Source organism: Ideonella sp. (assembly GCF_041287625.1).
In the GTDB taxonomy this organism is placed as follows: Bacteria; Pseudomonadota; Gammaproteobacteria; order Burkholderiales; family Burkholderiaceae_C; genus Ideonella.
Genome location: NZ_JBGGNH010000004.1, coordinates 1 through 53,450, shown reverse-complemented (window position 1 = coordinate 53,450; position 53,450 = coordinate 1). Strand labels below are relative to the sequence as shown.

At 69.4% G+C, this 53,450-nt stretch carries 49 protein-coding genes and 1 pseudogene; 24 read left to right on the top strand and 26 right to left on the bottom strand.

Translation table 11 applies throughout. The annotated features are described in order from the left end of the window. From ccoG to ACAH41_RS00635, 3 genes are all read left to right on the top strand, one after another. On the top strand, positions 1–1,341 hold a 1,341-nt coding region (gene ccoG, locus ACAH41_RS00645), incomplete at its 5' end, for a cytochrome c oxidase accessory protein CcoG (protein ID WP_370538120.1). A gap of 31 nt (positions 1,342–1,372) precedes the next feature. Then, positions 1,373–1,603 (top strand): hypothetical protein, encoded by a 231-nt coding sequence (locus ACAH41_RS00640; protein WP_325652263.1) that lies wholly within the window; start codon positions 1,373–1,375, stop codon positions 1,601–1,603. Beyond that, on the top strand, positions 1,578–1,889 hold the full coding sequence (locus ACAH41_RS00635; RefSeq protein WP_325652261.1) for a hypothetical protein: 312 nt from the start codon (positions 1,578–1,580) through the stop codon (positions 1,887–1,889). Before ACAH41_RS00640 ends, ACAH41_RS00635 begins: the two co-directional genes overlap by 26 nt. A gap of 14 nt (positions 1,890–1,903) precedes the next feature. Here the strand turns inward: ACAH41_RS00635 and fnr are convergent, their stop codons facing one another. After that, positions 1,904–2,644, bottom strand: coding sequence for a fumarate/nitrate reduction transcriptional regulator Fnr (gene fnr, locus ACAH41_RS00630; protein ID WP_325652260.1), 741 nt, complete (start codon positions 2,642–2,644; stop codon positions 1,904–1,906). Positions 2,645–2,764: 120 nt separating this feature from the next. On the opposite strand from fnr, the gene hemN reads away from it, so the two are divergent. From hemN to ACAH41_RS00615, 3 genes are all read left to right on the top strand, one after another. Then, a complete protein-coding gene (gene hemN, locus ACAH41_RS00625; protein ID WP_325652258.1) occupies positions 2,765–4,198 on the top strand; it encodes an oxygen-independent coproporphyrinogen III oxidase in 1,434 nt (477 codons plus the stop codon). Between the two features lie 18 nt (positions 4,199–4,216). Further along, positions 4,217–4,903: a sulfite exporter TauE/SafE family protein gene (locus ACAH41_RS00620; protein WP_325652257.1), complete on the top strand. Its 687-nt coding sequence runs from the start codon at positions 4,217–4,219 to the stop codon at positions 4,901–4,903. A 162-nt stretch (positions 4,904–5,065) separates the two neighbouring features. Further along, a complete protein-coding gene (locus tag ACAH41_RS00615) occupies positions 5,066–6,331 on the top strand; it encodes an MFS transporter (protein ID WP_325652255.1) in 1,266 nt (421 codons plus the stop codon). Here ACAH41_RS00615 and ACAH41_RS00610 read toward each other — a convergent pair. After that, complete coding sequence (locus tag ACAH41_RS00610; protein WP_325652254.1) at positions 6,301–6,783, bottom strand: ornithine carbamoyltransferase; 483 nt, start codon at positions 6,781–6,783, stop codon at positions 6,301–6,303. The two genes, ACAH41_RS00615 and ACAH41_RS00610, sit on opposite strands and share 31 nt — an antisense overlap. A gap of 269 nt (positions 6,784–7,052) precedes the next feature. Here ACAH41_RS00610 and ACAH41_RS00605 point away from each other — a divergent pair, with 269 nt between their 5' ends. Continuing rightward, entirely contained in the window at positions 7,053–7,850 is a 798-nt protein-coding gene (locus ACAH41_RS00605; protein WP_325652252.1) for a helix-turn-helix domain-containing protein, read from the top strand. A gap of 1 nt (position 7,851) precedes the next feature. Here ACAH41_RS00605 and ACAH41_RS00600 read toward each other — a convergent pair whose 3' ends face one another. The 5 genes from ACAH41_RS00600 to ACAH41_RS00580 all read right to left on the bottom strand — a co-directional run bounded on the left by ACAH41_RS00600 (position 7,852) and on the right by ACAH41_RS00580 (position 16,042). Next, positions 7,852–9,942: a PAS domain S-box protein gene (locus ACAH41_RS00600; protein WP_325652251.1), complete on the bottom strand. Its 2,091-nt coding sequence runs from the start codon at positions 9,940–9,942 to the stop codon at positions 7,852–7,854. Positions 9,943–9,947: 5 nt separating this feature from the next. Then, positions 9,948–10,709: a response regulator transcription factor gene (locus ACAH41_RS00595; RefSeq protein WP_325652249.1), complete on the bottom strand. Its 762-nt coding sequence runs from the start codon at positions 10,707–10,709 to the stop codon at positions 9,948–9,950. Positions 10,710–10,751: 42 nt separating this feature from the next. After that, positions 10,752–12,188, bottom strand: coding sequence for a hypothetical protein (locus ACAH41_RS00590; protein WP_325652248.1), 1,437 nt, complete (start codon positions 12,186–12,188; stop codon positions 10,752–10,754). 49 nt (positions 12,189–12,237) lie between these two features. Beyond that, positions 12,238–12,975 (bottom strand): alpha/beta hydrolase, encoded by a 738-nt coding sequence (locus tag ACAH41_RS00585; protein ID WP_325652247.1) that lies wholly within the window; start codon positions 12,973–12,975, stop codon positions 12,238–12,240. Positions 12,976–13,186: 211 nt separating this feature from the next. Beyond that, positions 13,187–16,042 carry a winged helix-turn-helix domain-containing protein gene (locus ACAH41_RS00580; protein WP_325652246.1) on the bottom strand — a complete coding sequence of 952 codons (2,856 nt, stop codon included), beginning with the start codon at positions 16,040–16,042 and terminating at the stop codon, positions 13,187–13,189. A 182-nt stretch (positions 16,043–16,224) separates the two neighbouring features. Here ACAH41_RS00580 and ACAH41_RS00575 point away from each other — a divergent pair, with 182 nt between their 5' ends. From ACAH41_RS00575 to ACAH41_RS00560, 4 genes are all read left to right on the top strand, one after another. Next, a complete protein-coding gene (locus ACAH41_RS00575; protein WP_325652244.1) occupies positions 16,225–17,508 on the top strand; it encodes an MFS transporter in 1,284 nt (427 codons plus the stop codon). Between the two features lie 68 nt (positions 17,509–17,576). Next, complete coding sequence (locus ACAH41_RS00570) at positions 17,577–19,115, top strand: carotenoid oxygenase family protein (RefSeq protein WP_325652243.1); 1,539 nt, start codon at positions 17,577–17,579, stop codon at positions 19,113–19,115. Between the two features lie 4 nt (positions 19,116–19,119). Next, complete coding sequence (locus ACAH41_RS00565) at positions 19,120–20,268, top strand: SMP-30/gluconolactonase/LRE family protein (protein ID WP_325652242.1); 1,149 nt, start codon at positions 19,120–19,122, stop codon at positions 20,266–20,268. A gap of 47 nt (positions 20,269–20,315) precedes the next feature. After that, entirely contained in the window at positions 20,316–21,104 is a 789-nt protein-coding gene (locus ACAH41_RS00560; protein ID WP_325652241.1) for a response regulator transcription factor, read from the top strand. Here ACAH41_RS00560 and ACAH41_RS00555 read toward each other — a convergent pair. Beyond that, positions 21,041–22,288: an MFS transporter gene (locus tag ACAH41_RS00555; protein ID WP_325652240.1), complete on the bottom strand. Its 1,248-nt coding sequence runs from the start codon at positions 22,286–22,288 to the stop codon at positions 21,041–21,043. The two genes, ACAH41_RS00560 and ACAH41_RS00555, sit on opposite strands and share 64 nt — an antisense overlap. A gap of 296 nt (positions 22,289–22,584) precedes the next feature. After that, entirely contained in the window at positions 22,585–23,040 is a 456-nt protein-coding gene (locus tag ACAH41_RS00550; protein ID WP_325652239.1) for a hypothetical protein, read from the bottom strand. A 208-nt stretch (positions 23,041–23,248) separates the two neighbouring features. On the opposite strand from ACAH41_RS00550, the gene ACAH41_RS00545 reads away from it, so the two are divergent. Beyond that, a complete protein-coding gene (locus ACAH41_RS00545; protein WP_370538119.1) occupies positions 23,249–23,767 on the top strand; it encodes a DUF6622 family protein in 519 nt (172 codons plus the stop codon). A gap of 154 nt (positions 23,768–23,921) precedes the next feature. Then, entirely contained in the window at positions 23,922–24,329 is a 408-nt protein-coding gene (locus ACAH41_RS00540; protein WP_325652237.1) for a hypothetical protein, read from the top strand. 32 nt (positions 24,330–24,361) lie between these two features. Here ACAH41_RS00540 and ACAH41_RS00535 read toward each other — a convergent pair whose 3' ends face one another. Next, positions 24,362–26,425, bottom strand: a complete 2,064-nt coding sequence (locus tag ACAH41_RS00535) for an NAD(+) synthase (RefSeq protein WP_370538118.1) — start codon at positions 26,423–26,425, stop codon at positions 24,362–24,364. Between the two features lie 140 nt (positions 26,426–26,565). On the opposite strand from ACAH41_RS00535, the gene ACAH41_RS00530 reads away from it, so the two are divergent. Next, complete coding sequence (locus ACAH41_RS00530; RefSeq protein WP_325650073.1) at positions 26,566–27,000, top strand: DUF427 domain-containing protein; 435 nt, start codon at positions 26,566–26,568, stop codon at positions 26,998–27,000. A gap of 10 nt (positions 27,001–27,010) precedes the next feature. Here the strand turns inward: ACAH41_RS00530 and ACAH41_RS00525 are convergent, their stop codons facing one another. From ACAH41_RS00525 to ACAH41_RS00495, 7 genes are all read right to left on the bottom strand, one after another. Further along, positions 27,011–28,420 carry a class II fumarate hydratase gene (locus ACAH41_RS00525; protein ID WP_325650071.1) on the bottom strand — a complete coding sequence of 470 codons (1,410 nt, stop codon included), beginning with the start codon at positions 28,418–28,420 and terminating at the stop codon, positions 27,011–27,013. Positions 28,421–28,684: 264 nt separating this feature from the next. Continuing rightward, positions 28,685–29,572 carry an ATP-binding cassette domain-containing protein gene (locus tag ACAH41_RS00520; RefSeq protein WP_325650069.1) on the bottom strand — a complete coding sequence of 296 codons (888 nt, stop codon included), beginning with the start codon at positions 29,570–29,572 and terminating at the stop codon, positions 28,685–28,687. Positions 29,573–29,583: 11 nt separating this feature from the next. Continuing rightward, entirely contained in the window at positions 29,584–30,687 is a 1,104-nt protein-coding gene (locus ACAH41_RS00515) for an iron ABC transporter permease (protein ID WP_325650067.1), read from the bottom strand. Further along, a complete protein-coding gene (locus tag ACAH41_RS00510; protein WP_325650065.1) occupies positions 30,684–31,601 on the bottom strand; it encodes an ABC transporter substrate-binding protein in 918 nt (305 codons plus the stop codon). The genes ACAH41_RS00515 and ACAH41_RS00510 overlap by 4 nt, the downstream gene beginning before the upstream one ends. Beyond that, positions 31,589–32,725 (bottom strand): ChuX/HutX family heme-like substrate-binding protein, encoded by a 1,137-nt coding sequence (locus ACAH41_RS00505; RefSeq protein WP_325650063.1) that lies wholly within the window; start codon positions 32,723–32,725, stop codon positions 31,589–31,591. Before ACAH41_RS00505 ends, ACAH41_RS00510 begins: the two co-directional genes overlap by 13 nt. 20 nt (positions 32,726–32,745) lie before the next feature. Further along, the gene (locus ACAH41_RS00500) at positions 32,746–34,923 is read right to left on the bottom strand and encodes a TonB-dependent hemoglobin/transferrin/lactoferrin family receptor (RefSeq protein WP_325650062.1); all 2,178 of its coding nucleotides are present in this window, start codon (positions 34,921–34,923) and stop codon (positions 32,746–32,748) included. 278 nt (positions 34,924–35,201) lie between these two features. Further along, positions 35,202–36,239: a helix-turn-helix domain-containing protein gene (locus ACAH41_RS00495; protein ID WP_325650060.1), complete on the bottom strand. Its 1,038-nt coding sequence runs from the start codon at positions 36,237–36,239 to the stop codon at positions 35,202–35,204. Positions 36,240–36,446: 207 nt separating this feature from the next. Here ACAH41_RS00495 and eat point away from each other — a divergent pair, with 207 nt between their 5' ends. The 3 genes from eat to eutC all read left to right on the top strand — a co-directional run bounded on the left by eat (position 36,447) and on the right by eutC (position 40,080). Next, positions 36,447–37,826, top strand: a complete 1,380-nt coding sequence (eat, locus tag ACAH41_RS00490; RefSeq protein ID WP_325650058.1) for an ethanolamine permease — start codon at positions 36,447–36,449, stop codon at positions 37,824–37,826. 28 nt (positions 37,827–37,854) lie between these two features. Next, positions 37,855–39,231, top strand: a complete 1,377-nt coding sequence (locus tag ACAH41_RS00485) for an ethanolamine ammonia-lyase subunit EutB (RefSeq protein ID WP_325650056.1) — start codon at positions 37,855–37,857, stop codon at positions 39,229–39,231. Positions 39,232–39,297: 66 nt separating this feature from the next. After that, a complete protein-coding gene (eutC, locus tag ACAH41_RS00480) occupies positions 39,298–40,080 on the top strand; it encodes an ethanolamine ammonia-lyase subunit EutC (protein WP_370538117.1) in 783 nt (260 codons plus the stop codon). A 4-nt stretch (positions 40,081–40,084) separates the two neighbouring features. Here eutC and yiaA read toward each other — a convergent pair whose 3' ends face one another. The 4 genes from yiaA to ACAH41_RS00460 all read right to left on the bottom strand — a co-directional run bounded on the left by yiaA (position 40,085) and on the right by ACAH41_RS00460 (position 43,930). Beyond that, entirely contained in the window at positions 40,085–40,519 is a 435-nt protein-coding gene (gene yiaA, locus ACAH41_RS00475) for an inner membrane protein YiaA (RefSeq protein ID WP_325650054.1), read from the bottom strand. Between the two features lie 86 nt (positions 40,520–40,605). After that, the gene (locus ACAH41_RS00470) at positions 40,606–40,947 is read right to left on the bottom strand and encodes a hypothetical protein (protein WP_325650053.1); all 342 of its coding nucleotides are present in this window, start codon (positions 40,945–40,947) and stop codon (positions 40,606–40,608) included. A 30-nt stretch (positions 40,948–40,977) separates the two neighbouring features. Further along, the gene (locus tag ACAH41_RS00465; RefSeq protein WP_325650052.1) at positions 40,978–43,239 is read right to left on the bottom strand and encodes an FUSC family protein; all 2,262 of its coding nucleotides are present in this window, start codon (positions 43,237–43,239) and stop codon (positions 40,978–40,980) included. A gap of 49 nt (positions 43,240–43,288) precedes the next feature. Further along, on the bottom strand, positions 43,289–43,930 hold the full coding sequence (locus tag ACAH41_RS00460) for an NAD(P)-dependent oxidoreductase (RefSeq protein ID WP_325650051.1): 642 nt from the start codon (positions 43,928–43,930) through the stop codon (positions 43,289–43,291). 101 nt (positions 43,931–44,031) lie between these two features. On the opposite strand from ACAH41_RS00460, the gene ACAH41_RS00455 reads away from it, so the two are divergent. Beyond that, positions 44,032–44,940 carry a LysR substrate-binding domain-containing protein gene (locus tag ACAH41_RS00455; RefSeq protein WP_325650050.1) on the top strand — a complete coding sequence of 303 codons (909 nt, stop codon included), beginning with the start codon at positions 44,032–44,034 and terminating at the stop codon, positions 44,938–44,940. A 19-nt stretch (positions 44,941–44,959) separates the two neighbouring features. Here the strand turns inward: ACAH41_RS00455 and ACAH41_RS00450 are convergent, their stop codons facing one another. Further along, entirely contained in the window at positions 44,960–46,642 is a 1,683-nt protein-coding gene (locus ACAH41_RS00450) for an electron transfer flavoprotein-ubiquinone oxidoreductase (RefSeq protein WP_325650049.1), read from the bottom strand. Between the two features lie 230 nt (positions 46,643–46,872). Here ACAH41_RS00450 and ACAH41_RS00445 point away from each other — a divergent pair, with 230 nt between their 5' ends. The 3 genes from ACAH41_RS00445 to ACAH41_RS00435 are packed head-to-tail and all read left to right on the top strand — an operon-like array spanning position 46,873 to position 48,805. Beyond that, complete coding sequence (locus ACAH41_RS00445) at positions 46,873–47,655, top strand: SDR family oxidoreductase (RefSeq protein ID WP_325650048.1); 783 nt, start codon at positions 46,873–46,875, stop codon at positions 47,653–47,655. A 7-nt stretch (positions 47,656–47,662) separates the two neighbouring features. Next, positions 47,663–48,361 (top strand): YceH family protein, encoded by a 699-nt coding sequence (locus tag ACAH41_RS00440; protein WP_325650046.1) that lies wholly within the window; start codon positions 47,663–47,665, stop codon positions 48,359–48,361. A gap of 24 nt (positions 48,362–48,385) precedes the next feature. After that, positions 48,386–48,805, top strand: coding sequence for an acyl-CoA thioesterase (locus ACAH41_RS00435; protein ID WP_325650044.1), 420 nt, complete (start codon positions 48,386–48,388; stop codon positions 48,803–48,805). Positions 48,806–48,824: 19 nt separating this feature from the next. On the opposite strand, the gene ACAH41_RS00430 is transcribed toward ACAH41_RS00435, so the two are convergent. The 3 genes from ACAH41_RS00430 to ACAH41_RS00420 are packed head-to-tail and all read right to left on the bottom strand — an operon-like array spanning position 48,825 to position 50,884. After that, positions 48,825–49,841 carry a DUF3667 domain-containing protein gene (locus tag ACAH41_RS00430; RefSeq protein ID WP_325650043.1) on the bottom strand — a complete coding sequence of 339 codons (1,017 nt, stop codon included), beginning with the start codon at positions 49,839–49,841 and terminating at the stop codon, positions 48,825–48,827. A gap of 26 nt (positions 49,842–49,867) precedes the next feature. Beyond that, positions 49,868–50,413 carry a PAS and helix-turn-helix domain-containing protein gene (locus tag ACAH41_RS00425; RefSeq protein ID WP_325650042.1) on the bottom strand — a complete coding sequence of 182 codons (546 nt, stop codon included), beginning with the start codon at positions 50,411–50,413 and terminating at the stop codon, positions 49,868–49,870. 15 nt (positions 50,414–50,428) lie between these two features. Next, a complete protein-coding gene (locus tag ACAH41_RS00420) occupies positions 50,429–50,884 on the bottom strand; it encodes a PaaI family thioesterase (RefSeq protein ID WP_325650041.1) in 456 nt (151 codons plus the stop codon). 86 nt (positions 50,885–50,970) lie between these two features. Between ACAH41_RS00420 and ACAH41_RS00415 the strand changes: the two genes are divergently transcribed. Next, positions 50,971–51,672: a CoA transferase subunit A gene (locus tag ACAH41_RS00415; RefSeq protein WP_325650039.1), complete on the top strand. Its 702-nt coding sequence runs from the start codon at positions 50,971–50,973 to the stop codon at positions 51,670–51,672. A 19-nt stretch (positions 51,673–51,691) separates the two neighbouring features. Then, positions 51,692–52,330 carry a CoA transferase subunit B gene (locus tag ACAH41_RS00410; RefSeq protein WP_325650038.1) on the top strand — a complete coding sequence of 213 codons (639 nt, stop codon included), beginning with the start codon at positions 51,692–51,694 and terminating at the stop codon, positions 52,328–52,330. A gap of 78 nt (positions 52,331–52,408) precedes the next feature. Here ACAH41_RS00410 and ACAH41_RS00405 read toward each other — a convergent pair whose 3' ends face one another. Further along, entirely contained in the window at positions 52,409–52,999 is a 591-nt protein-coding gene (locus tag ACAH41_RS00405; RefSeq protein WP_370538116.1) for an NADPH-dependent FMN reductase, read from the bottom strand. 157 nt (positions 53,000–53,156) lie between these two features. Here ACAH41_RS00405 and ACAH41_RS00400 point away from each other — a divergent pair. Further along, positions 53,157–53,450 (top strand): annotated as a pseudogene (locus ACAH41_RS00400) (hypothetical protein); the annotation flags it as partial.

Here is a 53,450-nt window from a genome sequence, read left to right as displayed (position 1 = left end):
CGCTGGTTCCTGGTGTGGGGCACGCAGCTCGTGTTCTACGGCACGGCGTGGCTGCAGTGGAACGACCGCCAGGCGGTGCTGTTCGAGCTGGCCTCGCGCCGCTTCTACATCTTCGGCTTCGTCCTCTACCCGCAGGACTTCATCTACCTCACGGCGCTGCTGCTGATCAGCGCCTACGCGCTGTTCCTGTTCACCGCGGTGGCCGGCCGGCTGTGGTGCGGCTATGCCTGCCCGCAGACCGTCTACACCGAGATCTTCCTGTGGATAGAGCGCCGCTTCGAAGGCGAGCGCGGCGCCCGCATGAAGCTGGACGCCGGCCCGTGGACGCTGAACAAGCTCTGGCGCAAGGGCGGCAAGCACGTGGTGTGGGTGCTGCTCGGCCTGTGGACCGGCTTCACCTTCGTGGGCTATTTCACGCCCATCCACAGCCTGTGGGCCGAGGCCTTCACGCTGGACTTCGGCCCCTGGGAATGGTTCTGGGTCAACTTCTACGGCCTGGCCACCTACGGCAATGCTGGTTTCCTGCGCGAGCAGGTCTGCCAGTACATGTGCCCGTACGCGCGCTTCCAGAGCGCGATGTTCGACAAGGACACGCTGATCGTCAGCTACGACAGCGCCCGCGGCGACCCACGCGGCACGCGTGCCCGCGGCACCGACCTGGCCAGCGCGGGCCTGGGCCAGTGCATTGACTGCAGCCTGTGCGTGCAGGTCTGTCCGGCCGGCATCGACATCCGCGAAGGCCTGCAGTCCGAGTGCATTGCCTGCACCGCCTGCATCGACGCCTGCGACGGCGTGATGGACAAGATGCACTACCCGCGCGGCCTGATCCGCTACGCCACGCAGAACGCGCTGGCCCTGCAAGGCCCGCATCCGGACCTGAGCCGGCGGCCCCCCCCTGCGCTGGACCTGCGGCGCCTGCTGCGGCCGCGGGTGCTGATCTACGGCGCGGTGCTGATCCTGATCGCCGGTGCATTCGTCACCAGCCTCGGCATGCGCCGCGCCTTGAAGGTCGACGTGGTGCGTGACCGCATGACGCTGGCCCGCATCGTCGACGACGGCCTGGTCGAGAACCTCTACCGGCTGCAGCTGATGAACGCCACCGAGCAGGCCCGGCGCTACCACCTGGCGGTGCAGGGCATTGCCGGCGCAGCGCTCGCGGGCCAGGGGGAAGTGGCCCTGCAGCCGGCCGAAGCCCGATGGGTGACGGTGGCCGTGCGGGTGCCGCCCGAGCAGGCGGCTGCATTGAAGCCGGGCGCCCATGCGATCCGGTTCGAGATCTCGCCGCTGGACGCTGCCGGCGCAGCCGTGGTCGAGAAGTCCACGTTCGTCATTCCCCGCTGATCCCTCTGAACCGCTGACAGGAGAGCAAGCCATGAAGGCCATGTCCACCGACCTGAAACCGACACTGCCCTGGTGGCGCGTGCCCACTGCGTGGATGGTGTTCGGCGGCCCGGCCATCGTCGTGGTCGCGAGCTTCGTCACCTTCGGCCTGGCGCTGCACGGGCGGGACCGGCCGCTGCTGGAGGGCGGCAGTGCCGACCAGGGTGCAACGGCAGACGCCATGCAGGCGCGCAATCATGCTGCCAGCCCCGCACGCCGTTGAGGAAGACGAGCCGGAGGAGCGCACCGCCGCATTTCGGCCGGGGCTTCGCAGCCGGCTGCTGCTGGTGCTGTGGCCGGCCTTCGTGACGGCTGGCGTGCTCGCCGGCCTGGTCTTCGCGTGGATAGATCCCGGCAGCGTGCTCGGCCTGGCCGTTGGCGAAGAGACAGGGTGGTCGCGCAGCGCGGTGTGCTCGCTGGCCTTCCTGGTCTTCTGGGCCACGACCTCTGCCTCGGCCGCGATCACGCTGTGGCTGGTCAGGGGAACGCGGCCCAGGGACCGCGACTGAGCCGGGCCCGCGCCTCAGCCGTGCGCGTTGTTCACCAGGCGTTGCAGGGCCTCGGGGTCCAGCACCTCGATCTGGCGCTGGCGCACCGCCAGCACCCCGTCTTCCTGGAACTTCGAGAAGCAGCGGCTGACGGTCTCCAGCTTCAGGCCCAGGTAGGTGCCGATCTCCTCGCGTGTCATGCGCAGCACCAGCGAAGAGGCCGAGAAGCCGCGTGCCTTGAGCCGCTGCGAGAGGTTCAGCAGGAACACCGCCAGCCGCTCTTCGGCCCGCATGCTGCCCAGCAGCAGCATCACGCCATGGTCGCGCACAATCTCGCGGCTCATGATCTTGTGGAACTGCCGCTGCAGCCCGGGGAACTCACGCGAGAGCTGCGTGAGCTGGCTGTAGGGAATCACGCAGACCTGGGAGTCTTCCAGCGCCACAGCGTCGCAGGCATGACGGTCGTTGCCGATGCCGTCCAGCCCCAGCAGTTCGCCTGCCATCTGGAACCCGGTGACCTGGTCGCGCCCGTCCTCCGGCGTGATGCGCGTCTTGAAGAACCCTGTGCGCACCGCATAGACCGCTTCGAACGGGTCTCCCAGGCGAAACAGCGTGTGGCCGCGGCGCACGCTGCGGCGGGTGGCGACCATGCCGTCCAGCCGCTGCAGTTCGTCTTCCGGAATGCCCACCGGCAGGCACAGCTCGCGCAGATTGCAGTGCGAGCAGGCCACGTTGGGCTTGGCCTGTGCGGCGCAGGCATCGGTGAGGGGAATCATGGCGGGGCAGTCTTGATTTGAGACAACAAGGATTCGGGACCTGATTGTTCAAGCCCGGCTGCTGCGGGCGCTTGCGCCAGATCAAGCCGACCGGCGCCGGGGCGCGGCAGCATGCACGGCATGAACGCCATTTCGTCGACACCCGCTGGCGCCGCGCAGGCGTCGCCATTGCTGCCAGAGGCCTTGCTGAGGCGCTTCGACGCCCCCGGGCCGCGCTACACCTCCTACCCCACGGCAGACCGCTTCGTCGAAGCCTTCGGCCCGGCCGAGTGCCGGCGTGCGCTGGCGCTGCGCGGCGGTGGCGCCGCGCTGGGCGGGCCGCTGTCGGTCTATGTGCACATTCCGTTCTGCGAGTCGGTCTGCTACTACTGCGCCTGCAACAAAGTCATCACCCGCCACCACGAGCGTGCCACCGAATACCTGCAGGCGCTGGACGTCGAGATCGCCCTGGTGCGCGCCGCATTGGGCGCCAGCCCGTCGGCTTCGCAGCTCGTTTCGCAGCTGCACCTGGGCGGCGGCTCGCCCACCTTCCTGTCCGACGACGAGTTGGCGCGGCTGCTGGGCTCGCTGCGCGCCGCCTTCGGCTTCACCGAAGGCGCGGAGCTGTCGATCGAGGTCGACCCGCGTACCGTCAGCGCCGAGCGCCTGGCCCACCTGCGCGCGCTGGGCTTCAACCGCATCAGCTTCGGCGTGCAGGACTTCGACCCGCAGGTGCAGCAAGCCGTGCACCGCGTGCAGCCGTTCGAAAGCGTGAAGGCCTTGATGGCCAGCGCGCGCGAACTGGGCTTCGCTTCCATCAATGCGGACCTGATCTACGGCCTGCCGCAGCAGACGCCGGCGAGCTTCGCGCGCACCATCGCGCAGATCGGCGAGCTGCGGCCGGACCGCCTGGCGCTGTACGCCTATGCCCACCTGCCGCAGCGCTTCAAGCCGCAGCGCCGCATCGACACGTTGCAGCTGCCCAGCGCAGCGCAGCGCGTGGAGATGCTGGGCGCTGCCATCGCCGGCCTGCTGGGCCGCGGCTACACCTACGTGGGCATGGACCATTTCGCGCTGCCGGACGACCCGCTGGCGGTCGCCAAGCGCGAGGGCCGGCTGCACCGCAACTTCCAGGGCTACAGCACCCAGCCCGATTGCGACCTGATCGGCCTGGGCGTGTCGGCCATCGGCCGTGTTGGCGCCAGCTACCACCAGAACGCCAAGACCCTGCCCGAGTATTACGACGCCCTGCGTCAGGGCGAGCTGCCGGTGCAGCGCGGCGTGGCGCTGGTGCGGGACGACCTGGTGCGGCGCGCCGTCATCATGGCGCTGATGTGCCAGGGCCGGGTCGACTTCGAATCCATCGAACTCGCCCATCTGGTCGACATGCGCAGCTACTTCGCGGCCGAGCTGCAGCAGCTGGCACCGCTGGCCGAAGCAGGCCTGGTCGAGATCGAACCGGACGCCTTGCAGGTCACCGCCACCGGCTGGTACGTGGTGCGCGCGGTGGCCATGGTGTTCGACCGCTACCTGCAGACCGACCGCCAGCGCGAGCGTTTCTCGCGGCTGATCTGAAGCGGCCTGGCACTGCGCATGACCGCCGCCATGTTGCCGTTGGTGCTCGCCGGCCTGGCCATGGGCCTGGCCGCCTCGCCGCACTGCGCCAGCATGTGCGCGGGGCCGTGCGCCGCGCTCACCGGCGGCTGTGGCCGCAACCTGGCCGGCTTCCAGCTCGGCCGGCTGTTGGGCTACATGGCCGGCGGCGCGCTGGCGGCGGCCAGCGTCGCGGCGTTGGGCGCCTGGAGCCAGGCCGTGCCGGCACTGCGGCCGCTGTGGGTGGCGCTGCACCTGGTGCTGCTGGCGCTGGGCCTGTGGTGGCTGTTGACCGGTCGCCTGCCGGCCGCCTTGCTGCGCGATGGCGCCAGCCCGGTGCGCTGGGTCGGCGGCCGCCGGCGGCCCTGGCGCGCCGGCCTGGCCGGGCTGGGCTGGGTGGCGCTGCCCTGCGGCGCGCTGCAGGCCGCCTTGTTGCTCGCCACGTTGGCGAACGACGCACTGGGTGGCGCCCTGGTGATGGCGGCTTTTGCGCTGGGCTCCATGCCGGCGCTGGCTTTCGCACCGTGGCTGTGGGCGCGCTGGCAGGCTTGGCGCGGCCAGCGCGTGTCGCCGGTGCTGGCGCAGGCCTGGGGCTACCGCATGGCAGGTGCCGGGCTGGTGCTGGGCTCGGGCTGGGCCCTGAGCCACGGCCTGCTGGCACGGCTGGCCGCCTGGTGCGTGGTCTGAGGCCTGGCGCGGGCCAGGCGGATCGGGTGGATCGGGCGGGGGGCAGCTGCGCCTCCCCCAGGCGGGCGGAACCCATGGCGCGTCTTCGGGAGAGGTGAGCGCGGGGTGTGCTGGCTAGGCTTGCAGGCATCGCCCCAACGGGCATCCCTTCACGAGGCCGGCATGACCGCATCACCCCGATCCACCCACGGCATGCCGGCACAAGGCCGCAAGCGCACGTCTCTGGCCATCTACGCGCTGACGATAGGCGCCTTCGGCATCGGCACGACCGAATTCGTCATCATGGGCCTGCTGCTGCAGCTCGCGGCCGACCTGAAGGTCAGCGTCGCCACCGCAGGCTTGCTCATTTCCGGTTATGCGCTGGGCGTTTTCGTCGGGGCGCCACTGCTCACTGCCTCGCTGAGCAAAGTGCCACGCAAGACGGCGCTGCTCGCGCTGATGGCCATCTTCACGCTGGGCAACCTGGCCTGCGCGCTGGCACCCAGCTACGCGGTGCTGATGCTGGCGCGGGTCATCACCTCGCTGGCGCACGGCACCTTCTTCGGGGTGGGCGCTGTCGTCGCCACCAGCCTGGTGCCGCCGGACCGCAAGGCGGCCGCGCTGTCGACCATGTTCACCGGCCTCACGGTCGCAACGCTGCTGGGCGTGCCGGTGGGCTCCTGGCTCGGGCTGCACTTCGGCTGGCGGGCCACGTTCTGGGCCGTGTGCGCCATCGGCCTCGTCGCGATGGCGGTCATCGCGCTGTTCGTCTCGGCGCGGGAGGCGGGCTGCGGCAGCGGCGTGTCGCTGAAGGAGGAGCTGAAGGTGCTGGGCCGGCTGAACGTCCTGCTCGGGCTTGCGGCCACCGTCTTCGGTTTCGCCGGCGTGTTCGCCGTGTTCACCTACATCCAGCCGCTGCTGACCCAGGTCACCGGCTTTGCCGAGGCCGCGGTGTCGGTGATCCTGCTGATGTTCGGCGTCGGCATGATCCTCGGCAACGTCATCGGCGGCCGGCTGACCGACCGTGCGCCGGTGCGCATGCTGCTGGGCTCGCTGGCGGCACTGGCCACCGTGCTGGTGCTGATGGGCTTCGCGATGGGCCACCACGTCACTGCAGTGCTGTTCGTCGGGCTGCTGGGCACCGCCGCGTTCACCACCGTGGCGCCGCTGCAGCTGCGCGTGCTCAGCAAAGCCGAGGGGGCAGGGCAGAGCATGGCGTCCAGCCTGAACATCGCGGCCTTCAACCTGGGCAACGCGCTGGGCGCCTGGCTGGGCGGCGTGGTGATCGACCACGGACCCGGCCTGGCGCGCCTGCCCTGGGTGGCGGCCGTGCTGACCTTGGGTGGCCTGGCCGTGGCGGCTTACAGCGTGTGGCGCGAGCGTGCCGCGGCGCTGAGCGATGGACCATTCACCGCGACTCAGCGCAGCGCGTCCAGCAGCAGCGCCTGAAGCAGGCAGCAGCGCCTGTCGGCCTCGGAGGACGGGCCGCCTTCGAGCTGGCCGGCCAGCGTGTGCACGGGGTGCTCGCTCGAGGCCAGGTCCTGGCAGACCGGCACGCCGGCATGGCTGCGGATCTGCTGCACCAGCCCGGCGGGCAGGCCTTCGCAGGCGAGCGCCTCGTAGATGCGGCCGAGCAGGCGCAGCGTGGGCTGCAGGTCTTCCGGCCTGCCGGTCTGCCACTGGCTGGGGCGCACCAGGGCCACCTGCGCGCCCAGCGCCAGCGCGGCGTGGCGCAGCAGGCCGGCGCCACTTGCCGGATCGGCCGCGCTGTCTTCGCACAGCAGCCCGAGGTTCAGGCCGCGCAGCGGCTGCGGGAGGGCGCCGGCCGCTGCCGCCTGTTGCAGGCTGCGCGCGCTGGCCAGCAGGGCGGCCAGTCGCGCAGGAGGCAAGGTCTCGGGCATGGCGGACAGGAGGAGGTGGGAGCGGGCGGGCATGGTTGCGGCGATGGAGGGCGCAAGCCTTCATTGCGCGGAGGACCCAGCCTAGCGGCCGCGGCACGGGGCGCATTTGCGCGGCGTCAAACCCGCCGCCGCCGGTCCGGCCTGATACGCGGCTGAGACAGTCCATTGACCCACTGTTACCGAGCGATGCAGGCCATTGGCGGCCGTGTTGCAGGCCCTGCCTAGCATTCATTCCAACCCGAACGAATGCCACCGCCCTGGAGATCCTGATGCTCAACACCGCCGCCGTTTCCGCCACCTCCCTGATGCCGCAGCTGCCGGCCCCCAAGTTCGGCGGCTTCGAGCGCAGCGAGCTGAGTGCCGCAGTGCAGATCACCCGGACGCTGGCCCTGATCGCCGACACGCTGGCGCCGCAGCGCCGCGTCGTGCATGCCGGCGAGGCCATCTACCAGGCCGGCGAGGCCTTCGGCAGCCTGTACCTGATGAACGCCGGCTTCGTGAAGCTGGTGCGCCTGTCGGCCGACGGCCGCGAGCAGGTCGTGGGCCTGAAGTTCCGCGGCGACTGGCTGGGCTTCGATGGCATTGCCCAGGGTTGCCATGGCTGCGATGCCGTCGCGATGGACACCGGCGAGGTCTGGACCATCCGCTACGACGCATTGCTGGCCGCGAGCCTGCGCCAGCCGGCGCTGCTGACGGTGCTGCACCAGGCCATGAGCCGCGAGATCTCGCACGACCGCGATTCATTGATGTCCGTCTGCACGCTGCCGGCCGATGCCCGGGTGGCCGACTTCCTGCGCTACTGGACCGAGTCACTGGCCCAGCGGGGTTTGCGCACTGACCAGTTCACGCTGCGCATGAGCCGCGCCGAGATCGGCAACTACCTGGGCATGACGCTGGAGACGGTCAGCCGCGCGCTGTCGCGCCTGGCGCGCGACGGCATCATCTGCTTCGCCGAGAAGGGCCGCCGCGAGGTGCAGGTCCCGGATGTGGGCGCGCTGTCGGCCTTTGTGCAGCGCTGCCTTTCGCCGGTGTCGGTCGAACTGCCTGCCGCACCGACACTGCAGTGATTCAAGCCTTGTCGACCACCCGCGCCAGCGCCTGCGCCAGTTCGCTGCGGCTGTAGGGCTTGCGCAGCAGTTCCCAGTCCGGCGGCGAGTCGCGGTCGGCTTCCAGCAGTTCGGCCGAGAAGCCGGACATCAGCAGCACGGCCAGCCGCGGCCAGCGCTCCCGGGCCCGCGTGGCCAGCTGGGTGCCGCGCATGCCGGCGCCCAGCGCGATGTCGCTGAGCAGCACGTCGAAGCTTGCTTCAGGCGCGTCCAGCAGTGGCCAGGCCGCTTCGCCGCTGGCCACTGGCGTGGCCTCGCAGCCCAGTGCGACGAGGAACTGCCGCACCACCTCGCGCACCTCGGGGTCGTCTTCCACCAGCAGCACCCGCAGGCCCGGCGGCAGCGCTTCGGCCGGCGCCACCTGCCCGGTGGCGGCGGGCCGCGACTCGGCCACCGAAGGAATGTAGAGCGTGATGCAGGTGCCGCGGCCCGGCGCGCTGTCCAGCGTGATGGCGCCCCTGGATTGCTTGATGAAACCGTACACCGTGCTCAGCCCCAGCCCGGTGCCACGGCCGGCCTCCTTGGTCGTGAAAAAAGGCTCGAAGGCGCGCTCCTTGACCTCTTCGGACATGCCGCTGCCGGTGTCGCGGATGGCAATCGCCACAAAGCCGCGCTCGGCCTGGGCCGGGTCTTCCAGTTCGCTGCACAAGGCTTCGGGCAGGCTGGCGTGCGGCGTGGCTGCAAAGCGCAGCGTGCCGCCTTCGGGCATCGCGTCGCGTGCGTTGATGGCAATGTTCAGCAGCGTGGATTCGAGCTGCCCCGGGTCGGCCAGCACCGGCGGCAATTCGGCCAGCGGTTCGACGGCAATCTGGATGCGCTGGTCCAGCGTGCGGCGCAGCATGCCGGCCAGCGAGAGCAGCAGCTGGCCCACGTCCACCGCGCTGGGCTGCAGCACCTGGCGGCGTGAGAAGGCCAGCAGCTTGCCGGTCAGCTCGGCGCCGCGGCGGCTGGCCCGGGTGGCCGCGTCCACCAGCTGCAGCGCGTGCGGGTCGGCAGCCAGCGTCGGCAATTCCTCCAGCACCTGCAGGTTGCCCTGGATAACCGTCAGCAGGTTGTTGAAGTCGTGCGCAATGCCACCGGTCAACTGGCCCACGCTTTCCAGCCGCTGCGCATGGTTCAGCGCCTCTTCGGACTCGGCCCGCTGCAGGCTGGTGGTCAGCAGGTTGGCCAGTGATTCGAGGAAGCGTTGCTCATCTTCGCCGAAGCGTTGCGCCTCGCGCGAGCGCACCACGAGTGCGCCAATGGTGCGCCCGCGGTCGGACAAGGGCACGCCCAGCCCGCTGGTCAGCCCCGCCGCCAGGTAGGCGGGCGGCACCACGAAGCGCTGCTCGCGCCGGTAGTCGGCCACCGCCACCGGTTTGCCCTGGGCCAGCACGAAGGCCAGCGGGCTGTCGGGCAGGTTGGCCAGCTGAGAGCCGATGGGTTCCTCTGCCAGCGCGCCAAAGCCGCTCACCAGCCTGAAGTTCAGCCGGTCCGCCGTGAGCAGGTAGACCGAGGCCAGCTCGACCTGCAGCGCCTGTCCGGCAATCGCCGGCACCTGGTCCAGCAGCACCTGCGGGTCGCGTGCGTCCACCGCGGCGCGGCCGAGCTGCGCCAGGTGCTCGCTGTAGCGGGCGCGCTGCAAGGCCTGCTTCACCCGCGGGTAGCTGCCGATGTCGCGGATGGCGGCCACCACCAGCGGCTGGCCCTGGCTTTGCAGCGGGCTCAGCGCGATCTCGACCATCACCTCGCTGCCATCGCGCCGCTTGGCCACCAGGTCCATCTGCGTGCCCATCGGCCGGGTGCGCGGCCGGTGGGCATAGCCCTCGCGGTAGGCCGCATGCTGCGGGCGGATCGCGTCGGGCACCAGCACGTCCACGTTCAGGCCCACCAGCTGCTCGGGCGTGTAGCCCAGCAGCGTTGCCGCCGAGGGGTTGGCCAGCACGATGGTGCCGCTGGCGTCGGTGACGATCAGTGCGTCCGGGTAGGCCGCGAACAACGAGCGGAAGACCTCGCGTTCGTCCAGCCCGGGCGGCAGGCCGGCAGCGGGTGGGAGAGGGGGGGAGGTGTCCATGCCGCTCAGTCCCTGGTCACCGCCGCCACCAGGATGTAGCCCGCGCCGCGCACCGACTTGATGATCTGCGGGTCGTCCGCGTCGGCCTCCAGCTTCTTGCGCAGCCGGCCCACCTGCACGTCGATCGTGCGGTCGAACGGTGCCGCGCTGCGGCCCCGCGTCTGCTCCAGCAGGAAGTCGCGCGAGAGCACCCGGCCGGCGTGCAGCAGGAAGGTGCTCAGCAGGTCGAACTCACCGGTGGTCAGCGCGGTTTCCCGGCCTTGCGCGTCCAGCAGCCGGCGTGCCGCGGTGTCCAGCGACCAACCGGCAAAGCGCTGCAGGCTGGTCGCTGCGGCAGCAGCCGCGGGAGCAGATGGCGTGGCGGGCGCGGTGGCTTCGTCAGGGGCAATGCGCCGCAGCACGGCCTTGATGCGGGCCAGCAGTTCGCGCAGGTCGAAAGGCTTGGTGACGTAGTCGTCTGCACCCACCTCCAGGCCCACGACCTTGTCCACCGCATCCCCGCGGCCGGTCACGATCACCAGCCCGCAGCGCCAGTGCTCCCGCAACTGGCGCGCGATGGAAAAGCCGTCTTCGCCGGGCAGGCCCAGGTCCAGCAGCACCAGCACCGGCGGGTCGCTCGCCATCAGCGCCATCAGCGCGCGGCCGCTGTGCAGCTGCGTGACCCGGTAGCCGCGGCCCTGCAGGTAGCTGGCCAGCAGCGCGGTGATGTCGGGCTCGTCATCGAGAACGGCCAGGTGCAAGGGGCTGACGGCGGCAGGAAGCGACATCCGGCCATCCTACGGGATGAATGCGGCAGATTCCCTCAACGCTCACGGCTTCACCGGGCAGCCACGCGCCTCGAACGCCGCCTTGCCCAGGTACGCCGCCACCGGGTAGTACTCGCCCAGCGTGGCCGCTTCGTCGCCCGGCTTCTGCGTGGCCCACAGGCTTTGCGTGAAGCCGGGCGAGGGCTTCATGTGGCGGTGGATCACATAGCCGCCGTGCGGGTTGTCCATGCCGTCGCCCACGCCCCAGGGCAGCCAGGCCACACCGCACTCGGCACGCGCGTTGGCCGGCCGGTTGGCGGGCGTGGAGACCACCAGCGTGTAGCGCTGGTTCGCGTCCTGCGGCACCTGCTCGTCCATCAGGCAGGCGTCCACCGCGCCGTCGTGGATCGAGCGGCCCTTGCAGAAGGACCAGTAGCGCAGGTCCACGTTGGCGTCCATCACCGGGTTGCCCTGCAGCGTGTGCGGCGTGCGCGGCGCCTTGCCCTGGATCACCAGCAGCTCGCCGTAGCGGTCGTCCACGTAGGCCGACATGTAGTAGTTGTCCAGCGTGCCGTAGAAACCGCTGCGGCGGGTCGCGTCCATGCGGCTGCGCGCTTCCTCGAACGGCGTGTTGATCAACACGCTGGCCATCGTCAGCAACGGGTTGTAGAAGCCGTTCCAGCGCGGCACCGGCTGGGCCGGGTGGTACGGCGCCTTGGCGCCCGGCACCGCGAACACCGCCTGGTTGCCCGCCTTGCTCGCCCGGAAATCCCGCACCGCCCGGTCCTTCACCACGTAGCCGCGGCACAGCGCGTTACCGTCCACCTGGCTGCCATCGGCCAGCGTCATCACCGGCCGCGGCAGCTTCGCGCCACCCAGCGGGCCCAGGCCCGCGTCCGGCGCATACACGCGCAGCCAGAGCTGGTAAGTCGGCTCGTCGGTCGGCACGAAAATCGTGTTGGCCGGCCGCGTGGCTTCGTCCACCCGCACGCCGGCCTGCAGCGACCGCGCCTGCACCGTGACCGTGAACTGCCGCGGCGTGGCCAGACGCTGCGCGCCGGGGCGGAACGGGTTGACGCTGCCGGCGTCCGGCGCGATCGCATCGTCCGCCAGGCCGTCCACTGGCTGACCCTGCGGGTTGTACGAGGCAAACGACATGTAGCGCGCCCGCGGGTATTCGCCCTTCAACACCAGCTTTGCCCCCGCCGGCAGCCGGAACTGCGAGATCCAGTAGGTGACCGCCAGGTCCGGGCTGAGGATGTTGAAGGTGCTGGGCGAGACGGTGCCGACCCAGAAGCAGTCCGTCAGGCCTTTGCCCGCCTGCACCCGGTCGATCTCGTCCGCGCTGAAGGGCACGACCTTGGGCGCGGCCTGGCGCAGCAGGTCCATCACGGCGGAGGCGGCCGGCGCGGCTGGCGCGGGGACCTGGGCCTGGCTGGCGGCGGCGCACCAGGCAAACAAGGCCAAAGGGCTGAGCCAACGCAGCGCTTGCCAGATCATGCGGATCTCCTTGCTTCAGGTGATCCGGCAAGTATCGATCAGGGGCCGATCAGGGCCGGTTCATCGCTGCCCGTTCGATCAGCGCCACGACCGCGGCCGGCTTCGATTCGAAGATGGCATGGCTGCCCCGCGCCTCGACCACCACCGCGCCGGCCCGCTTGGACATGCCGCGCTGCGCGTCGGGCGGGATCATGTGGTCCTCCTGCGCGACCAGGGACCAGCTGGGTTTGTCTCGCCAGGCGGCGGTGGTGACCTCACCGGCGAAGGCCGCGACGCCCCAGGGCACTTGTGCATTGGCCAGGAACTGCGCCCTGGGCGCCGGCAGGTCGGCACAAAAGGCGCTGGCGAAGCGCGCCTTGTCGATCCAGAGGAAGCCGTTGACTGGCGGCAGGATGGCCGGCGGCGGCGCGCCGGGCGACGGTTCGCCGATGAGCTTCTGCACCGACTCGCCCTTGTCCGGCATGAAGGCGGCGATGTAGACCAGCCGGGCGACCTTGGGGTCGTTGCCGGCCTCGGTTACGACGACACCGCCGTAGGAGTGGCCGACCAGCACCACCGGCCCGTCCTGGGCATCGAGCACCGCCTTGGTCGCCGCCACGTCGGCGGCCAGCGAGAGCGTGGGGTGCTGCACCACGCTGACCTTGTAGCCCTTGTCGCTCAGCAGCCGGTAGACCTGTTCCCAGCCGCCACCGTCGACAAACGCGCCGTGTACCAGCACGACGTTGCGGATGCGCTCGGCGGGCGCGGCCGCCTGGCTTTCGGGCATGACGCCCAGGGTCAGCGTCATGGCGCCCAGCAGAAACGGCAGGCTTCTGAAGGGAGAGCTTGGTGCAGTGGATCGCATCGGGGGTCCTCGGTGGTCAGAGTGGAGGGAGCCGAGCCAGTGTGCTGCGGCACAGCGCGGCACTTCATCCCTCGCAGCGGCCAAGCCGAACTGCCACCAAAGGCATTGATGCGCCGTGCGCCTGCTGGGTTGGCGAACCCAGGCGGCGGCCCGCTCAGGGCCGCGAGTCGATCAGCGCCCGTGCCCGCCGCAGGTCACCCGTGCCCAGGCCTTCGCTGAACTGCGCATGGGTCGAGGCCAGCAACGCCTCGGCCTGCGGGCTGCCGCCGCACTCGCGCCACAGCTCGACCAGGTCGCTCGCGGTCCTGAGCACCCAGGACAAGCCGCCCTGCTGTTGCGCCAGCTGGATGGATTGCGTGAAGCATTCGACCGCGCCGTCCCATCCCTGGCGGCCTTCGAGGCGAAGCATGTTGCCCTTGATGCGCAGCATCTCCGGCACGCCCACCACGTTGCCCTGGCTGCGGGCCAGGGCGAAGGCCTCTTCGAGCACCGCCAGCCCGGCCCCCAGGTCGCCCTGGCGCGCCAGCGCTTCTGCGTAGTTGGTCAGGTAGTTCGGGTAGCGCATGCGAAACCCTCGCCCGTGCAGGTCGGCCAGCGTCTCGCGGTAGCCGCTGAAGTCGAAGGCCTGGCCGGTGTCCAGGTTCAGGCGCCCGCGGACCATCCTGGCCATCATTTGCCAGACGGTCAGGCCGTGTTCCTCGGCATGGTTTTCGCCCAGTGCCAGGTAGCGGGCAACGGCTTCGTGGTCCCGCACATAGAGCGAGACGACCACCGAACCGTGGATCAGCGCGTAGCACAGCAGCACGGCATTGCAGGACGCTTCGGCCTCCTCGCGCTGCCGCCGCGACAGTTCCACCGCCTGGTCCGGCAGGCCCTGCAGCCACAGCAACGAGGCCAGGTTGCCGCGCGCGGACAGGCGCTGGCTGAGTTCCGAGCGGGCGGCACCGGAGCGCAGGTCCAGCGGCATCGGCCGGCTGATGATGGATTCGAAGCTGCGCCGGGAGGCCGAGAAGTCGGCCAGGTACCAGAACGCGGACCCGGCCTGGGCGTCGGCGTCCGCGCCGGCGCTGCCGTGCTGCAGGGTTTCCGCGATCGCGCGGATGCGTTCCGAGAGCGCCAGCACCGAGCGGGAGTCGCCGGACCAGAGCTCGTACTCGGACAGGCCGCGCAGGCACTCCAGCTGCAACTGCGAATCGTCAATCTCCTCGGCGATCGCCAGGCCCTGCGTCAGCGCGGCCTTCACCTCCACCAGTGGCCCGTGGGTGTGCAGCAGCGTGGCGCCCAGGTTCAGATGCAGGACCAGTTCGTCGCGCCGGCTGCGCGCCGCGTCGAAGCGGTGGCCGAGCAAACGCTCTACGGCCGACCGGCATTCCGCCACCAGCGACAGTTGCTTCCAGAACGGGATGGTGACCACGCCCAGGCGCACCGCCAGTCCGTCGTCGCCGGACGCTTCGAAGGCCCAGTCCAGCGCGGCGCGCAGGTCGTCGATCGCGGCGGCGTGGCGCTTGATCCAGTCAGCCGGGCTCAGGCGCACGCAGTCCTTGGCGGCGTGCTGGGCCAGCTGCAGGAAGTGCAGCGCATGCCGCCTGCGGGTGGCCGGCAGCTCGCCCGCGGCCAGCAGCTGTTGCGCCGCGTAGGCCCGCGTGGTGTCGAGCTGGCGGTAGCGCGCCTCCAGCTCGGCCACCTCGGCCACCAGCAAGGACTTGGCCACCAGGCTGGCCAGCGCGTCGCGCACCTCGGCTGGGCGCAGGCCATCGTCTGCCGCGACGACGCTGGCTGAGGCCAAGCCGAACACGCCCGCGAAGACCGACAGCCGCCGCATCACCTTGCGCTCGCTTTCCGCCAGCAGCTCGTAGCTCCAGTCGATGGTGGCCGTGAGCGTGCGGTGGCGTTCGGTGCCTGCGCGCCCCTGCAGCAGACTGATGCGGCCGTCCAGTTGGGCCAGCAGCTCGCGCACCCCGAAGGCGTCGATGCGGGTGGCCGCCAGCTCGATGGCCAACGCCAGGCCGTCCAGCCGGCGGCAAATGGCTGCCACCAACGGCGCGTCGGCATCGCTGAGCCGATAGCCGTCGAGCCGGTCGCTGGCACGGTCCACGAAAAGTTGTACGGCGGGGAAGGCCTGGGCCCGCTCGGCCTGGAGTCGAGGGCTGGCCGGTGGTACCTCCAGGCCCGGCAGGCGCAACACGCGCTCGCCGCCCAGCGCCAGCGGCTCGCGGCTGGTGGCGATGATCTTCAGGCCAGCCGAGGCCGATAGCAGGCGGTCGGCGCAGTCGGCCGCAGCGGCGATCAGGTGCTCGCAGCTGTCGAGCAACAGCAGCATGCGGCGGTGGCGCAGGAAGCCGCTCAACGCCGCCAGCATGTTCGGTGAATGGGCCGTCAGCCCGATGGCGGTGGCAATGGCATGGGGCACCAGTGCAGGGTCCTTCAGCGGCGCCAGCTCGACCAGGAACACACCATGCTCGAAGCGGTTCAGCACCCCCTCGGCGGCGGCCAGGGCCACCGTCGTCTTGCCAATGCCGCCGGCGCCCACGATGGAGATGAGACGTGAGTCCGCCAGCTTGTGCTGGATGGTCTCGATCGTTTCCGCCCGGCCCACGATGCGCGTGGTGGCAATCGGCAGGTTGTGTCGCCAGGTCTCGTCTTCCAGGCCCAGGCGGGGTTGGGCCAGCCCTTCGGACCGGACCCGGGCCACGAAGCGGTAGCCACGTCCGGCGTCTGTGGCGATGAACTGCACGTGGGGAGGGGTGTCACCCAGCAGGCGGCGCAATGACGCCATGTGCACCTTCAGGTTGCCTTCTTCGACGACCACCGTGGGCCAGGCCCGCTGCATCAACGCTCGCTTGTCGACCGTCTCGCCGGCGCTTTCAACCAGCGCGATCAGCAGGTCCAGGGCCCGCCCGCCCAGGCGCACCGGTGTGTCGCCGTCCAGCAATTGCCGCCGCTCGGGAAACAGCGCAAAGCGCCCGAATGCGTAGGAGCGGGAGGTCGGGTTGTCGAGATCGCCGGTCATGTCCTTCACCGATGCGAGGCCGCTGCGATGGTACAGAAAGCGGTGGTCCGAATGGCGCAGGGCCAGGTCTTCCCTTCCGGTGAGGCGCCAAGCCCCTGGTGCGGCTGGCGAGGCAACGGTAAATTGCACGAGCCGCCGTGCCAGCCCTCAAATTTTCTCGCCATCGGGAGCGCCAGGACGCCATGAGTTTCGATCCCTCCGCTCGCCGAAACGGGTGGGTGCTGCTGTTGCTGCTGCTGCTGGTCAATGTCTTCAATTTCGTTGACCGTCAGCTGCCCTACATCCTCGTCACCGCCATCCGCAGCGAACTCAAGCTGACCGACGCGCAGTTCGGCCTGATGGCCGGCCTGCCGTTTGCGCTGGTGTTCTCGTGCTGCGCGCTGCTGCTGGCGCGCCTCGCGGATCGCTACGGCGCGCGGCTGGTGCTGGTGGGCTCGCTGGCGGTCTGGAGCCTCGCCACCGCGCTGAGCGGGCTGGCGCAGGGCTTTTTTCATCTGATCGCGGCGAGGGCTTTCGTCGCGGCGGGGGAGTCGGGTTCCATGCCCGCCGCGCACGCGCTGATCGCACGGCTTTTTGCGGTGCAAGGCCGCGCGCTGGCCTATGCGGTGTTCTCGTTGGCCGTACCCATTGGCGGCACGCTGGGCCTGGTGCTGGGTGGCTGGATCAATGACACGCTGGGCTGGCGGCAGGCGTTTTTCGTCATCGGCCTGCCGGGTGTGCTGCTGGCGCTGCTGGCCTGGGTGGCCTTGCCCGCCACGCCGGCCGTGCGGCCGCCGGACCGGTCCGCCAGCAGCTTCGCCGCTGCATTGAGGCAGCTCTTCCGTTTGCGCTCGTATGCGCACACCACCGCGGCCTGCGTGCTGTTCGGCATTGCCTATTTCGCGATGACGGTGTTTGGGCCCGCCTTCCTGATGCGCGTGCACGGCCACACGGCCACGCAGGCCGGCCTGGCGCTGGGCATGGCCAGCGGCATTGGCGGCGTCATCGGCATCCTGGGCGGCGGCATCCTGGCGGACCACCTGGGCCGCAAGGACGCCCGCTGGCGCCAGCTGGTGCCAGCCATCGGCGTGGCCTTGTGCGCGCCGGCCGCGCTCGGCGCCTGGCTGTGCGAGCCCGTGGGCCTGGCGCTGCTGCTGCTGACCCTGGTGCACCTGCTGGGGCTGCTGTGCCATGCCCCAACCTGGGCCAACATCCAGTTGCTGGCGCCGGACGACATGCGGGCCACGGCCACCGCCGTGGTGCAGTTCTGCATTGTGCTGGTGGGCGCTTCGGTGGGACCGGCGGCCATCGGCTGGACGAGCGACCTGCTGGCGCCGAAGTTCGGCGCGGCGGCGCTGCGTTACGCGCTGTGCGGCGTGGCGGTCTTCATCGCCTGGTCGGCGCTGCACTTCCTGCTCGCCAGCCGGGCCATGGGGGCTGATCTGGCACGGGTTGAGCCCGCGGGCGCCGGTTCCGGAAAACCTTAACCACCCTTAACTTGGCAGCGGCGCTGGCACCGGGAGATGCTGGCGTCCTCCGCCGTTGGATGGATGCGATGGCATTGCCGCAGACGCAATGTGACCTGAAGTTTTCCAGCAGCCAGATGCTGGCCGGCACCGACGACGGCATTGATGGCTCTTCCCCCACAGGAGACTGGAACATGAGCGATATTTCATCCGAGCCCCGTTCGATCGAGACGCTGGCCCCGTTTCGCCATTCGCCCGAGCAGCACACCGCCATCCCGGCCCGCGTGCGCGGCGAAGTGCCGTCCTGGCTGCAGGGCGAAGTGCTGCGCACCTGCCCAGTGCTGTTCGACACCAGCGGCTGGCATGCGCAGCATTGGTTCGATGGCCTGGGCATGATCTACGCCTTCCGCATCCAGCCGCCGGCAGTGGACTTCCGCTCGCGCCTGCTGGACTCCGAAGCGGCGCGTGAGGCGTCGCTGGGCACAGCCGAGCTGGCGACCTTCGGCACGCCCAGCGAACGGGCGCTGTGGCGCCGGGTGCTCAAGCCGGTGCCACGCGCCAGCGACAACGCCAACGTCAACATCCTGAAGTTTGGCGATGACTTGGTGGCGCTCACCGAGAGCGACCGCCAGCACCTGATCGACCCCGAGACGCTGGCCTCGCTGGGCTACTTGGACTACGGGAATGACGCCCTGCATGGGGCAATGATGACGGCGCATCCGCACCTCGATTTCGAACGGAACCGCGTTGTGAACCTGGCGGTCCAGTTCGGCCGGCAGGTGACGGTGTCGGCCTATGCGCATGGCCCGGCTTCACGGAAGCGGGACGTGATCGGCACCTGGCGCACGAACCGCGTGCCCTACATCCATGCGTTCGGGCTCACGCCGCGGCATGTGATCCTGGTGGCGCACCCGTTCGCAGCCGCACCGCTGGACATGCCGTTCTCCAACCGGGCCTACATCGACCATTTCCAGTGGCGCCCGGAAGATGGCACGCGCCTGGTGCTGATCGACCGCGCGACCGGCGCGGTGCGCGAGCATGTCACCGAAGCCTTCTTTGCCTTCCACACCGTCAACGCCTACGAGCACGAGGGCGACACGGTGCTGGACCTGCTGGCCTACCCGGATGCCGACATCGTGCGCGAACTGCGCGTGGACCACATGCTGGCGCGGCTGCCCGAGCTGAGGCCTGCTTTGACACGGATCGTGATGACGCCGGGCGTCGAGCGGGCGCGCAGCGAGCCGCTGAGCAGCGTGGGCTTCGAGTTTCCGGCGACGAACCAGCGGCGCGTCAGCGGGCAGGCCTATCGCTTCGCCTGGGGCGCGTCCAATGGCGCACAGCCGGGTGGCAGCTACGGCTCGGCCATCGTCAAGGCGGACCTGCAGCGCGGCGAGACCCGCACGTTCAGCCACGACACGCACATCTTCGGCGAGCCGCTGTTTGTCGCGCGGCCGCAAGGCGATGGCGAAGACGATGGCGTGCTGCTCAGCGTGGGCGCGGCGCAGGACGAGGCCTCGTCCATGCTGGCCATCATCGATGCGAAGACGCTGGCGCTGCTCGCCAGTGCCGAGGTGCCCAGCCTGATCCCGCTGGGTTTCCACGGCTCCTTCCAGCGCAGCGGCGGGTAAGGCCATGCGCACTCACCGCAAGGTCACCCTGTGTTCCAGGCGCGCCGCCTGGATCGCCTGGGGCAGCGTCACCGTGGTGGCTGCAGCCACCGCCTACCTCTGCGCCTGGCCTGTGCCGATCAAGCCGGTGGCCTGGCAGGTCTCGCCACCGACAGGCTTCAGCGGCCCGTTTGCCGCCAACACCCGGCTGGCGAACCTGCGCCAGATCGACATCGACGCCGAGTCAGGCCCGGAGCACATCGCGCTGGGGCCGGACGGCAGGCTCTACGCTGCAATGGACGGCGGCAAGCTGCTGCGCATGGCGCCGGACGGCGCGGGCCAGCAGGTCTTCGCGAACACCGGCGGCCGCGTGCTCGGCTTCGACTTCGACGCCCAGGGCCGCATGATCGCGGCCGACGCGATGAAGGGCCTGCTGGCCATCACGCCCGACGGGCAGGTGAAGCAGCTCGCCAACAGCGTCGACCACCTGGGCGCTGTCGATCCGATCCGCTATGCCAACGCGGTGCTGGTCGCGCCGGACGGCACCATCTACTTCACCGATGCGTCCGGCCGTTTTGCGCCCGCCGAGTGGGGTGGCACGCTGGAGGCCAGCGTGCTGGACATCCTGGAGCAGGCCGCCACCGGCCGCGTGCTGGCGCATGACCCGGCCTCCGGCCGCACGCGCGTCGTGGCCCGCGGCTTCTCGTTCGCCAACGGGCTGGCCCTGTCGTCGGACGGGCAGTCGCTGTTCGTCTCCGAGACCGGCCGCTACCGGATCTGGCGCGTCGCCAGCGCCGCGCAGGCGCTGGACGTGGGCGTGCCATCCCCGCAGGCCATGGTCTTGCTGGACAACCTGCCGGGCTACCCCGACAACCTGGTGCGCGGGCGTGACGGACGCATCTGGGTCGGCCTGTTCAAGCCCCGCAATCCGGCGGCCGACGGGCTGGCCGACAAGCCTTTCCTGCGCAAAGTGCTGCTGCGCCTGCCGCGCTTCCTGTTGCCGCTGGGCGAGCCCTATGGGCATGTGTTCGCCTTCGATGAAGGCGGGCGCATCACCGAAGACCTGCAGGACCCGGGCGGTGCCTATCCCGAGACCACCGGCGCCACCGAAACCGCCGGCCGGCTCTACATCCACAGCCTGCATGCCCGGACGATCGGCTGGCTGCCGCGATGAAGCCGCCACGCATCCCGCCATCCCCGCTGAACCCGTGAGGAGCCCACATGAACACGCTGGAACAGGTCAGAGACGACTCACTCGATGCCTCGCCACGAGGCTGCGAGCCACATGTTGGCGCGACCGCGCGAACGATCCAGGTGCTGATCTGTCACGGCAGCCCGCTGGTGCGGGCCGGGCTGATGGCGATGCTGGCGCCGCATGCGGACCTGCGCTGCAGCCTGGGCGAAGACAGGCCCGGCGGCCGCGGCGCGAATGCCACGCCGGATGTGGTGGTGGCCGACCATTCACGCGGCATCGAGTGGGTCCGGTTCGCCGGTCGGCCGGCCCGGCTTCACGCGCCGCCCCAGGTGCTGGTCGTCACCGACTCGGACCGCGAGTGCGACATCCGCGCCGCGCTGTCTGCCGGCGTGCAGGGCTATCTGCTGATCGACGACTCCCCGGAGCTGTTGGTCACTGCCATCCACAGCGTGCGGCCCGGTCAGCGCGTGCTGAGCGCCAAGGTGGCCTCCAAGCTCGCCGAAAACGTGGCCGCGGAAGCCTTGACGCGGCGCGAGCAGGCGGTGCTGGGCCTGGTGATCGAAGGACTGTGCAACAAGTCCATCGCCAACCGCCTGGGCATCACCTCGGGCACGGTCAAGTCCCACCTGCGCTCGGCCTTCGGCAAGCTGGGGGCCACCAGCCGCACCCAGGCGATTGCCATCGCCCATCGTCGCGGCCTGTTGCAGCAGGCCGCACCGCCCGCTGCTGCTCATGAGTCGCTGCTCGCCGCTCAGGCGAACTCGGCCTGGCGAGTGTCGGGCCGGGGCGAGGCACCCGGCCGCGTCACCCAATAGACCACCAGCCCCGCCAAGGTCAGCGCAAAGCCGGCCAGCGCGCAGGACAGCAGGCCATGCCCCGCGCTGACCAGCACGCCGCCGGCCCAGGCGCCGAGTGCGTTCGCGGTGTTCAGCGCGGCCAGGTTCATCGCGCCCATCAGCGTCGGTGCCTCTGGGGCTGCGCGGGTCAGCTGCACCTGGATGGTCGGGATGGCCAGCATGATGGTCGCCCCCACGCCGAACAGCGCCGGCATCAGCACCCAGACACTGTCGCCGCGCCAAGCCAGCACGGCCAGGACGGCCAGCGCCAGCCCGAAGCCAAGCACCAGGCCCAGCGATTCGAAGCGGTCCGCCAGCCGGCCGCCGACGAGGTTGCCCACCGTCATGCCAATGCCGAACACCGCCAGCGCAATGGGCACGAAGGATGCGTCCAGCCGGTTAGCGTCCACCACCAGCGGCCCGATGAAGGTGTACACCGCGAAGATGCTGGCCACGCCCAGCGCGGCCACGCCCATCAGCGTCCACACCTTGCGCTTGCGCAGCGCCACCAGTTCCTGGCCCACCGGCCCACCGCGCAGTTCGTCGGTGCGTGGCACCCAGGCCCACAAGGCCAGCCATGACAGCACGCCCGCGCCCGACACGGCCAGGTAGGTTTGCCGCCAGCCCAGCTGTTGCCCCAGAAAGGTGGCCAGCGGTGAGCCGAAGATGGTCGCCACCGTCAAGCCCATCATCACCAGCGCAAACGCCTTGCCGCCCTGGTCCCTGCCCACGAAGTGCGACGCCACAACGGCCCCGGCGCCGAAGTAGGCGCCTTGCGGAATGCCGCTGATGAAACGCGCCGCCACCAGCGCCGCCATGTTGGGCGCCACTGCGGAGAGCACATTGCCCAGCACGAAGAGCGCCATCAAGGCCTGCAGCAGGCTGCGGCGGTTCAGCCGCGCCGCCGCCAGCGTCACCGCCGGCCCCCCGATCACCACGCCAACGGCATAGGCCGCAATCGCATAGGTGGCCGTGGCAAGGTCCACCCCCAGGCCCGCGGAGAACAACTGCAGGATGCCCATGCTGGCGAACTCTGAGGTGCCGATGCAGAAGCTGCCCAACGCCAGCGCGAGCAGCGCCAGGTTGTGCCGCCAACGCGCCAGCGCCGCATGGGCATGGCATTCACAGGCCGCGCATTGCGCACCATAGGCTTTCTCTAGCATCTCGCTTCTCCATCAAGAGGGCAGGTGGGAGTGACTGCCGGGCCAGGTCGGGCCCTGGGCAGAGGCACTTGCGCAACGAGATTCTTGGGAGCGGCGGCCCAGGTCACATCGCCTGCAAGGCCCAGGCTGCTTTGCGCCAGACGGCGCAGGTTGGTTTGTGGGGCGAGATCGAGGGCCGGAGAGGTGCGCCTGGGCGGGATGTTGGCGTTGTGATGCCCGTCCGGAAGGCGGCCGCCTGCGGCGCAACACCGGCCAACGACAGTTGATTCCTGATCGACACGGCGTGCTCGACGACCTCACCCCAACGCCGGCCAGAAGTTCTCTTTGACCTGCACCGTTTTCGGAATCACCTTCAGCTCGAAGAACGCGTCCGCCACGGCCTGCTGCGAAGCGGCGATGGCGGCGTTGGTTGGCGCCGTGCCGTAGTGCTGCCGCTGCTGCAGCTTCAAGGCCGGCGTCTCGTCCAGGCCCAGCAGTGGCGCGAGGATGTGCGCCGCTTCGGCCTGGTGGCTGTTGGCCCAGGCGCCGGTTTCGGCGATCCAGCCGACGAGGGCGCGCACGATGGCCGGGTTCGCCTGGGCGAAGTCGCGGCGGGCCTCGTAGAAGCTCCAGGGGGTGCCGGTGTCCAGCCCGGGGGCGCTGAGCAGGCGGGCCTGGGTGGCGGACCGGGCGATGGTGAGGTACGGGTCCCAGACGATCCAGGCGTCGATGGATCCGCCCTGGAAGGCGGCGATGCCCAGCCTCAGCACCATCCGCCCCCCGGCGCGGCAGATCGGCGAGCTGGTGGCGCGGGAAGCGCCTGAGGTGGCTGCATTTCGCGCCGGCGGGCCGCATTTGGCGACCGTCCGCGGTGGCTCGTCGCAAGCCGCTGTTGGCAAGAGGCGGGCATGGGCACAGTGCGGTCATCGCGATGCATGGCATCCGAATCGAATCCCAATGCCCACCCTCAAGGAACCCACCATGCTGATGCAAATCGTCTCTCACACCCCCACGTGGGTCTTCGCACTGTTCGCCGGCTTGCTGTGGCTGGGCGGCAGGCAGATGATGGCGCGCCGCATGAAACTTTCGCGCATCACGCTGGTGGCGCTGCTGATGACCGGGCTGTCGGTGGCCGGCGTGTGGTCGGCCTTTCATGCCACGCCGGTGGCGCTGCTGGCCTGGGCGCTGGCGGCGGCGCTCGCGACAGCGCTGGTAGTGCGCCGGCCGCTGCCGCAAGGCCTGCGCTACGACACGGCCAGCCGCGAGTGCCTGGTGCCTGGCAGCGCCGTGCCGCTGATGCTGATGATGGGCATCTTCGTGACCAAGTATGTCGTGGGCGTGCTGGTGGCGATGCAGCCGGCGATGGCACAGCAGCTCGGCTTTGCGTCGGCCATGTCGGCGGCGTATGGTGTGTTCAGCGGCGTGTTTGTCGGCCGTGCAATGCGCTTGTGGCAACTGGCATTGCGCATGAACCGGGAAACCGGTCTGCAGGCCGCCTGAGCGCTGTGTAAACCGCGGGTGAAGCGCATGTGAAGCACCCGGCAAGATGCTGAAGGCATGGGCCTACAGCGCCATCCGCGCTCGTCCGATGTGAGCAAGACCTCGAACGTGGGAGTCTTCATCTATGGCATCACTGCCAAAGAAGGAGATCAAGATGTTGAAAGCTTCCATCATTGCCTTGTCGCTTGCAGCTCCGTTCGCCGCGGCGCTGCCGACCCAGGCGTCGGCGGCTGTGGACTTGGTGGTGCGGATTGCGCCGCCCGCACCGCGTTACGAGGTCGTGCCGCCGCCACGCCCCGGTTACCTGTGGACCCCTGGCTACTGGAGCTACCGCGGCAACCAGCACTACTGGGTGGCCGGCACCTGGGTCCGCGAACGGCCGGGCTATGTGTACAACCATCCGACCTGGGTTCAGCGCAACGGCGAATGGCACCTGACAGCCGGCTACTGGGCCAGGCATGACCGTGACCGCGACGGCGTGCCGAATTCCCGCGATCGAGACCGCGACGGCGACCACGTGCCCAATTGGGCTGACCGCCACCCGAACGTGCCGGGTCGCTGAATCCGCTCCGCTGCCCTTGCCTCGCTCGCCGGCTATTCCTGCGGCACTTTTTCCAGTTCGGCCAACCAGGCGGCGGCGGTCGCATCGCTCGGTGCTCGCCAGTCGCCGCGGGGCGAGAGGGAGCCGCCGGAACCGACCTTGGGCGCGTTCGGCACGCAGCTGCGCTTGAACTGGCTGGTGGTGAAGAAGCGGTGCAGGAAGGTGCGCAGGTGCTGGCGGATGGCCGGCAGCACGTAGGCGGTGCGGGCCACGTCCGGGCCTTCTGGCCATTGACCCGCGGCCTCGTCGTGCCAGGCGCTCCAGGCCAGGTAGGCCACCTTGGATGGCGCGAAGCCGTGGCGCAGGATGTAGAACAGGAAAAAGTCGTGCAGTGCGTAAGGGCCGATGCTGGCTTCGGTGCTTTGCGCCGGCTGGCTGCCAACGCTGGCGGCGGCATCGGCCGGGATCAGCTCGGGGCTGACCTCGGTGTCCAGCACGTCGTGCAGCACCTGGCTGCCGGCCGGGCCGATCTGGCCCGAGTCCGCCACCCAGCGCACCAGGTGCTTGATCAGCGTCTTGGGCACGCTGGCGTTGACGTTGTAGTGGGACATGTGGTCGCCCACGCCGTAGGTGCACCAGCCCAGCGCCAGCTCGCTCAGGTCGCCGGTGCCGACCACCATGCCGCCGTGCTGGTTGGCCAGGCGGAACAGGTGGCTGGTGCGCTCGCCGGCCTGCACGTTCTCGAAGCTGATGTCGTAGACCTTCTCGCCCCGCGCGTACGGGTGGCCGATGTCGCGCAGCATCTGCTCGCAACTGGGCCGGATGTCGATCTGCTCGGCCTGGCAGCCGATGGCCGCCATCAGCCGCAGCGCCTGGTCCAGCGTGCGGCCGCTGGTGGCGAAACCGGGCATGGTGTAGGCCAGGATGTCGCTGCGCGGGCGGCCCAGCAGGTCCATCGCGCGGGCGCAGACCAGCAGCGCCTGGGTCGAATCCAGCCCGCCGGAGATGCCGATGACCAGCTTGCCGATGCCGCTGGAGGCAATGCGCTGCGCCAGGCCCTGGACCTGGATGTCGTAGACCTCCTGGCAGCGCTCGTCGCGCCGCGAGGCGTCTGCCGGCACATACGGGAAACGTTCGACACGGCGGCGCAGCGGGCCGGTCAGCGCGCTGGTGCCGACCTGGAACGGCACGCGGCGGAAGTGGTTGATCTGCTGGCGCAGCTGAGCCGTCTGGTGGCCAAACGAGTTCTGGCGCTGGCGCTCGTTGGCAATGCGTTCCAGGTCCACGTCGGCGCTGATCCAGTGCGAATCGGTCAGGAAACGCTCCGACTCCTTCAGCAGCTCGCCGCATTCGGAAATGAGCGACTGGCCGTCCCAGGCCAGGTCGGTGGTGGACTCTCCGGTGCCAGCCGAGCTGTAGAGGTAGGCTGCCTGGCAACGCGCTGCCTGCTGCATGACCAGCGCGCGCCGGTAGCCGGCCTTGCCGATGGTCACGTTGGAGGCCGACAAATTGGCCAGCACCGTGGCGCCCGCCAGCGCTGCATGGCTGGACGGCGGGATGGGCACCCACAGGTCCTCGCAGATCTCCACGTGCAGCTGCAGCAACGGCTGGTCGGTGGCGGCGAACAGCAGGTCATTGCCAAACGGCACGCGCTGCGGGCCGATCGTCACCTCAGTGCTTTGCGCATTGGCCGCCGGGTTGAACTGGCGCGCCTCGTAAAACTCGCCGTAGTTCGGCAAATATGTCTTCGGCACGATGCCCAGGACCTGGCCGCGCTGCAGCACCGCGGCGCAGTTGAACAGGCTGTGGTCCACCCGCAGCGGCAGGCCCACCAAGGCCAGCGTGTCCAGCCCCTGCGTGGCCTCGGCCACGCGCAGCAGCGCGGCTTCGGCGGCGCGCTGCAGGGCCTGCTGGTGGAACAGGTCGTCGCAGCTGTAGCCGGTGAGGCCCAGCTCGTGGAAGACGACGAGCGAGGCGCCTTCGGCCGCGGCGGCCTGGTAGAGCGCGATGGTCTGCTCGGCGTTGAAGGCGGGGTCGGCCACGCGATTGCGCGGAACGGCCACCGCCACGCGGGTGAAACCGTGGTTGGCCGGGTTGCGGAAGGTCGTGGCGTCCAAGGGTCAGCTCCTGTGCATTGCCCGAGAGGCTACCGCATTGCGGGCCGTGCCTGCGGCGGCACGCGGATTGCCACACAGGGCATCCAGCTCGGCCCGTTTGGACAGCTGACGGCTTCAACATGGACCGACAGGAGACCCTCATGAACCCCTCTCCAGGACACAAGGAACACCCGGACCACCAAGTGCGCGAGCGGCACCTGAGGCAGCGCATGGTGGTGGAGTGGCATGGCCAGACGCTGGCTGATTCGAGCGACGTGATCGAGGTCGACGAAGACAAGAGCCCGCCGCGTTACTACTTCCCGCGCAGCGATGTGAAGGCCGCGATGCTGACGCGCACGCAGACCACTTCGCACTGCCCGTTCAAGGGCGACGCGAGCTACTACGCGCTGCACTCGGGCGACCAGACGCTGCCCGACGTGGTCTGGAGTTACGAGGCGCCGTACGACGAGCACCTCGCGCTGAAGGACCGCCTGGCCTTCTGGGTCGAGAAGATCGACGGGCTGCAGATCAAGAAGCTGGCCGCCAGCGAACTGGCCGCCGGCCAGGTGGCACGCAGCACCGCGCCGTCGGCCTGACCGTGCCGCGTCAGTCCTGGCCGGTCAAATGGGCGGAGTCCAGGAGCTTTTCGAGTTCGGCCCGCGGGATGTCGGTGTTCTCGGCCGCCACGTCGACGATGGGACGGTCCTCCTTGTAGGCCAGCTTGGCGATCTCGGCGGCCTTGGCGTAGCCGATGATCGGGTTCAGCGCCGTCACGAGGATCGGGTTGCGCGACAGCGCCTGCTTGAGCCGCTGTTCGTTGACGCGGAAGCTGGCGATGGCCTTGCCTGCCAGCTGGGGCATCACGCCGGCCAGCAGCGCAATGCTTTCCAGCAGGTTGCGGGCGACCAGCGGCAGCATCACGTTGAGCTCGAAGTTGCCGGACTGGCCGGCGATGGTCAGCGCGGCGTCGTTGCCGATGACCTGCGCGGCGACCATCGCGGTGGCTTCCGGGATCACCGGGTTGACCTTGCCCGGCATGATGGACGAGCCCGGCTGCAGCGCCTGCAGCTCGATCTCGCCCAGGCCGGCCAGCGGGCCGGAGTTCATCCAGCGCAGGTCGTTGGCAATCTTCATCAGCGCGACAGCCAGCGTCTTCAGCGCGCCGGAGGCGGCCACAGCCGTGTCCTGCGCGCCCATCAGCGCAAAGCGGTTCTCGCCGGGCGCAAAAGTCAGGCCGGCCAGGCCGGTCTGCCGGTTCAGCGCGCTGCAGCACAGCGCGGCGAACCGCGGATCGGCGTTCACGCCGGTGCCCACTGCGGTGCCGCCCAGCGCCAGCTTCTGCAGCAACGGCAGCACGCCTTGCAGCTGGCCCTGCGCCAGTGCGAGCTGCGCGGCCCAGCCTTCCAGCGCCTGGCTCAGGCGCACCGGCATGGCGTCCATCAAATGGGTGCGGCCGGTCTTGACGTGCGCATGCGTGGCCTGGGCCTTGTCCAGCGTGGTGCTGATCAGGCCTTGCAGCGCTGGCAGCAGCTTGTTCTGCAGGGCTTGCGCCGCGGCCACGTGGATGGTACTGGGCACCACGTCGTTGCTGCTCTGGCTGGCGTTGACATGGTCGTTGGCGCTGACTTTGTCGTTCAGCCGGCGCCCGGCCAGCGTGGCCAGCACTTCGTTGGCATTCATGTTCGAGCTGGTGCCCGAGCCGGTCTGGAAGATGTCGACCGGGAAGTGGCGCAGCAGGGCCTCGTCCGGCAGCGCCTGCAGTTCGGCCACGGCCGCCTGGATGGCCTGGGCCTGGGCCGCGCTGATGCCGCCCAGTTGCTGGTTGGCCTCGGCCGCGGCGGCCTTGATGGCCAGCAGCGCGTGCACAAACGCAGCCGGCATGGCCTGGCCGCTGATCGGGAAGTTCAGCACCGCGCGCTGGGTCTGCGCGCCATACAGCGCCTCGGCGGGCACCTGCATGGCGCCCATGGAATCGGATTCGGTGCGGAAGGCAGCGGCGGAAGAAGACGTGGTCATGCGAAGAAGCTCCGTCAGGAAAAGATGCGCGAAAGGCTTGGGGCCCACTCTACGGCGCAAGGCAGGCGCTTGTGGCGGCCCGCCGCAAAGGCTGGGTGGCGGGTGGGGGCGCTGCTTCGCTCTACACCGGCAGCGTGAACCAGACCACGGCCGCCACCCCGAGCACCAGCAGCAAGGCTGCCAGGTCGCGCAGGCGCTCGTACCGAAGCGGGAGGCGGCTGGGAAGGCGCGGGGAGTTCATGGGCGAGGCTCCGGTGGAAAGGTTCAAGCGACGCGGCGGCGCGCCAGCACGGCCAGGCGGCCGTCGTCGCCCGGCACGCAGCGCAGCTGGATGCCGTAGAGGCTTTCGAGCGGCGCCAGCACGCTGGCGTTCGGCGGCAGGTCGCCCATCAAACGGCCTTGCTGCAGCAGCCACAGGCGCTCGAAGCCGGCCAGGGCCTGGTTGATGTCGTGCAGCACGGCGACCAGCGCATGGCCTCGCGCCCGGCAGAAGGCCTGCATGGCGTCCAGCAGTTCGAACTGCAGCCCGGGATCCAATGAGGCCAGCGGTTCGTCCACCAGCAGCAGGCCGGCCTGCGTGTCCCACAGCTGGGCGAAGACACGCGCCAGCTGCACGCGCGCCTGCTCGCCGCCGGAGAGGGTGTCGAAGCGGCGCGTGGCCAGGTGGCCGGCCTGCGCCAGCGCCAGCGCTTGGGCGGTGATGGTGGCCAGCGCGGGGTCGTGGTCCAGCGCCACGCGGCCCAGGCCCACCACCAGCGCCACCGGCAGGCTGAAGGCCACCGCATGCGACTGCGGCAGGACCGCGCGGCGGCGGGCCAGCGCGGCGGGCGGCCAGCCGGCCAGCGTGCGCCCGTCGAAGCGCAACTCGCCTTGCTGCGGCGCCCGCTCGCCGGCCATCAGCTTCAGCAGCGTGCTTTTGCCGGCGCCGCTGGGACCGAGGATGGCGATGTGCTCGCCGGCCTGCAGCGCGAGGTCGAACGGGCCGATGCTGGCACCGCTGCGGCCAGGCTGGCGCAGTTGCACCTGGCGCAGCGCGAGCAGGGCGCTGCCGGGTGCCGCGGCGGACTGCGGCAGGTCGGCGATGCCCCAGGCTTCGCGGCATTCGGCGAAGGCGAAATCGGTCGGCAGGCGCTCGGCCCAGTCGGTCGTCATGTCGCGCGCCTTCAAACGCTGCCGCCTTGCTGGCGCACCGCGGCGCGCAGCATCAGCAGGAAGGCCGGGCCGCCGATCAGTGCGGTGAAGATGCCGACCGGGATCTCGGCCGGCGCCGCCAGCGTGCGCGCCAGCGTGTCGCCCAGCAGCAGCAGCGCGCCGCCCAGCAGCATCGAGAACGGCAGCTGGCGGCGCAGGTCCGCGCCGACGCAGGCGCGCGCCAGGTGCGGTGCCAGCAGGCCGAGGAAGCCGATCACGCCGCACCAGGCGACCGCCGCGCCGCAGCTCAGCGCGACCAGCAGCACGACCCAGCCGCGCAGCCGCGGCACCGCGATGCCGACGTGGCTGGCCGCCGCTTCGCCCAGCGCCAGCGCGTTGAGCGGCCGCGCCAGCCGGCGCGCGAATGGCACCAGCACGGCGAGCAGCACGGCCATGGTCGCCACCAGCGGCCAGCCGGCGCCGGCCAGCGAGCCCAGGGTCCAGAACGACAGGCTGCGCAGTTGCTCGTCGGTGGCGAGGTAGGTGGCCAGGCCGATCACCGCGGCGGTCACCGCGTTGATCGCCAGGCCGGTCAGCAGCAGGCCGGCGATGGCGCCGGGCGTGAGCCAGCGCGCCAGCCGGTCCAGCGCGAAGCAGACCAGCAGCGCGCCGCAGAAGGCCGCCGCTGGCAGCACCCACGGCCGCCATGCGGACGGCAGCGGCGCGGCGGCGCTGGCGAAGATGACCAGCGTGAGCGCTGCGGCGCAGGCGGCGCCGGTGGTCACGCCCAGCAGGCCGGGGTCGGCCAGCGGGTTGCGGAACAGCGCCTGCGTCAGCGATCCGGCCAGGGCCAAAGCAGCGCCGACCAGCAGCGCGAAGATCACGCGCGGCAGGCGGATCTGCCACAGCACATGTGCGCTGCCGCTCATCGCGTGGGCGCCGCCGTCGTCGTTCGTGGCGCGCCACGGTGCGGTCCAGTCGGCCGCGCTGATGGCAACCGGGCCGAACTGGGCGGCGAGCAGCGTGGCCGCCAACAGTGCGGCCAGTGTCGCCAGCAGCGGCCACGCGAACAGCGTGGCACTCGCAGCCGCTGGCGGGCGAGGGGCGGGGCCGCGGCGCAGCACGCTGAGCGTCATGCCGCGGTCTTGCCGGCCAGGGCTTCGGTGAACGCGGTGTCCAGCTGGCGCACGGCCTGCGGCAGGCGCGGGCCGAAGCCGAGCAGGAACTGCGCTTCGAGCGCGACCACGCGTTTGGCGCGGCCGGCCGGCGTTTCGGCCAGGCCTGGCAGGCGCAGCAGGCCGGGCACGCCGCCAGCGGCCTCCATGCCTTGCGTGGTGGCGAGGATCAGGTCCGGCTGCGCGGCAATCGCCGCTTCCGGCGTCAGCGGCTTGTAGCCGTTGAAGCCCTGGATCGCGTTGACCGCGCCGCCGTAGACCAGCATGGCCTGCGCCGCGGTTTCACCGCCGGCCACCATCACCTGGCTCACCGAATGAGACAGCACGAACAGCGCGCGCAGCGGCCGGCCCAGCTGCTGCTGGCGCTGCGCCAGGTGGCCGGCGACCTGCGCCTCGCTGGCGCGCCAGTCTTCGCGCAGCCTGGCGGCCAGCGCGGCGGCTTGGGCCTGCTTCTGCACCAGCTCGCCAACGCGGACCAGCCGGTCCAGCATGCCGTCGAAACGGTTGTGCGCCGGCAGCACCGCGAGCTGCACGCCGGCCGCAGCGATCTGCCGCAGCACGGCCGGCGGGCCGGCGTCTTCGGTCGCGAGCAGCACCGTGGGCGCCATCGCCAGCACGCCTTCGGCCGACAGCGTGCGCATGTAGCCGACGCTGGGCAGCTTGCGCGCGGCTTCGGGGTACAGCGAGGTCATGTCCACGGCGGCCAGCAGCTGCTCGGCGCCCAGGGCGTAGACCATTTCGGTGACCGCCCCGCCGGCCGCGACGATGCGCGGCTGGCTTGGTGCAGCCTGTGCCCAGGCCGGCAAGCCGAGCGCCGATGCACCAGCCAGCAGCTGCGCCAGCGCATCCCGGCGCGAAGGCATCAGGCTGCGCATGTTTCGCCCTCCGCCGCGAGGGATTCGGCCAGCGTGCGCCAGTCGGGCCGCTCGGGCTGGCCGGGCTTGCGCTCGCCGAACATCATCGCGATGGTTTCGCCGGCGGCGTCGAAGAACTCGACCGAGTGCACCGGGCCGTCGGTGGTCGGTTTCTTGACCAGCCAGGCACCGGCAATGTGGTCCTCGCGCAGGTGCAGGTTGAAGCCGGCGTCCAGGACGTTGAGCCACGGCCCCATGCGTTCCACGCGCTGCACCGGCCCGCTGTGGATCTGGATCACGCCGGCATTGCCGACGAAGACCATGATGGCCACCGATTGCGCCACCGCCTGCTGCAGCAGGGCATGCGCGCTGCCGGCCGGCAGCGGCAGCGCATGGCCGGCAGGCGCGAGCCGCAAGGCCTGCGTGCGTGCCAGTCCGTGGCGGCGCAGCAGGCCAAAGAACTCGTGGGTGTCCTTCAGTGCCAGCCACTCGGCCTGGAAAGCCGCCAGGTCCACATCGGCATCGGGCTTGGCCTCGGCCGGCGCAGCAGCGGGCCGGGCCTGGATGCCGGCCGGTTCGGCCGCAGCTGCCGGCGAGGCGAAGCGGTCGATGACCGCCTGCCAGGCCGTCAGGTCGGTGCCTGTGCGGGTGAAGACCTTGTGCACCGCGCCGCCTTGCGCGTCGAAGAACTGCAGGCTGCGCTGGACGCTGCCGTCGGCCAGCTGCTCGGCCACCGCGAAGCCGTGGACCCAGCGGCTGTAGAAGATGCGCAGGTCGATCTCGCGGCCCAGCACCAGCCCCATCTCGCCACCGGCCGGTCCGCTGGCGCTGGCCGGCGCGTAGACACCGGTCTTCTCGTGCACGCAGGAGGCGTTGCGCGTGAGCGCCATCAGCACGCCGGCCGGGGCCAGCGCGCCGATCAGCGCTGGCCATTCCGCCCGCAGCGGCGTGGCCTGCAACGGCGACTGGCCGGCCGGGAAAGCGCCGGCATGCGCGGCGATCAGCTCGCCTTCGGACACGCCCAGCGCCTCGGCAAGGTCGCGGTGGCGCGAGCGCGCGGCGCGGCGGCCCTCGGCGAACGCGATGCGCAGTGCTGCAAGCGACGGGGTGATGGTGGTGGTGGTGGTGGCGGGCGAAAGGCTCATCTTGGGCTCCGGCAAGGTCTTCAGAAGTCGTAGCGCGCGGCAACCTGCACGCTGCGGCCAGGCGCGGTGTAGGCGTCTTTCACGGTGCTGCTGTCGGCCAGGCCGCGCACGTCGGACCAGCGCGTGTAGTGGCGGTCGAACAGGTTGCTGACATTGGCCTGCAGCGTGAGGGCCGGCAACGGCTTCCAGCTGCCGCCCAGGTCCAGCGTGGTGTAGCCGGTGGGCGCGTAGTAGGTGGCGCTGGAGACTTCGCTCCTGGCCTCGCCCTGCACGTGCAGCGCGCTGGCGCGCAGCGACCAGTCCGCTGCTTCGTAGCGCAGGCCCAGCGTGCTGCGGGCAGGCTCCACGGTGTCCAGCGGGGTCTTCACGCCACCCGCCTCGCTGCGGCCATGCGAGATGGCCACGCCACCGTTCAGCACCCAGCCGCCGCGCTGCCACTCGGCGCGCGCTTCGCTGCCGAGGATGCGGGCCTTGCTCAGGTTGATGTACTGGAAGACCAGCGGATCGGTCGGCGCGCCGGTGCCGCTGACGACCTGCTGGCTGATGAAGTCGTCGTAGCGGTTGTCGTAGTGCAGCACCTGGTAGCGCAGTTGGCCGAAGGCGCCACGCACGCGGCCGCGCAGGCCCAGCTCTACGCTGTTGGCGCGCTCGGCCTTCAGGTCCGGGTTGCCGATGCTGCTGTAGAACTGCGCCGGGTTGGCGAAGCTGCTGTTGACCTGGTCGGGGGTGGGCGCGCGGAAGCCGCGGGCCCAGTTGACGTAGGGCGCAAACGCGTCGTCGGCGCGCCAGATGGCGCCCAGGCGCGGCGTGGCGGCCTGGTCCGACAGCGAGACCGCCGTGCCGGTGTAGCCGCTCTGGCTGGCCGAGAGCTTGTACGAGTCGAAACGCAGGCCGGGGATGATGCTGATGGGGCCGGCTTCGATCTCGTCCTGCACGAAGGCGCCAGCCAACGTGTAGGTGGTGTCGGGGAAGAGCTTGGGCGGGGTGATGCCGGTGAATTCGCCGGTGACCTTGGCCTGGCTCCAGTCCAGGCCGTAGCTGAAGCGCTGGCGGGCGTTTGCACCCAGCGCGGGCGTGGCAACGGTGCTTTCGAGCTGGGTCGAGAAGCCGAGCAGCTTCTGCTGGTAGTCGTAGTCGCGGCTCTGCGGCGAGTCGGTCGACACGCCGGCGGTGGTCAGCGTGCGTTCGGCCAGCGTGAGTTGGTGGGTCGTGGCGTCCTGCCAGTAGACCTGGCTGCGGGCGCGCTGCAGCCAGCTGCCGGCCTCGTCGTCGAAGCGGTGTTCCAGCGAGGCGCGCTGGCGGTCCAGCTTGTCGTGCGCGTCCAGGTCGGTGGTGGTGGTCGTGGTGCCGCGCGAGGTGACGTCGCCGCGGGCGCTGTAGACCTCGGTGTCCTGCTTGCGCTGTTGGCTTTCGAACGTCAGGCCCAGCTCGTGTTCAGGCGCCAGCGCATAGGCGACCTTGGCCAGCACCGCCGGGGCGCGGTAGCTGACGGGGTTGGGCGTCGTGCGGGTGCCGTCCTGGGTGTCCACGCTGCCCTGGTTGTCGGTCTCGTGGCCGCGGCGGGTGGTCAGAAGCAGCAGGCCTTGCCACCGCCCATCGAGACCTTCGCGGCCGGCCAGGCCCAGCGTGGCGGCATAGGAGTCGTCGACAGCGTTGTAGCCGGCGCGGGCAAAGCCGCCGAAGGTCTGGCCTTTCTTCAGCAGGTCGGCCGGATCCAGCGTGCGAAGGCTGACCACGCCGGCCAGGCCGTCGCTGCCATATTGGGTGGACGCCGGGCCGCGCAGCACTTCGACGCTTTGCGCGGTGTCCAGCACCAGGAAGTCGCCACGGCCGGTGCCGATGGGGCCGAACGTGAAGCCGGCGGGGGTGCGCACGCCGTCGACCAGCATCATCACCTGGTTGCCTTCGAGGCCGCGGATGTTCACGCCTTCGTTGCCGGCGCGCGCGGTGCCGCCGGAGGCATTGAAGCGCGTGGCCTGCTGGCGCACGGTGAGGTCCAGCTCGTCGTTGAGCAGGTCCTTGATGTCGCGCGCGCCGCTTTGTTCGATGCGCTTGGCCGGCAGCACCGTGACGGTGGCCGGCACGTTGTCGACCGCACGCTCGGTGCGCGTGGCGGTGACGGTCACCAGCGGCAGCGATGCGTCAAGCGCGGCGGCGGCGGGTGAGGCGGCTTGCGCCCATGCGATCAAAGGCAGCATCGGGGCAACGGCCCCAGCCAGGCCCATGGCGAGTGCCAACGGCGTCTTGCGGATCACTTGCGTTCCAGAAATGAAGGAGGCGGCAGGTGCTGGCGCAAGGCTGGCGGTGCCAGGCTGGAAGCGGGCGCTGCGCGGTGGCAGCGCTGCCTGCGGCAGGTTGCGGAACAACCCGGATCAGGGCCGTTTCAGCAGGTGCTTCCAGAGGTTGAAACGATTGTAATGCGAATCACTCTCATTTCAATAAATTCATGAAGGTCCGGCGCATCTTTGGACAGACGTCAGTGCAGCGCGCTGCCGCCGGGCTGTTGCCAGCGCTTCCAGGTGGCCGAGGGCAACTCGCCGAACAGTTCGCGGTAGTCCTGCGAGAACTGGCCGAGGTGCCAGAAGCCTTGCGAGGTGGCCGCCTCTGCAACAGAGCGGGCCTCGCGCAATGCACGCCGCGCGGCGGTGAGCCGCACGGTGCGCAGGAAGGCGGCCGGTGCCAGGCCGGTGGTCTGCTGGAAGGCGCTTTGCAGCGTGCGCCGGCTCACGCCCAGCGCTCCGCACAAGGTCGCGACGCTGGGCGGCTCGTCGGCCAGGCTGGCGCAGGCGGCTTGGCGCAGCCAGGCCTGCGCGCGGGCGACCAGGGTGCCGGCGCGAGCGGGCGAAAGCACTGCGGGGGCACCGCCATCCGCCGGGAGCAGCGCCAGCAAATGGCTCAGCAGTTCTTCGCGCAACTGGCTCGCGGCGTCGGCCCAGGCCAGCAGGTCCGGCTGGGCCTGGGCCATGGCCAGCACGGTGGTGACCTGCTCGCGCAAGGCTTGCAGTTGCTGGGGCTGCGCTGCGTGCAGGCCGGCGCGGGTCAACAGGCGCTCGATGGCCAGTTGCTGCGCCGGGCTGGCCAAGGCCTGCAGGCTTTGCCGCGGCAGCGAAAACCCGGCCATGCACAGGCCCTCGGGCGTGACGAATTCGAAGCCGGCCGGGCCGGAGAAGCTGCAGAAGCGTTCGGCGCGGGCCTGGCCTTGCCAATCGGTGTTGCCGCAGAAGCTCACCGCGCCCTGGCCCAGCGACAGCGGCACGCCCAGCGCCAGTTGTCCTGCTGGAAGCGCACCACGCTGCAGCAGCCGGCGGCTGGTGTCTTCCACAAACAGGTGCAGGTCGCCCAGCCACAGCTCGCGCACCCGGCCTTCGAAAGGGCCGGCCGAGAGCTGCGCATAGTCCTGCTGCCAGTCCTGCAGCAGCGCGGCCTGTTCGTCGGCGTCCCCCGTCTGGCGCAGGTACAGGCCGGGCGGGAGGGGACTTGTTGAGGATGACGGTGCGGGGAAGGGCTGGGCCATGGTTCCGTGGTCCGCTGGGTGCACGCAAGGTACGGCGACGGCTGGGTGTTTGCAATCCATGTGCCACCTGAGACAGGCCGGTGACGGCGATCCTTGAACTTGCCGATTTCCGATAGCCAGCCGGTGCCGCACTGCCGAAGATGGCGACCGACCCTAGCCCCGTTGAACCTACAACGCAGACCCACAACTCATCACCAGGAGGTTCCCATGAGCACCCCCGGACATCTGAAACCCACCCTGAACGCCTGGCACCTCTGGGGCCTGGCCGTCGGCCTCGTCATCTCGGGCGAATACTTCGGCTGGAGCTACGGCTGGGCCAGCGCCGGCACGCTGGGCTTCCTGATCACGACCTTGGTCGTGGCAGCGATGTACACCAGCTTCATCTTCAGCTTCACCGAGCTGAGCACCGCGATCCCGCACGCGGGCGGCCCGTTCGCCTACGCGGCCCGCGCGCTGGGCCCGACCGGTGGCTTCATCGCCGGCTTTGCGACGCTGGTGGAGTTCGTCTTCGCGCCCCCAGCCATCGCGCTGGCGATTGGCGCCTACCTGAACGTGCAGTTCCCCGAGGTCAGTCCGAAGCTGATGGCCGTTGGCGCGTACGTGATCTTCATGACGCTGAACATCGTCGGCGTGAAGACGGCGGCGACCTTCGAACTGTTCGTCACCGTGCTGGCCATCGTCGAGCTGCTGGTCTTCATGGGCGTGGTCGCACCGGGCTTCTCGGTGGCCAACTTCACGGCCAAGGGCTGGGCCGGCAGCGACACCTTCTCGCCCGCGGCGATCTCGGGCATGTTCGCGGCCATTCCGTTTGCGATCTGGTTTTTCCTGGCGATCGAAGGCGTGGCGATGGCGGCCGAAGAGGCGAAGGAGCCCACGCGCACGATTCCCATTGCCTACATCGCCGGCATCCTGACGCTGCTGGTGCTGGCGCTGGGCGTGATGGTGTTTGCCGGTGGTGCGGGCGACTGGTCCAAGCTGTCCAACATCAACGACCCGCTGCCGCAGGCGATGAAGATGATCGTTGGCGAAAACAGCGGCTGGCTGCACATGCTGGTGTGGATCGGGCTGTTCGGCCTCGTGGCCTCGTTCCACGGCATCATCCTCGGCTACTCGCGGCAGATCTTTGCGCTGGCGCGCGAGGGCTACCTGCCGGGCTGGCTGGCTGCCGTGCACCCGAGCTTCGGCACGCCTTGGCGCGCCGTGCTGGCGGGCGGTGTGATCGGCATCGCCGCGATCTTCAGTGACGAGCTGATCAAGTTCGGTGGCCAGACGCTGACGGCCAACATCGTCACGATGTCGGTGCTGGGCGCGATCGTCATGTACATCATCTCGATGGTGAGCCTGTTCGCGCTGCGCAAGAAGGAGCCGAACCTGGAGCGGCCGTTCCCGGCGATCGCCTATCCGGTGCTGCCAGCGGTGGCGCTGGTACTGGCGGTCGGCTGCCTGGTCACGATGATCTGGTTCAACGCACTGATCAGCGGCGTGTTCCTGGGCGTGATGGCGCTGGCGTACGTTTACTTCCGCCTGACGGTGGGCCAGCGTACCGCCGCTGCGGCGCTGTCGAGCGCGGTGGTCGCCGGTTCCTGATCGACGTTTCCTCAAGCACACTGCACGCATGCCGTATGCACACACCCTGGGTGGCCAGGTCTGGCGGTTTGCCGACCTGAAAACCTTGCTCGCGAAGGCCACGCCGCTGCGCTCGGGCGACGTGCTGGCCGGCCTCGCGGCCGGCACCGCCGCAGAGCGCATGGCCGCGCGGCTGGCGCTGGCCGAGCTGCCGCTGAACACCTTCCTGAGCGAGGTGGTCGTGCCCTATGAGGCCGACGAGGTCACGCGGCTGATCATCGATACGCACGACGCCACGGCCTTCGCCGAGATCGCCCACCTCACCGTGGGCGACTTCCGCGACTGGCTGCTCGGCGAGCAGGCCGATGAAGCGGCGCTGGCCCGCGTGCGCCGCGGCATCACGCCCGAGATGGCCGCGGCCGTCAGCAAGCTGATGCGCAACCAGGACCTGATGCTGGTGGCGCGCAAGTGCCGCGTCATCACGCGCTTTCGCAACACGCTGGGCCTGCCGGGCCGGCTGGCGATGCGGCTGCAGCCCAACCACCCGACGGACGACCCGCGCGGCATCGCGATCTCGATGCTGGACGGGTTGCTTTACGGCGTGGGCGACGCGGTCATCGGCATCAACCCCGCGGGCGACGGCATCGGTCCGCTGACGGGCCTGATGCATGCAGTCGACGAAGCCATCCAGCGTTTCGAGATTCCAACGCAAGCCTGCGTGCTGACGCACGTCACGAACCAGATCCAGGCCATCGAACGCGGTGCGCCGGTGGACCTGGTCTTCCAGTCGGTCGCCGGCACCGAGGCCGCGAACCGCAGCTTCGGCATCGACCTCGCGGTGCTGCGCGAGGCGCGCGAAGCGGCCTTGAGCCTCAAGCGCGGCACGCTGGGCGACAACGTCATGTACTTCGAGACCGGTCAGGGGTCGGCGCTCTCGGCCAATGCCCACCACGGCGTGGACCAGCAGACCTGCGAGGCCCGTGCTCACGGCGTGGCGCGTGCCTTCGACCCGATGATCTGCAACACCGTGGTCGGCTTCATCGGCCCGGAGTATTTGTTCGACGGCAAGCAGATCATCCGCGCCGGCCTGGAAGACCACTTCTGCGGCAAGTTGCTGGGCCTGCCCATCGGCTGCGACGTCTGCTACACCAACCATGCCGAGGCCGACTCGGACGACATGGACACGCTGATGACGCTGCTCGGCGCGGCAGGCGTGACCTTCCTGATCGGCGTGCCCGGGGCCGACGACGTGATGCTGAACTACCAGAGCACCTCGTTCCACGACGGCCTGGTGCTGCGCGAACTGCTGGGCCTGCAGCGCGCGCCCGAGTTCGAAGCCTGGCTGCAGCGCATGGGCGTGACCGGAGAGGCTGGCCAACTGCTGCCGGTCACTTCGAGCCACCCTTTGCTGCAGCACTTTGGATGACGCCATGAGCGCTCCCGCACGGCCGCCCGAAGGGGGCGCTTCTTCCCTCATGGAGGGACCCACGAAATGGAGGGTGCATCTGTGACCGACAAGCCCCTGATCACCGCGGACCCGTGGGCCGTGCTGCGCAGCCAGACCCCGGCGCGCATCGGCCTGGGCCGCAGCGGGCGCAGCATGCCCACCAAGGAACTGCTGGCCTTCTCGGCCGCGCATGCGCAAGCGCGGGACGCGGTGCACCTGCCGCTGCAGGCCGACGCGCTGGCCGCGCAACTGGCCGACTTGTTTGGTGAGCCCACGCTGCAGTTGCGCAGCGCCGCGCCGGACCGGTCCACCTACCTGCTGCGACCCGATCTCGGCCGCCGCCTGAGCGACGACAGCCGCGCCTTGCTGTCGCAACAAACATTCACCGGCTGTGACCTGCTGCTGATCGTCGGCGACGGCCTTTCCGCCGCCGCCGTCGAACGCCAGGCCGTGCCCATGCTGGCAGCGCTGCTGGCGACGAAACCCGAGGGCTGGCGCCTCGGCCCGCCAGTGCTGGCCACGCAAGCCCGTGTGGCGCTGGGCGACGAGATCGGCGAACGCCTGGCCGCCGCGCAGGTCGCGATGCTGATTGGTGAGCGCCCCGGCCTCAGCTCACCCGACAGCCTGGGCGTCTACCTGACCCACGCCCCCAGAGTCGGACGCAGCGATGCCGAACGCAACTGCCTGTCGAACGTGCGGCCGGAGGGGCTTTCGCATGCCGAGGCAGCGAGAAAGCTGTGGTGGCTGGCGCAGGCGGCCAGGCGCCTGCAGCTGACGGGGGTGGGGCTGAAGGATCACAGTGATGTGAAGGCAGTCCCGGAAGGCTGATGGTTCAGGCGGTGGGCCTGGTGTCCTGGGCCGCTGGCCTGTCCCCGCTCATTGCCACATCCCGCACATTCTTCTGCACCGCCACCGCGGCAAACAAGCTGAGCACGAAGCCCATCGCGTAGAAGCCTTTTTCGCTGGCGGCGAGTTGGGCGTTCCAGAGGCCGACTGCGAGCAGCGTGAGCGAGGCGGCCAGCGAGATCCAGCAAAGGGAGAAGTACATGCCGGTGACTGGCGTGCCTTCGAGGCGGTCGCGCACTGACTTCTGCAGCGAAACGGCGGCGAACAGGCCGTACATCAGCAACGTCAGGTAGTAGCCCTTTTCGTTGAGCTGCATGTTGGCGTTCCACAGGCCGATCAGGTAGGTGGCTGCGCCAACCACCAGTGCGAGCCACGAGGCGCCGATGAAGGCAGAGGTGGGACGTTGCAGTTGCGGCTTCATGGGTTCCTCCCGGCGATGTGTTGGGCTGCGACTGTACCCAACCGGCGCGCGCTGCGGTGCAGCAGGCCAGCGCTGCACGGGGAGGGTCAGTGGCGCCGGGTGTCGCGCAGGCCCTTCAACAGCGCGGTGGCGGCCAGTTCGGTGTTGAGCGAGCGTTCCAGCGGCGAGCGGCACAGGCCGGCCTGCTCGTAGTGCTGGTTTTCATAGATTTCCGACAGCGCCGGGAAGGCCTGCAGCAGGTTTTCCAGCGCGTCGTCCATGGGGGTGTTGGCCAGCAACTGGCCCAGCTCCCGCACCAGGCGCTGGTATTGCTCGGCACTGGCCTGACGGGGTTGGCGATCCAGTCGCTCCAGCAGCATGGCCAGCGCGGCCAGCGGCTTCAGGCGGGTGGGCAGCATGATCAGCGAAGGGGTGGCATTGGCATCCATGCGCTGAATCTGCCGCCGCGGCCGCAGTTTTCAAGGGCCGGGATCGGCGGATTTTGTCGGCGTGGCGGGGAGGCTGGCTCGCGGAGCCGGCATCGCGACGGCTTTCAGCACTTCGGCAGCGGCGGCGAGCCGCTGTGCGGCCAGCTCGATCAGGTCCAGCCGGCGCTGCAGCCAACGCATCAGATGCGCGCTTTCGCCATCGCCATCGGCGGCGAGGGGTGACCAGGGTGGCGCCGTCGGCACCGGCGGGTTGGCCGACTGACGAGGGGGGTCGCCTGGCAACAGGCCGGCCGTGACGGTCAGCAGGGGACCGAGGTGGGCGGCGCAGCGGGCCAACGCGGCTTCCGTTGCAGCCTGGTCCATTTGCGCGTGGCGGTAGATCAGCAGGCGTCGCAGCGCGGCCAACTGGGCCAGCAGCACATGGCTTTGCACCAGCAGCGAGGCCAGCGTGTGGATGGGCAGGCGCACGGCACGGGGTTCGACGCCGGTGCGCTGCGCCATGCCGGCCAGCGCGCCAATGCTGTCATAGACCTCGCGCCGGGCCAGTTTCAGCGGCAGCTCGGGTTGCGGTGGCAGCGGCCAGCGCAGCACCTGTTCGGCCAGCCTGGCGAGACCCAGGCGCACCCGACCGGTCTGCAGCGCCAGGCTGCGATGCTCCCACCACGGCAGCACGAAGCTGAAGCCCCAGGCCAGCAGAGCGCCCAGCACTGTGTCGGCCAGCCGCTCGGCCACGCCGAAACCGGCTTCCGGCTGCGCCAGATGGGCCTGCAGCAAGGCCATCACCGTGGCTGCGATGGCGGTCACCAGGTAGCGGCGGTTGACGAAGGCATGCGCCACGCCGGCGGCGAGCAGGAAGAGCAGGCCTGACAGCGCCGTGACATGCAGCGCTGCCAGCAGCATCACGACCAGGCAGCCGATCAGCGTCCCGGCCATGCGCGCGTCGCGCCGCACCAGCGTTTGCTCCAGGTTACCGCGCAGCACCACGGCCACGCTGAGCACCAGCCAGTGCGGGTGCGAGGCCCACGGCAGCCACAGCGCCAGCACGTAGGCGCAGGTCAGCGCCACGGCGCAGCGCAGCGCATGTCGCAGCACCGGCGAGGCCAAGTGCAGCTGGGACTTCAGCGCGGCCAGCGGCCAGCCCTCGGCGCTGACGAACAGCTGCAGCTCGTCGCGGTCTGGTACCGGAAGTGGCGGCTGGCCGGGCTGCGGTGCGGCGAGTGCCGCCTGCAGTCGCGCCAGGTCGTTGAGCATGTGCTCGCCGCGCATCACCAGCGCGTTCACCAGTTCCTGCTGGGCGGGTGACACGCCGTCGTCCAGTGCGATCTTTTGCTGGACCTGCAGCTGGCCGCGCAGATCGGCCACCGTGCCGCGGGTTTCGACCACCGGCTCGCCGAACTGCAGCGCCAGCGCCACGCGGGCGAGCTGCAGTGCAATCTGCTCCATCGTGCCGCACAGCGTTTCCCGCAGCGCCAGCGCGCGTGCGGCCGCGTGCGGGCCGAGGTCCAGGCTTTCCAGGTCCAGCTCGCTGACCAGCAAGGTGTCGCGCAATTCGATGACCTGCAGCAGCGCCTGGGTCTGGGCCGGCACGCCGGGCTTGTCCAGCGCGGGAAACAGCAGGTCGCGGGCGGCTTGCAGGCGCTCGTCCAGCACGGCCTGGTGGGCCAGCCATTCCTGCAACGGCGACTGGGCGGGCAGCGCGCCTGGCTCGGCCGGGCCCAGCAGCCGGCTGCGGGACTGCAGCAGCGCGGCCAGGGTTTCGAGCGAGCCGGCCAGCGCCAGCGTGCGCAGCCGCGGCTGCAGCAGGCGCGAGGCAAGGCTGGCCCAGGCCAGGTAGACCAGCGCGCCCAGCAGCGTCCAGCCAGTGTGTTGGGCCAGCGCCGGCAAGCCCATGCCAGGCGGCAACGCGAGGCTGAAGACCAGCGCCAGGATGCCGACGAAGGACACCGCACCAGCGCGCGGTCCCCAGGCCAGCGCCATGCAGGAGGCGGCGGCGATCAAGGCGATCGTCAGCGCCAGCAAAACGGGATGCGCGGCGACCGCCAGCACCAGCGCGCTGCAGCCGGTGCCGACCAAAGCGGCGGTGAATACCCGGTAGCGTGTGCGGTCCGGCGCCAGCGGCGTGTCGGCCAGGCTGGCGTAGATGGCGCCAGAGGCAGCGACAAACGCCGCCGATGCGCCGCCCAGCGGCCAGACCACCAGTTGCACCAGCGCCAGGCCCAGCGACACCGAAATGCCGTTCAAGCCGTAGGTGGGCAGGTGCAGCCCCGCGAGCAGCCAGCGTGGAAGTTGCATGCTGCGCATTGTTGCGCAGCCGCCCGGCAGAACTGCCGCGCTGCAGCGCTCAGCTGGCGACCGTGAAGCGCGCCCGCACGTGGCGCGGGTTCTCCAGCTCGTCCACCAGCGCCACGGCCAGGTCAGCCACCGAGATGTGGCCGGGCTGGTCGCCGTCCATCAGCGGCTGCTCGCTGCCCAGTCGGTAGTTGCCGCTGCGCTCGCCGGGTTGCAGCAGGATGGGCGGGGACAGGAAGGTCCATTCCAGCGAATCTTCGCCGCGCAGGCGGTTCAGCGCTTCACGGGCGGCGGATGCGGCGGCTTTGTATTCGGCCGGGAAGGTTGGCGTGTCCACCAGTTGCACGCCAGGGGCGACGAACAGGCTGCCGGCGCCACCCACCATCACGAAACGCTTCACGCCGGACTGCTTCACACCGGCGACCTGCGCGTCGTAGCCGCGCAGGAATTCGTCGTGGATGTCGGGGTTGGTCCAGCCGGGGTTGTAGGCGCTGAGCACCGCGTCATGGCCGCGCACCGCGGCGGCGACCTGGTCTGCCACCAGCGCGTCGGCCTTCACGACGGTCAGGTTCGGTTGAGCGGGCAGCTTCTCGGGATGGCGCGCCAGCACCGTCACCTGGTGGCCGCGTTGCAGCAGTTCGGTCAGGGCGGGCGTGCCGACAAAGCCGGTGGCGCCGATCAGGGCGATGCGCATGAAGAAACTCCGGTTGGATTGCAATGGAGAGTAGTTTGTCTGCTTCACGAACAGCGCGGTAGCGGGGCAAAATTGCTATCAGTTTGAAGTGGAGCTTCACGATGGATGATTTGCGGCGGCTGGCCGTGTTTGCCGCGGTGGTTCGGCACCGCTCGATGAGCGCGGCGGGGCGGGCCCTGGGCATGAGCCCTTCGGCGGTGAGCCAGCAGGTGCGCGTTCTGGAGAGAGAGGGCGGCGTGACCTTGCTGCACCGCTCCACCCGCAAGCTCACGCTGACCGATGCCGGCGAGCGCCTGCACATGGCCTGCGCTGCGATGGTGGTGCAGGCCGACCTGGCGCGGGCGGAGCTGCGCAGCGCACGCGAGGCCCCCAGTGGCGAGCTGCGCATTGCGGCAACCGTGGGCTTTGCGCGCCACATTGCCCCGGCACTGGGTGAACTGCTGGCCGCTCACCCGGCGCTGAGCCTGCAGTTGCTGGTGGACGATTCACCGGTGGACCTGATCGAGGCGCGGGTGGACCTGGCGGTGCGCTTTGGCAACGTGCCGGACATGCCTTGGGCGGCGCGGCGGCTGGGCAGTTTCGACTGGTGCCTGTGCGCATCGCCGGCCTGGCTGGCGCAGCATGGCGAACCAAGCTCGCCGGAAGCCTTGCTGGGCCATGCCTGGGTGGGATTTGTCCGGGCCAGCGGAGCTTTGATGTTCAGCTTCCAAGGCCCGGCGGGCGAGCGGCAGACCTTGCGCATCCAGCCGCGCATCGCGAGCAACAACCAGCTCTCGATCCAGCAGATGTGCGAGGCTGGCCTGGGCCCGGCGATGCTGGGCATGGTGGACGTGCAGGAAGCCCTGGATGCCGGCCGTCTGCGCCACCTGCTGCAGGATTGGCAGGCCGGCTCGCTGGACGTCTGGGCGCTGACGCCGCAGCGCGATGCGCAGCCGGCCAAGGTGCGGCATGCCGTTGCTGCGTTGGCCGCCTACCTGGCGCAGGTGCCCGGCATGCGGCCTCCCGTTTGAGCCCGGGCGGGCCGCGTTTTCACATGCCTGCGTAGTTCGGCCCGCCGCCGCCTTCGGGCGTGACCCAGACGATGTTCTGCGTGGGGTCCTTGATGTCGCAGGTCTTGCAGTGCACGCAGTTCTGCGCGTTGATCTGCAGGCGCTGCGTGCCGGCCTCTTCGACGAACTCGTACACGCCCGCCGGGCAGTAGCGGCTCTCGGGGCCGGCGAACTTGGCCAGGTTGACCTGCACCGGCACCGCGTTGTCCTTCAGCGTCAGGTGGGCCGGCTGGTTCTCTTCGTGGTTGGTGTTGCTGATGAAGACCGACGAGAGGCGGTCGAAGGTCAGCTTGCCATCGGCCTTGGGGTAGTCGATCCTGGTCGACTCGTTGGCCGGGCGCAGATAGACATGGTCCGGCGCGGTGCGGTGGAGGGTCCACGGCGGACTCTGAACGCCCAGCTTGGGCAGCAGCCACTGCTCGATGCCGGTCATCAGCGTGCCGACGGTGTTGCCCTTCTTGAACCACTGCTTGAAGTTCTTCGAGCGCATCAGCTCGGTTTTCAACCAGCTCTGCTCGAAGGCGGCGGGGTAGGCACTCAGTTCGTCCTGCGCGCGCTCGGCGCCGAGCGCGTCGAATGCGGCTTCGGCTGCCAGCATGCCGGTCTTGATCGCGGCATGGCTGCCCTTGATGCGGGCCGCGTTCAGCGTGCCCGCTTCGCAGCCGACCAGCGCGCCGCCGGGGAACACCAGCTTGGGCAGGCTCAGGATGCCGCCTGCCGTGATGGCGCGCGCGCCGTAGCCCAGGCGCTTGCCGCCTTCGATGTGCTGGCGGATCGCAGGGTGGGTCTTCCAGCGCTGCATTTCCTCGAACGGGCTCAGCCACGGGTTCTTGTAGTCCAGCCCGACGACGAAACCCAGCGTGACCTTGTTGCCTTCGAGGTGGTAGAGGAAGCCGCCGCCGTAGGTTTCGTGGTCCATCGGCCAGCCGGCGGTGTGCACCACCAGGCCGGGCTTGGCCTGCGCGGCCGGTACTTCCCACAGTTCCTTGACGCCGATCGCGTAGCTCTGCGGGTCCTTGCCGGCGTCGAGTTGGTACTTGACGATCAGCTGCTTGCCCAGGTGGCCACGCGAGCCCTCGGCGAAGATCGTGTACTTGCCATGCAGCTCCATGCCAAGCTGGAAGCTCTCGTTCGGTTCGCCGTCCTTGCCTACGCCCAGGTTGCCGGTGGCCACGCCCTTCACGCGGTTCTGCTCGTCGTACAGCACTTCGGCCGCGGCAAAGCCAGGAAAGATTTCGACGCCGAGCGCTTCCGCCTGCTCGGCCAGCCACTTGGTCACGGCGCCCAAGCTGATGACGTAGTTGCCTTCGTTGTGAAAGCACTCCGGCACCAGGCCGCCGGGCGTCTTCCTGGCGCCGGTCTCGGAGAGGAACAGCACTTCGTCGGCCGTCACCGGCTGGTTCAGTGGCGCGCCGCGCGCCTTCCAGTCGGGGAACAGCTCGGTGATCGCGACCGGGTCCATCACTGCGCCGGAGAGGATGTGCGCGCCCGGCTCCGACCCTTTTTCCAGCAACACCACATTGACCTCGCGGCCCTTCTCGGCGGCGAGTTGCTTCAGGCGGATCGCGGTCGACAGGCCAGCAGGGCCGCCGCCGACGATGACCACGTCGTACGCCATGGATTCACGGGGACCGTACTGGGCCAGCAACTCGCTCGGGGTCATGGGTCTCTTTCTGCGTTTGATTGGGTTTGTCTCCGCGTGCCGCGTGCCGTGGGCCGGCCGCAGGCTCGTGCTTGAGGCAATTCTAGCGGCTCGCGCCCAAAAAAAGCACGATCGTGCTTTTGTGTCGCCATGGCGACCTGTGCCCCTGGAAACCCGGTGGACTGCGCCAGCGTAAATACCCGCGCGTCGCTGCCTGCCAAGCCCGCGAGGCACGTGCTATGGTTTGATCCATGAGCTACAACATTGACCTCTCGGGCCGCGTGGCCCTGGTGACCGGCGCCTCGAGCGGGCTCGGCGCCCAGTTTGCCAAGACCCTCGCCAAGGCCGGCGCCGCCGTGGTGCTGGCTGGCCGTCGCGTCGAACGGCTGAAGACCTTGCGCGCCGAGATCGAAAGTGTTGGCGGCGATGCCCACGTGGTCAAGCTGGATGTGACCGACCACGCCAGCATCAAGTCCGCCGTGGCCCACGCCGAGACCGAAACCGGCACGCTGGACATCCTGGTCAACAACTCCGGCGTGAGCACCACGCAGAAGCTCACCGACGTCACGCCGGAAGATTACGACTACGTGATGGACACCAACACCAAGGGCGCGTTTTTCGTTGCCCAGGAAGTGGCCAAACGCATGATTGCCCGCTCGCGCGGCGCGGCGCCGGGCACCTTCATTGGCGGGCGCATCGTCAACATCGCTTCGATGGCCGGGCTGCGCGCGCTGGGCCAGATCGGGCTGTACGGCATGAGCAAGGCCGCAGTGATCCACATGACCCGCGCGCAGGCGCTGGAGTGGGGCCGCTATGGCATCAATGTCAACGCCATCTGCCCCGGCTACATCGACACCGAGATCAACCACCACCACTGGGAAACCGAAGGCGGCAAAAAGCTGATGGCCATGCTGCCGCGCAAGCGAGTGGGCCAGCCGCAGGACCTGGACGCCACGCTGATGATGCTGTGCGCCAGCGAGAGCCATTTCATCAACGGTGCGGTGATTCAGGCCGACGACGGTTTTGGCGTCTGACGCACCGATGAGCGAAGAAGAAGTCCAGGCATCGCCGGGGGTGGTCGTGCCGGTCATGACCTTGCTGCAGGCCCGCGTGCTTGCAGTGCTGGTCGAGAAGCAGCACACGGTGCCGGACAGCTACCCGCTCTCGCTCAACGCGCTGCAGTCCGGCTGCAACCAGAAGACGGCACGCGCGCCGGTGATGGAGGTTGGCGAGAGCGACCTGCTGGAAGCGCTGGACGAGCTCAAGCGCAAGCACCTGATCTCGGAAGTCAGCGGCAGCCGCGTGGTGCGCTTCGACCACAACATGCCGCGTGGCCTCGGCGTGCCCACCCAGTCGGCGGCATTGCTGGCCACGCTGATGCTGCGCGGCCCGCAGACCGCTGCCGAGCTGCGCCTGAACAGCGAGCGGCTGCACCGCTTCGCGGACGTGTCCTCGGTCGAGGCCTTTCTCGACGAACTGGCGACCAAACAGCCCGCACGGGTGCGCAAGCTGGCGCGTTCTCCCGGTGAACGCGAGGCACGCTGGGCGCACTTGCTGTGCGGCGAGCCGCCAGCGTCCTTGGCCGGCGCATCGGGTGCTGCCTCTGGTGGCAACGGCGGGCAGACGGGGCCGGGCTGGTCCGACTGGGAAGCGCTGCAGGCCGAGGTGGTGCGCCAGGGCAGCGAGTTGGCAGAGCTGAAGCGGGTGGTGGCGGAGTTGCGCGAAGCCTTGGGCCATTGATCCATCCAGCGTGAGGGTAAGCGCATGCGATTCGAGTTGCCGGCCGAGAAAAAGCTGACCTGCGAGATGCGCATCCCCATCCGCTGGGGCGACATGGACCTGATGGGCCACGTCAACAACGCGATGTATTTCCGCTACCTGGAAACCGTGCGCGTCGAGTGGCTGCACGCGGTGGGCGGCAAGCCGGATCCGAGCGGGCAGGGCCCCGTCATCGTCAACGCCTTCTGCAACTTCCTGCGCCAGTTGGAATATCCCGGCGAGGTGCTGGCCCGGCACTACGTGGCCAACCCCGGCCGCAGCAGCTTCGACACCTTCATCACGCTGGAACGCGTTGACGAGCCCGGCGTGGTCTGCGCCGAAGGTGGGGCGACCACGGTGTGGGTCGACTTCCCGTCGGGCAAATCGGCCCCTCTGCCGGACTGGCTGCGTGCGCTGATCGCCTGAAGTCGCTGACCGGGCCGGCTCAGCCCGCGATCAGGACCCACAGGCCCAATCCGCCTGCGACCACGGCCAGCAGCAGCCCATACGCCGCCGATACGAGCAGCGCCCGCCACAGGGTTGTGAGCCTGTGGCCGTCGTAGACCTTGCGCATGGCCAGGTAACCGTAGGCCGGGATGGCGAGTACCGGCAGCCAGGCGATGAACGCGGGCAGCAACTGTTCAGCCAGCAGTGCCACGAACCAGAAGCTGTGCACGTGCAGGCTGAACACGAAGTGTTCGCCGTAGGTCCGGCGGCGCCCCACATAGGCGAGCTTCATCAGCGTGGCGAAGAACGGCAGCATCAGGAAGATGGCGTATGGCGCCATCGCGGTGAACTGGTGCGTCATCGCTGCCGGCTTGGCCTTGCCGGCGCGCAAGGTCATGTTCGCCACCAGCCGGTCCAGCCAGCCGCAGGAGGCAGGCTCGCTCAGGCAGCGGCGCTGTTGCGCCAGGTCAGACTCGTCAATGGCTGCGACCACCACGCCGTCGTCTTCATTCGCATCGTCCGACTCCTTCGCATCGTCCGATGCCGGATCGGCGGTTGTCGATGCTGTGCTGGCTGCAGAGGCAGCAGCCGCTGGCTTGTGCAGTCGCACGGCATTGGGGCCGACATTGACATGGGGCCCGTCGCCAGTGAGCTTGAGCACCAGGAAGAAGATGAAGCTCGCAGTCAGGTACAGCCGCAGCGGCAGCACAAAGTGCCGGCGTTTGCCATGGAAATACTCGCGCGTCAGTTGGCCGGGCTGCGTGAGCAGCATGCGCAGCGTGCGCCACAGCGCGCCTTCCAGCGCCACGTAGTGGGTGATGAACTCGTGCACGAATTCGGTGAAGCTGGGCGGATGCAGCACCGTCTCCTGGCCGCAGCGCGGGCAGTAGTCGGCATCGGGCAGCGGGGTCAGGTCCTGCTGGCAGTTGCGGCAATGCGGCGAGCGAGCGTGACCGTGATGAAGATGGGAGGGCGAAACGGACGAGGGCGAGGGCAGGGGCTGGGAGGTGATCACGACGGCTGTGGGGTGCGGCGGAAGATTCATACCGCAAGCAAGCGATGCACCAGCTCGGGCGTCGTGCTGGCGTTCATCTTGCGCATCAGGCGGGCGCGGTAGACGTCGACCGTGCGTGGACTGATGGCGAGCTTCTTGCCGATCTGCTTGCTGGTGTCGCCTTCGATCAGCAGCGCGGCGATCTCGCGTTCGCGGCCGGTGAAGTCGACCTTCAGCACGCGGCGGGCCGACAGGTCCTCGAAGGTCCAGATGCCGGCGGCATGAGGGTCGGCTGAATCCAGCGCGCGGCCGGACACGTGGCACCAGAACAGCTCGCCGCTCATGCGCTTCATCACGCGGTCATCGGCGTAGCGCCCGTCTTCGCCGAGGCTGGCGATGATGCGGTCGCCGGTGCGCTGGTATTCGGCGGTGCTGGGGTACATCACCTCGAAGGACTGGCCGATCAGCTGCGCACCCTCGGCGTAGAACATGGCCAGCGCGTGCTGGTTGCAGTCCACCACCAGCCGGTTGCGGGACAGCACCATGCCGATCGGGGCCAGGTCGAAGGCAATGCGGTAATCCAGGTCGATCATGTCAGGTACGAAAGCTCACAACAGCGCGTAAGTGGTGGTGGCGTGGGCCGCGAGTGTCCCAGATGGCAGCCGGCATTCGATCTCCCCGAACACCAATTGCCGGCCAAGCTTCAGCACCCGGGCCAGCACCTGCACCTCGCCGGCATCGCCCGGTACCGGGCGCAGGAAGCTGGTCTGGAGCTGCACCGTGGTCATGGGCTGGAAGCCGCCGAACTGGGCCGAGATGGCCAGCACCATCGCGCTGTCGGCCGCTGCCATCAGCGTCTGGCCGCAGAGCACGCCGCCGGCATGCACGTGCGGCGGCGTGACGGACAGGGCCAGCGTCAGTTCGCTGCCTTCCAGCCTGCGCACCTGCAGGTCCAGTGCCTGCACCCACGGCGCGAAGATCTCGCTGCAAAGGCGCTGCAATTGGGCCATGTCCAGTGGTTTGGCGAGCGGTGGCGAGGGTTTGCGGGGAGCGTCTGAGGTCATGGCCTTAGTCAAATCTACCTAGTGGACTACGTAATATGTTACGTAGTACCCTTCTTGCACATCCGAACAAGCCCGGAGGCAAACCCATGAACAAGATTTACCCGAGCGCAGCTGCTGCGCTGGAAGGCGTCGTCCAGGACGACCAACTGCTCGCCGTCGGAGGCTTCGGCCTCTGCGGTATTCCCGAGGCGCTGATCGACGCGCTGCAGGCCAGCGGCAAGCAGAACCTCACCGTCATCTCGAACAACGCCGGTGTCGATGGCTTCGGCCTCGGCAAGCTGCTCAGCACGCGCCAGATCAAGAAGATGATCTCCAGCTACGTGGGCGAGAACAAGGAGTTCGAGCGCCAGTACCTGGCCGGCGAGCTGCAGCTCGAATTCACGCCGCAGGGTACGCTGGCCGAAAAGCTGCGCGCTGGCGGCGCCGGCATCCCGGCGTTTTTCACCAAGACCGGCGTCGGCACCATCGTCGCTGAAGGCAAGGAGCTGCGCGAGTTCGACGGTCACACCTACGTGATGGAGCGCTCGCTCGCACCGGACGTGTCGCTGGTCAAGGCCTACGTGGCCGACAAGAGCGGCAACCTGCAGTTCCGCCGCACCGCGCGCAACTTCAATCCCAACGTCGCGATGGCCGGCAAGATCACCATCGTCGAGGTCGAGAAGATCGTCGAGACCGGCGAGATCGACCCGGACCAGGTCCACCTGCCCGGCATCTTCGTGCACCGCATCGTGCTGAACGCGACGCCGGAAAAACGCATTGAACAACGCACGGTCCGCAAGTCGGCCTGAGCTGAAGGAGACACACACCATGGCATGGACCCGCGATGAAATGGCCGCCCGCGCTGCACAGGAACTGCAGGACGGCTTCTACGTGAACCTGGGCATCGGCCTGCCGACGCTCGTCGCCAACCACGTGCCCGGCGGCATGGAGGTCTGGCTGCAGAGCGAAAACGGCCTGCTGGGCATCGGCCCCTTCCCGACCGAGGAGGAGGTGGACGCCGACATGATCAATGCCGGCAAGCAGACCGTCACCACGCTGCCCGGCTCGTCGATCTTTTCCAGCGCGGACAGCTTCGGCATGATCCGCGGCGGCAAGATCAACTTGGCCATCCTCGGCGCAATGCAGGTCAGCGAAAAGGGCGACCTGGCCAACTGGATGATCCCCGGCAAGATGGTCAAGGGCATGGGCGGCGCGATGGACCTGGTGGCCGGCGTCGGCCGCGTCATCGTGCTGATGGAGCACGTGGCGACCAAGAAGGACGGCAGCACGGACATGAAGCTGCTGCCCGCCTGCACGCTGCCACTGACCGGCCTGGGCGTGGTCAACCGCATCATCACCGACCTGGCCGTGATGGACGTGACCCCCGAAGGCCTGAAGCTGGTCGAGACCGCCCCGGGCGTGAGCCGCGAAGAGGTGCAGGGCAAGACTGGCGTGCCGCTGCACTGAGCGCCGCGCACCTGCAAATCGTCCAAGGGCCTTCGGGCCCTTTTTCATTGCACTTTGTGCGTGCTTGCGTTGCGCGCGTCAGTACGGCGGCGCCTTGCGCGTGCGCTGTTCGCGCGCGGCTTCGGTCCACCAGGCCAGGTCGTCGGCAAAGCGCGGGAAGGCTTTCTGCAGCGCCTCGCCGGCGCCGCCGGTCGGGTTGCCGTCGGCATCCAGCGTCTGCGAGATCGGGCCGACCGCCAATGCGCTGGAGATGACCACCATGCCCATCTCCGACAGGATGCTGTGCCAGATACTGCCCGAGCGCACACCCGAGAACCGACCGGCAGAGTAGCTGGCCACAGCCGCCGGTCGCCAGAACCATTCTTCCAGGAAATGGTCGGTCAGGTTCTTCAGCCCGGGCTGCGGCCCCCAGTTGTATTCGCCGGTCACGAAGACGAAGGCGTCGGCGCCGCGTATCTTCTGCGCCAGCGCTTCCATCGCCGCGGGCGCGGTACCCTGGGGGTACTCCTTGTACATGCGGTCGAGCATCGGCAGGCCGACGGCCTGGGCGTCGATCAGTTCGGCCTCGGCGCCGCGCGCGTTGAGGCCGGCCACCAGGTAGTCCGCCAGGCGAATGCCCATGCGGTCCGATCGATACGAGCCATAGAACACCAGGATCTTGTCAGCCATCTTCGCTCCGTTCGAGAGGCCGAGGCGGCCCCGCAGCGAAGGCTACAGCATCGAGGCCCTCCCTCATGGGTCATTTGGTAGCAGCTTCTTCCAGGCAGTCTGGCTACCATTCCCGTCCATGAAAAAGCCACTGCCAGCCCTTTGCACCGTTGCTCCGATGCTCGCCCTGCTGCTGGCCGGCCAGGTCTTTGCCGCACCCGCTGCGCAGCCGTTCGACGTGGTCAGGAAGCCGGAGTCCGTCGACCCCGAATGGCGTGCCCGTCTGTGTGCGCTGCTGTCGCAGCCTTGCGATCCGCAGTCCCTCGGGTTGTACCGGCCGCGTGGCGCCGCCGCGGGCGACTACGCGGTGTTGTCGGACGAACCGCTGGCCATGGCGATGGTGCGCATCAAGCGCGGCGCAGATTCGAGAACCTGGCAGCTGGCCCGCCTGCATGACTTCACAAGCTATGCC

What these genes read in the sequence shown, in the direction of transcription:
- ACAH41_RS00575 (WP_325652244.1), top strand. Translation starts at nt 16,225, where the DNA reads ATGAGTTTCGATCCCTCCGCTCGCCGAAACGGGTGGGTGCTGCTGTTG.
- ACAH41_RS00445 (WP_325650048.1), top strand. Translation starts at nt 46,873, where the DNA reads ATGAGCTACAACATTGACCTCTCGGGCCGCGTGGCCCTGGTGACCGGC.
- ACAH41_RS00450 (WP_325650049.1), bottom strand. Translation starts at nt 46,642, where the DNA reads ATGACCCCGAGCGAGTTGCTGGCCCAGTACGGTCCCCGTGAATCCATG.
- ACAH41_RS00545 (WP_370538119.1), top strand. Translation starts at nt 23,249, where the DNA reads ATGCTGATGCAAATCGTCTCTCACACCCCCACGTGGGTCTTCGCACTG.
- hemN (WP_325652258.1), top strand. Translation starts at nt 2,765, where the DNA reads ATGAACGCCATTTCGTCGACACCCGCTGGCGCCGCGCAGGCGTCGCCA.
- ACAH41_RS00405 (WP_370538116.1), bottom strand. Translation starts at nt 52,999, where the DNA reads ATGGCTGACAAGATCCTGGTGTTCTATGGCTCGTATCGATCGGACCGC.
- eutC (WP_370538117.1), top strand. Translation starts at nt 39,298, where the DNA reads ATGGAGGGTGCATCTGTGACCGACAAGCCCCTGATCACCGCGGACCCG.
- fnr (WP_325652260.1), bottom strand. Translation starts at nt 2,644, where the DNA reads ATGATTCCCCTCACCGATGCCTGCGCCGCACAGGCCAAGCCCAACGTG.
- ACAH41_RS00420 (WP_325650041.1), bottom strand. Translation starts at nt 50,884, where the DNA reads ATGACCTCAGACGCTCCCCGCAAACCCTCGCCACCGCTCGCCAAACCA.
- ACAH41_RS00470 (WP_325650053.1), bottom strand. Translation starts at nt 40,947, where the DNA reads ATGGATGCCAATGCCACCCCTTCGCTGATCATGCTGCCCACCCGCCTG.
- ACAH41_RS00635 (WP_325652261.1), top strand. Translation starts at nt 1,578, where the DNA reads ATGCTGCCAGCCCCGCACGCCGTTGAGGAAGACGAGCCGGAGGAGCGC.
- ACAH41_RS00555 (WP_325652240.1), bottom strand. Translation starts at nt 22,288, where the DNA reads ATGCTAGAGAAAGCCTATGGTGCGCAATGCGCGGCCTGTGAATGCCAT.
- ACAH41_RS00590 (WP_325652248.1), bottom strand. Translation starts at nt 12,188, where the DNA reads ATGATCTGGCAAGCGCTGCGTTGGCTCAGCCCTTTGGCCTTGTTTGCC.
- ACAH41_RS00580 (WP_325652246.1), bottom strand. Translation starts at nt 16,042, where the DNA reads ATGACCGGCGATCTCGACAACCCGACCTCCCGCTCCTACGCATTCGGG.
- ACAH41_RS00640 (WP_325652263.1), top strand. Translation starts at nt 1,373, where the DNA reads ATGAAGGCCATGTCCACCGACCTGAAACCGACACTGCCCTGGTGGCGC.
- ACAH41_RS00520 (WP_325650069.1), bottom strand. Translation starts at nt 29,572, where the DNA reads ATGACGACCGACTGGGCCGAGCGCCTGCCGACCGATTTCGCCTTCGCC.
- yiaA (WP_325650054.1), bottom strand. Translation starts at nt 40,519, where the DNA reads ATGAAGCCGCAACTGCAACGTCCCACCTCTGCCTTCATCGGCGCCTCG.
- ACAH41_RS00605 (WP_325652252.1), top strand. Translation starts at nt 7,053, where the DNA reads ATGCTCAACACCGCCGCCGTTTCCGCCACCTCCCTGATGCCGCAGCTG.
- ACAH41_RS00455 (WP_325650050.1), top strand. Translation starts at nt 44,032, where the DNA reads ATGGATGATTTGCGGCGGCTGGCCGTGTTTGCCGCGGTGGTTCGGCAC.
- ACAH41_RS00515 (WP_325650067.1), bottom strand. Translation starts at nt 30,687, where the DNA reads ATGACGCTCAGCGTGCTGCGCCGCGGCCCCGCCCCTCGCCCGCCAGCG.
- ACAH41_RS00440 (WP_325650046.1), top strand. Translation starts at nt 47,663, where the DNA reads ATGAGCGAAGAAGAAGTCCAGGCATCGCCGGGGGTGGTCGTGCCGGTC.
- ACAH41_RS00585 (WP_325652247.1), bottom strand. Translation starts at nt 12,975, where the DNA reads ATGACGCTGACCCTGGGCGTCATGCCCGAAAGCCAGGCGGCCGCGCCC.
- ACAH41_RS00595 (WP_325652249.1), bottom strand. Translation starts at nt 10,709, where the DNA reads ATGTCGCTTCCTGCCGCCGTCAGCCCCTTGCACCTGGCCGTTCTCGAT.
- ACAH41_RS00410 (WP_325650038.1), top strand. Translation starts at nt 51,692, where the DNA reads ATGGCATGGACCCGCGATGAAATGGCCGCCCGCGCTGCACAGGAACTG.
- ACAH41_RS00500 (WP_325650062.1), bottom strand. Translation starts at nt 34,923, where the DNA reads ATGCTGCCTTTGATCGCATGGGCGCAAGCCGCCTCACCCGCCGCCGCC.
- ACAH41_RS00495 (WP_325650060.1), bottom strand. Translation starts at nt 36,239, where the DNA reads ATGGCCCAGCCCTTCCCCGCACCGTCATCCTCAACAAGTCCCCTCCCG.
- ACAH41_RS00565 (WP_325652242.1), top strand. Translation starts at nt 19,120, where the DNA reads ATGCGCACTCACCGCAAGGTCACCCTGTGTTCCAGGCGCGCCGCCTGG.
- ACAH41_RS00435 (WP_325650044.1), top strand. Translation starts at nt 48,386, where the DNA reads ATGCGATTCGAGTTGCCGGCCGAGAAAAAGCTGACCTGCGAGATGCGC.
- ACAH41_RS00485 (WP_325650056.1), top strand. Translation starts at nt 37,855, where the DNA reads ATGCCGTATGCACACACCCTGGGTGGCCAGGTCTGGCGGTTTGCCGAC.
- ACAH41_RS00460 (WP_325650051.1), bottom strand. Translation starts at nt 43,930, where the DNA reads ATGCGCATCGCCCTGATCGGCGCCACCGGCTTTGTCGGCACGCCCGCC.
- ACAH41_RS00525 (WP_325650071.1), bottom strand. Translation starts at nt 28,420, where the DNA reads ATGACCACGTCTTCTTCCGCCGCTGCCTTCCGCACCGAATCCGATTCC.
- ACAH41_RS00510 (WP_325650065.1), bottom strand. Translation starts at nt 31,601, where the DNA reads ATGCGCAGCCTGATGCCTTCGCGCCGGGATGCGCTGGCGCAGCTGCTG.
- ACAH41_RS00540 (WP_325652237.1), top strand. Translation starts at nt 23,922, where the DNA reads ATGTTGAAAGCTTCCATCATTGCCTTGTCGCTTGCAGCTCCGTTCGCC.
- ACAH41_RS00600 (WP_325652251.1), bottom strand. Translation starts at nt 9,942, where the DNA reads ATGGACACCTCCCCCCCTCTCCCACCCGCTGCCGGCCTGCCGCCCGGG.
- ACAH41_RS00505 (WP_325650063.1), bottom strand. Translation starts at nt 32,725, where the DNA reads ATGAGCCTTTCGCCCGCCACCACCACCACCACCATCACCCCGTCGCTT.
- eat (WP_325650058.1), top strand. Translation starts at nt 36,447, where the DNA reads ATGAGCACCCCCGGACATCTGAAACCCACCCTGAACGCCTGGCACCTC.
- ACAH41_RS00620 (WP_325652257.1), top strand. Translation starts at nt 4,217, where the DNA reads ATGACCGCCGCCATGTTGCCGTTGGTGCTCGCCGGCCTGGCCATGGGC.
- ACAH41_RS00530 (WP_325650073.1), top strand. Translation starts at nt 26,566, where the DNA reads ATGAACCCCTCTCCAGGACACAAGGAACACCCGGACCACCAAGTGCGC.
- ACAH41_RS00415 (WP_325650039.1), top strand. Translation starts at nt 50,971, where the DNA reads ATGAACAAGATTTACCCGAGCGCAGCTGCTGCGCTGGAAGGCGTCGTC.
- ACAH41_RS00560 (WP_325652241.1), top strand. Translation starts at nt 20,316, where the DNA reads ATGAACACGCTGGAACAGGTCAGAGACGACTCACTCGATGCCTCGCCA.
- ACAH41_RS00465 (WP_325650052.1), bottom strand. Translation starts at nt 43,239, where the DNA reads ATGCAACTTCCACGCTGGCTGCTCGCGGGGCTGCACCTGCCCACCTAC.
- ACAH41_RS00570 (WP_325652243.1), top strand. Translation starts at nt 17,577, where the DNA reads ATGGCATTGCCGCAGACGCAATGTGACCTGAAGTTTTCCAGCAGCCAG.
- ACAH41_RS00550 (WP_325652239.1), bottom strand. Translation starts at nt 23,040, where the DNA reads ATGGTGCTGAGGCTGGGCATCGCCGCCTTCCAGGGCGGATCCATCGAC.
- ACAH41_RS00425 (WP_325650042.1), bottom strand. Translation starts at nt 50,413, where the DNA reads ATGATCGACCTGGATTACCGCATTGCCTTCGACCTGGCCCCGATCGGC.
- ACAH41_RS00610 (WP_325652254.1), bottom strand. Translation starts at nt 6,783, where the DNA reads ATGCCCGAGACCTTGCCTCCTGCGCGACTGGCCGCCCTGCTGGCCAGC.
- ACAH41_RS00615 (WP_325652255.1), top strand. Translation starts at nt 5,066, where the DNA reads ATGACCGCATCACCCCGATCCACCCACGGCATGCCGGCACAAGGCCGC.